This is a genomic window from Bartonella sp. AP30XZML, from assembly GCF_042195945.1.
Taxonomy (GTDB): domain Bacteria; phylum Pseudomonadota; class Alphaproteobacteria; order Rhizobiales; family Rhizobiaceae; genus Bartonella.
Genome location: NZ_JBHIPJ010000057.1, coordinates 1 through 57,671, shown reverse-complemented (window position 1 = coordinate 57,671; position 57,671 = coordinate 1). Strand labels below are relative to the sequence as shown.

The 57,671-nt window shown below is 38.4% G+C and carries 47 protein-coding genes and 2 pseudogenes (1 of these 49 running past the window's edge); 29 read left to right on the top strand and 20 right to left on the bottom strand.

Going from position 1 to position 57,671, the window contains the following annotated elements; genetic code table 11:
• From argH to ACFIL2_RS04595, 5 genes are all read left to right on the top strand, one after another.
• A protein-coding gene (gene argH, locus ACFIL2_RS04615) for an argininosuccinate lyase (protein WP_375633603.1) crosses the window boundary here: on the top strand, positions 1-510 show its 3' portion. Its footprint begins 891 nt before the window's first position; the window shows 510 of its 1,401 coding nt (coding positions 892-1,401); its start codon lies off the left edge, out of view; the stop codon is at positions 508-510.
• Positions 511-561: 51 nt separating this feature from the next.
• On the top strand, positions 562-741 hold the full coding sequence (locus tag ACFIL2_RS04610; protein ID WP_375618333.1) for an LPS translocon maturation chaperone LptM: 180 nt from the start codon (positions 562-564) through the stop codon (positions 739-741).
• Positions 742-749: 8 nt separating this feature from the next.
• Positions 750-2,030: a diaminopimelate decarboxylase gene (gene lysA, locus ACFIL2_RS04605; RefSeq protein WP_375634328.1), complete on the top strand. Its 1,281-nt coding sequence runs from the start codon at positions 750-752 to the stop codon at positions 2,028-2,030.
• Between the two features lie 126 nt (positions 2,031-2,156).
• Positions 2,157-4,586 carry a TIGR02302 family protein gene (locus ACFIL2_RS04600; protein ID WP_375676947.1) on the top strand — a complete coding sequence of 810 codons (2,430 nt, stop codon included), beginning with the start codon at positions 2,157-2,159 and terminating at the stop codon, positions 4,584-4,586.
• A gap of 222 nt (positions 4,587-4,808) precedes the next feature.
• Positions 4,809-5,579, top strand: a complete 771-nt coding sequence (locus ACFIL2_RS04595; protein WP_375632423.1) for a class I SAM-dependent methyltransferase — start codon at positions 4,809-4,811, stop codon at positions 5,577-5,579.
• A 917-nt stretch (positions 5,580-6,496) separates the two neighbouring features.
• Here ACFIL2_RS04595 and ACFIL2_RS04590 read toward each other — a convergent pair.
• The 3 genes from ACFIL2_RS04590 to tsaD form a co-directional block, all read right to left on the bottom strand.
• Positions 6,497-7,177, bottom strand: coding sequence for a response regulator transcription factor (locus tag ACFIL2_RS04590; protein ID WP_375639838.1), 681 nt, complete (start codon positions 7,175-7,177; stop codon positions 6,497-6,499).
• A gap of 907 nt (positions 7,178-8,084) precedes the next feature.
• Positions 8,085-8,519, bottom strand: a complete 435-nt coding sequence (locus tag ACFIL2_RS04585) for an EVE domain-containing protein (RefSeq protein ID WP_375680495.1) — start codon at positions 8,517-8,519, stop codon at positions 8,085-8,087.
• Positions 8,520-9,115: 596 nt separating this feature from the next.
• Positions 9,116-10,210, bottom strand: a complete 1,095-nt coding sequence (gene tsaD, locus ACFIL2_RS04580; protein WP_375639836.1) for a tRNA (adenosine(37)-N6)-threonylcarbamoyltransferase complex transferase subunit TsaD — start codon at positions 10,208-10,210, stop codon at positions 9,116-9,118.
• Between the two features lie 305 nt (positions 10,211-10,515).
• On the opposite strand from tsaD, the gene ACFIL2_RS04575 reads away from it, so the two are divergent.
• The 4 genes from ACFIL2_RS04575 to ACFIL2_RS04560 all read left to right on the top strand — a co-directional run bounded on the left by ACFIL2_RS04575 (position 10,516) and on the right by ACFIL2_RS04560 (position 15,947).
• Positions 10,516-11,700, top strand: a complete 1,185-nt coding sequence (locus ACFIL2_RS04575) for a COG4223 family protein (protein ID WP_375633597.1) — start codon at positions 10,516-10,518, stop codon at positions 11,698-11,700.
• Positions 11,701-11,711: 11 nt separating this feature from the next.
• A complete protein-coding gene (locus ACFIL2_RS04570) occupies positions 11,712-13,271 on the top strand; it encodes a heme biosynthesis protein HemY (RefSeq protein WP_375636560.1) in 1,560 nt (519 codons plus the stop codon).
• A 146-nt stretch (positions 13,272-13,417) separates the two neighbouring features.
• Positions 13,418-14,164: a glutamine amidotransferase gene (locus tag ACFIL2_RS04565; protein WP_375606037.1), complete on the top strand. Its 747-nt coding sequence runs from the start codon at positions 13,418-13,420 to the stop codon at positions 14,162-14,164.
• Between the two features lie 796 nt (positions 14,165-14,960).
• Complete coding sequence (locus ACFIL2_RS04560) at positions 14,961-15,947, top strand: DUF2125 domain-containing protein (RefSeq protein ID WP_375634907.1); 987 nt, start codon at positions 14,961-14,963, stop codon at positions 15,945-15,947.
• 1,192 nt (positions 15,948-17,139) lie between these two features.
• On the opposite strand, the gene ACFIL2_RS04555 is transcribed toward ACFIL2_RS04560, so the two are convergent.
• Positions 17,140-21,849 carry an NAD-glutamate dehydrogenase gene (locus ACFIL2_RS04555; RefSeq protein WP_375680494.1) on the bottom strand — a complete coding sequence of 1,570 codons (4,710 nt, stop codon included), beginning with the start codon at positions 21,847-21,849 and terminating at the stop codon, positions 17,140-17,142.
• Positions 21,850-22,123: 274 nt separating this feature from the next.
• On the opposite strand from ACFIL2_RS04555, the gene ACFIL2_RS04550 reads away from it, so the two are divergent.
• From ACFIL2_RS04550 to rpsP, 4 genes are all read left to right on the top strand, one after another.
• Entirely contained in the window at positions 22,124-22,780 is a 657-nt protein-coding gene (locus ACFIL2_RS04550) for a carbonic anhydrase (RefSeq protein WP_375612226.1), read from the top strand.
• Positions 22,781-23,010: 230 nt separating this feature from the next.
• Entirely contained in the window at positions 23,011-24,579 is a 1,569-nt protein-coding gene (gene ffh, locus ACFIL2_RS04545) for a signal recognition particle protein (protein WP_375680501.1), read from the top strand.
• Positions 24,580-24,603: 24 nt separating this feature from the next.
• Complete coding sequence (locus ACFIL2_RS04540; RefSeq protein ID WP_375633593.1) at positions 24,604-24,933, top strand: chorismate mutase; 330 nt, start codon at positions 24,604-24,606, stop codon at positions 24,931-24,933.
• Between the two features lie 16 nt (positions 24,934-24,949).
• Complete coding sequence (gene rpsP, locus ACFIL2_RS04535; RefSeq protein ID WP_375634339.1) at positions 24,950-25,324, top strand: 30S ribosomal protein S16; 375 nt, start codon at positions 24,950-24,952, stop codon at positions 25,322-25,324.
• 122 nt (positions 25,325-25,446) lie between these two features.
• On the opposite strand, the gene ACFIL2_RS04530 is transcribed toward rpsP, so the two are convergent.
• Positions 25,447-25,662 carry a DUF1674 domain-containing protein gene (locus ACFIL2_RS04530; RefSeq protein WP_375606032.1) on the bottom strand — a complete coding sequence of 72 codons (216 nt, stop codon included), beginning with the start codon at positions 25,660-25,662 and terminating at the stop codon, positions 25,447-25,449.
• 83 nt (positions 25,663-25,745) lie between these two features.
• On the opposite strand from ACFIL2_RS04530, the gene htpX reads away from it, so the two are divergent.
• From htpX to ACFIL2_RS04515, 3 genes are all read left to right on the top strand, one after another.
• On the top strand, positions 25,746-26,792 hold the full coding sequence (gene htpX, locus ACFIL2_RS04525) for a zinc metalloprotease HtpX (protein ID WP_375676950.1): 1,047 nt from the start codon (positions 25,746-25,748) through the stop codon (positions 26,790-26,792).
• A gap of 47 nt (positions 26,793-26,839) precedes the next feature.
• On the top strand, positions 26,840-28,204 hold the full coding sequence (locus tag ACFIL2_RS04520) for an RsmB/NOP family class I SAM-dependent RNA methyltransferase (protein ID WP_375634343.1): 1,365 nt from the start codon (positions 26,840-26,842) through the stop codon (positions 28,202-28,204).
• Between the two features lie 64 nt (positions 28,205-28,268).
• Complete coding sequence (locus ACFIL2_RS04515; RefSeq protein ID WP_375634345.1) at positions 28,269-30,014, top strand: heparinase II/III family protein; 1,746 nt, start codon at positions 28,269-28,271, stop codon at positions 30,012-30,014.
• A 919-nt stretch (positions 30,015-30,933) separates the two neighbouring features.
• Here the strand turns inward: ACFIL2_RS04515 and ACFIL2_RS04510 are convergent.
• The 3 genes from ACFIL2_RS04510 to ACFIL2_RS04500 all read right to left on the bottom strand — a co-directional run bounded on the left by ACFIL2_RS04510 (position 30,934) and on the right by ACFIL2_RS04500 (position 34,546).
• Positions 30,934-31,086, bottom strand: a complete 153-nt coding sequence (locus ACFIL2_RS04510; protein ID WP_273790070.1) for a DUF1127 domain-containing protein — start codon at positions 31,084-31,086, stop codon at positions 30,934-30,936.
• A 346-nt stretch (positions 31,087-31,432) separates the two neighbouring features.
• Positions 31,433-33,052: a bifunctional phosphoribosylaminoimidazolecarboxamide formyltransferase/IMP cyclohydrolase gene (gene purH, locus ACFIL2_RS04505; protein WP_375654855.1), complete on the bottom strand. Its 1,620-nt coding sequence runs from the start codon at positions 33,050-33,052 to the stop codon at positions 31,433-31,435.
• Between the two features lie 711 nt (positions 33,053-33,763).
• Positions 33,764-34,546: an SURF1 family protein gene (locus ACFIL2_RS04500; RefSeq protein ID WP_375618316.1), complete on the bottom strand. Its 783-nt coding sequence runs from the start codon at positions 34,544-34,546 to the stop codon at positions 33,764-33,766.
• Positions 34,547-34,842: 296 nt separating this feature from the next.
• Between ACFIL2_RS04500 and rpmB the strand changes: the two genes are divergently transcribed.
• The 5 genes and pseudogenes from rpmB to ACFIL2_RS04475 all read left to right on the top strand — a co-directional run bounded on the left by rpmB (position 34,843) and on the right by ACFIL2_RS04475 (position 38,231).
• Positions 34,843-35,160, top strand: a complete 318-nt coding sequence (rpmB, locus tag ACFIL2_RS04495; RefSeq protein ID WP_375622115.1) for a 50S ribosomal protein L28 — start codon at positions 34,843-34,845, stop codon at positions 35,158-35,160.
• A 77-nt stretch (positions 35,161-35,237) separates the two neighbouring features.
• Entirely contained in the window at positions 35,238-35,921 is a 684-nt protein-coding gene (locus tag ACFIL2_RS04490) for a VUT family protein (RefSeq protein WP_375618314.1), read from the top strand.
• 556 nt (positions 35,922-36,477) lie between these two features.
• Positions 36,478-37,328, top strand: a pseudogene (locus ACFIL2_RS04485) (DNA adenine methylase).
• Between the two features lie 8 nt (positions 37,329-37,336).
• Complete coding sequence (locus ACFIL2_RS04480; RefSeq protein ID WP_375633585.1) at positions 37,337-37,612, top strand: hypothetical protein; 276 nt, start codon at positions 37,337-37,339, stop codon at positions 37,610-37,612.
• A pseudogene (locus ACFIL2_RS04475) lies at positions 37,537-38,231 on the top strand (HaeIII family restriction endonuclease). The gene ACFIL2_RS04480 and the pseudogene ACFIL2_RS04475 overlap by 76 nt, the downstream one beginning before the upstream one ends.
• 49 nt (positions 38,232-38,280) lie before the next feature.
• On the opposite strand, the gene cobT reads toward ACFIL2_RS04475, so the two are convergent.
• The 3 genes from cobT to ACFIL2_RS04460 form a co-directional block, all read right to left on the bottom strand.
• Complete coding sequence (gene cobT, locus ACFIL2_RS04470) at positions 38,281-40,176, bottom strand: cobaltochelatase subunit CobT (protein ID WP_375680493.1); 1,896 nt, start codon at positions 40,174-40,176, stop codon at positions 38,281-38,283.
• Positions 40,177-40,190: 14 nt separating this feature from the next.
• Positions 40,191-41,171 (bottom strand): cobaltochelatase subunit CobS, encoded by a 981-nt coding sequence (gene cobS, locus ACFIL2_RS04465; protein WP_375634354.1) that lies wholly within the window; start codon positions 41,169-41,171, stop codon positions 40,191-40,193.
• A 201-nt stretch (positions 41,172-41,372) separates the two neighbouring features.
• A complete protein-coding gene (locus ACFIL2_RS04460) occupies positions 41,373-41,993 on the bottom strand; it encodes a J domain-containing protein (protein WP_375606021.1) in 621 nt (206 codons plus the stop codon).
• A 124-nt stretch (positions 41,994-42,117) separates the two neighbouring features.
• On the opposite strand from ACFIL2_RS04460, the gene ACFIL2_RS04455 reads away from it, so the two are divergent.
• On the top strand, positions 42,118-42,390 hold the full coding sequence (locus ACFIL2_RS04455; protein ID WP_375612716.1) for a BolA family protein: 273 nt from the start codon (positions 42,118-42,120) through the stop codon (positions 42,388-42,390).
• An 18-nt stretch (positions 42,391-42,408) separates the two neighbouring features.
• Here ACFIL2_RS04455 and ACFIL2_RS04450 read toward each other — a convergent pair whose 3' ends face one another.
• Positions 42,409-43,377 carry a tyrosine recombinase XerC gene (locus tag ACFIL2_RS04450; RefSeq protein ID WP_375662045.1) on the bottom strand — a complete coding sequence of 323 codons (969 nt, stop codon included), beginning with the start codon at positions 43,375-43,377 and terminating at the stop codon, positions 42,409-42,411.
• A gap of 3 nt (positions 43,378-43,380) precedes the next feature.
• Positions 43,381-44,202 (bottom strand): SapC family protein, encoded by an 822-nt coding sequence (locus ACFIL2_RS04445; RefSeq protein WP_375634358.1) that lies wholly within the window; start codon positions 44,200-44,202, stop codon positions 43,381-43,383.
• Positions 44,203-44,333: 131 nt separating this feature from the next.
• Between ACFIL2_RS04445 and rimM the strand changes: the two genes are divergently transcribed.
• The 7 genes from rimM (at position 44,334) to ACFIL2_RS04410 (ending at position 50,447) form a co-directional block, all read left to right on the top strand.
• The gene (gene rimM, locus ACFIL2_RS04440; protein WP_375639818.1) at positions 44,334-44,891 is read left to right on the top strand and encodes a ribosome maturation factor RimM; all 558 of its coding nucleotides are present in this window, start codon (positions 44,334-44,336) and stop codon (positions 44,889-44,891) included.
• Positions 44,892-45,176: 285 nt separating this feature from the next.
• Positions 45,177-45,875, top strand: coding sequence for a tRNA (guanosine(37)-N1)-methyltransferase TrmD (trmD, locus tag ACFIL2_RS04435; RefSeq protein ID WP_375612244.1), 699 nt, complete (start codon positions 45,177-45,179; stop codon positions 45,873-45,875).
• A gap of 209 nt (positions 45,876-46,084) precedes the next feature.
• Positions 46,085-46,525, top strand: a complete 441-nt coding sequence (rplS, locus tag ACFIL2_RS04430; RefSeq protein WP_375639817.1) for a 50S ribosomal protein L19 — start codon at positions 46,085-46,087, stop codon at positions 46,523-46,525.
• A 470-nt stretch (positions 46,526-46,995) separates the two neighbouring features.
• Positions 46,996-47,397, top strand: coding sequence for a succinate dehydrogenase, cytochrome b556 subunit (gene sdhC, locus ACFIL2_RS04425; RefSeq protein ID WP_375639816.1), 402 nt, complete (start codon positions 46,996-46,998; stop codon positions 47,395-47,397).
• Positions 47,398-47,415: 18 nt separating this feature from the next.
• Positions 47,416-47,802 carry a succinate dehydrogenase, hydrophobic membrane anchor protein gene (gene sdhD / locus ACFIL2_RS04420; protein WP_375612246.1) on the top strand — a complete coding sequence of 129 codons (387 nt, stop codon included), beginning with the start codon at positions 47,416-47,418 and terminating at the stop codon, positions 47,800-47,802.
• Positions 47,803-47,808: 6 nt separating this feature from the next.
• Positions 47,809-49,653 (top strand): succinate dehydrogenase flavoprotein subunit, encoded by a 1,845-nt coding sequence (sdhA, locus tag ACFIL2_RS04415; RefSeq protein WP_375636535.1) that lies wholly within the window; start codon positions 47,809-47,811, stop codon positions 49,651-49,653.
• A 14-nt stretch (positions 49,654-49,667) separates the two neighbouring features.
• A complete protein-coding gene (locus ACFIL2_RS04410) occupies positions 49,668-50,447 on the top strand; it encodes a succinate dehydrogenase iron-sulfur subunit (protein WP_005774220.1) in 780 nt (259 codons plus the stop codon).
• Between the two features lie 1,596 nt (positions 50,448-52,043).
• Here ACFIL2_RS04410 and ACFIL2_RS04405 read toward each other — a convergent pair.
• The 7 genes from ACFIL2_RS04405 to ACFIL2_RS04375 all read right to left on the bottom strand — a co-directional run bounded on the left by ACFIL2_RS04405 (position 52,044) and on the right by ACFIL2_RS04375 (position 57,608).
• Entirely contained in the window at positions 52,044-52,295 is a 252-nt protein-coding gene (locus ACFIL2_RS04405) for a hypothetical protein (RefSeq protein ID WP_375680492.1), read from the bottom strand.
• 23 nt (positions 52,296-52,318) lie between these two features.
• Positions 52,319-52,495 (bottom strand): hypothetical protein, encoded by a 177-nt coding sequence (locus tag ACFIL2_RS04400; RefSeq protein ID WP_375618303.1) that lies wholly within the window; start codon positions 52,493-52,495, stop codon positions 52,319-52,321.
• Positions 52,496-53,753: 1,258 nt separating this feature from the next.
• Positions 53,754-54,815, bottom strand: a complete 1,062-nt coding sequence (gene virB11, locus ACFIL2_RS04395) for a P-type DNA transfer ATPase VirB11 (protein WP_375634367.1) — start codon at positions 54,813-54,815, stop codon at positions 53,754-53,756.
• On the bottom strand, positions 54,790-55,947 hold the full coding sequence (gene virB10 / locus ACFIL2_RS04390) for a type IV secretion system protein VirB10 (protein ID WP_375680500.1): 1,158 nt from the start codon (positions 55,945-55,947) through the stop codon (positions 54,790-54,792). The genes virB11 and virB10 overlap by 26 nt, the downstream gene beginning before the upstream one ends.
• On the bottom strand, positions 55,947-56,753 hold the full coding sequence (virB9, locus tag ACFIL2_RS04385; RefSeq protein WP_375676957.1) for a P-type conjugative transfer protein VirB9: 807 nt from the start codon (positions 56,751-56,753) through the stop codon (positions 55,947-55,949). The genes virB10 and virB9 overlap by 1 nt, the downstream gene beginning before the upstream one ends.
• 13 nt (positions 56,754-56,766) lie before the next feature.
• The gene (locus tag ACFIL2_RS04380; RefSeq protein WP_375680491.1) at positions 56,767-57,468 is read right to left on the bottom strand and encodes a virB8 family protein; all 702 of its coding nucleotides are present in this window, start codon (positions 57,466-57,468) and stop codon (positions 56,767-56,769) included.
• Positions 57,465-57,608 (bottom strand): TrwH protein, encoded by a 144-nt coding sequence (locus tag ACFIL2_RS04375; protein ID WP_208436711.1) that lies wholly within the window; start codon positions 57,606-57,608, stop codon positions 57,465-57,467. The genes ACFIL2_RS04380 and ACFIL2_RS04375 overlap by 4 nt, the downstream gene beginning before the upstream one ends.
• Positions 57,609-57,671: the final 63 nt, after the last annotated feature.

Sequence of the window (57,671 nt, the reverse complement as noted above, 5' to 3'; positions counted from 1 at the left end):
GTACGAGCGAAAGCAGGTCGATTGAATGGTGCACTTATGGGATTGTTAACGGTGATGAAAGGATTACCGCTTGCTTATTCAAAGGATATGCAAGAAGATAAGGAATATGTGTTTGATGGGGCTTTGAGTTTGGAATTATCACTAGCAGCAATGACAGGGATGATTGCTGATTTGAAAGTGAGTAAAAAAGCCATGAAACAAGCAGCGGATTTAGGGTATGCAACAGCTACAGATTTTGCGGATTGGCTTGTACGCAATTTAGGGATTCCTTTTCGCAAAGCACATCACATCACAGGGTGTGCTGTGGCATTGGCAGAAAAAAAACAGTGTCGCCTTCATGATTTATCATTAGATGAACTTCAAGCAATTTGTCCTGATATCAATGCGACACTTTTTGATGTTTTGACCGTTGAAAAATCTGTTGAAAGTCGTAAAAGCTTTGGAGGAACAGCGCCTTCAGAGGTTCTTCGGCAAATTGCGTATTGGAAAAAGCGTCTCGTGAGCGCTTGAGTGATTGTATTTTAAAGGTAAAAAAGAAATCGAGATGAGGAAAGAGGACAAATGAAAATTATATTAAAGGGGTTGGTGATTGTCCTTTTGGGGGGCTTGGGTATTGTTGGGTGTGGGCGTAAAGGGTCATTAGAGTTACCTCCTTCAACAGGAGTGAATTCTTCACAAGGAACTTTTGTTTCTCAAGGCAAAACAGATAAACCTTTTATTCTTGATCGGTTAATACAATAGGAATTTTTATGCGTTTTTTTTCTTATCATCAGGGTGTGCTTCACGCTGAAGGTCTTTCTCTTTTGGAACTTGCGCGGGAAGTTGGAACACCTTTCTATTGTTATTCAGCTAGCGCAATCGTTGCACATTTTAAAGATTATCAGAATGCATTTCATGATATGCCGAGTTTAATTGCTTATGCGGTTAAAGCGAATTCCAATCAAGCAGTTTTACAACTTTTAGCTAACAATGGAGCGGGAGCTGATGTGGTCTCAGAAGGGGAATTACGGCGTGCACTTGCTGTTGGTATTCCTGCGCAGAATATTGTTTATTCTGGTGTTGGTAAAACAGTGAGAGAAATAGATTTTGCTCTTGCACAAGATATTTATTGTTTTAACGTTGAATCAGAGCCAGAACTTGAACAATTATCGGCGCGGGCTGCTGCGCTTTCAAAAACGGCTCGTATTTCTTTACGCATTAATCCTGATGTGGATGCTAAGACTCACAAGAAAATTACAACAGGTAAGTCTGAGAATAAATTTGGTATTCCACTGTCTTTGGCGGGTGATGCATATAAAAAAGCAGCCCAATTGCCCGGTCTTCATGTGTGTGGTGTTGATCTCCATATTGGCAGTCAAATTTGTGATTTAAAACCGTTTGAAGATGCATTTGTTATTGTTGCAGATTTTGTGCGTCAATTATGGAATAATGGTTATGCGATAACCCATATCGATATTGGGGGTGGGCTTGGTATTCCTTATGGTTATGAGCAGCATCCAGTACCTTCTCCTTTTGAGTATGCAGCACTGGTAAAGAAACATATTGCGCCTTTAGGGATCAATATTATCCTAGAACCTGGGCGTAGTATTGTTGGTGAAGCCGGTGTATTGGTAACATCGGTTGTGTATTTAAAAAAGGGGGAAGGACGAAATTTTGTTATTGTTGATGCGGCGATGAATGATTTCATGCGTCCAACGCTTTATGATGCGTGGCAAAATGTAATGCCAGTGAAAAAAACACCAGTAGATGCCCCTCTGATTAATGCTGATATTGTTGGTCCTATTTGTGAAACTGGTGATTATTTAGGCTTGGAACGTTCTTTACCAGTGTTGAAAGCGGGTGATGTTTTGATGTTAACAGGAGCAGGGGCTTATGGCGCAGTGATGGCAAGCACTTATAATAGTCGACTTTTGGTGCCGGAAGTTCTGGTTCAGGATACGCGTTATGCAGTCATTCGTCCACGCCTTGATTATGCACAATTGATAGGCTGTGATCATATTCCAGATTGGATTGAGCCCAAATTAGATTGAGCATTATTAAATATTTTGGGTCTTATTTTTACTAAACTTTGATGAAACAATTTATTTTCTAGAAATTGTTTTGTATGGGGTTTATGATCTTAATGCACCACGATAAAAGGGGATAAATGCTTGTTTATGAAAAATAAAAACATCAAAGGTTTTGCAATGAAGCTTTTGTGTGTGCGCATTTTGATGTGGGGGATCCTTTCATTTGAACGGATGTGGGTACGGTTGTTGCCATTTTTCCTCGTTCTTAGTCTCTTTTGTTCGTTTAGCTGGTTGGGACTTTTTGGTATTTGGGGCTATTGGTCACATTTGCTCTTACTTGGGGTTATACTTATTTGTGCTGGGGCGAGTTTATTTTTTCTTATTCGTTTTCGGTTTCCCACAATGCGGGAAGTAAATTGCCGCCTTGAACGCGTCAATGATCTTAGACATCAGCCTTTGAATATTCAGACAGATCGTTTATGTTCTGAAAATGATGAAGATTTTAGTGCTGTTATTTGGCGTGAACATCAACGCCGAATGGCAAAGCAATTATACCATTTAAAAACGGGATTTATCTCTCTTAATAGTGCGGATTATGATCCTTTGGCTTTGAGGGCTTTGTGTGCTCTTCTTTTTGTGTGCGCTTTTAGTTTTTCTTTTGGTTCACAAGGGGGGCGTTTGGCTGATGCCTTTGATTTTCGTCCTGTCGTTGATGAAAAACTCATGCGGATTGATGCTTGGGTAACACCACCTGCTTATACCGGTGTGGCACCGATTTATTTGACAAAAGATGAGAAAACACAACTAGAAATCCCTGAAGGGAGTAATGTTGTTGTGCGTGTTGTCAATGGGGCTGGCATTACAGTAAAAGCAAAATCTGTAGAAGATGGGAGGGAAGTTTCGTTTTCAGAGAAAACGGAACAAACAGCTTTGAATGATCCAATTGTTCATTTTGAAACACATTTAAAGCATTCAATAAATTTATTTGTATCATCACGTCGTAAAAAACAGCAATGGCACTTGCAGATAATTAAGGACACGCTTCCAACAATTCATTGGTTGGAAAAACCAGGGAGGATTTTAACAGGATCATTGGAGTTACGATATGTGGTGGATGATGATTATGGTGTGACAAAGGCTTTTGTTGAAATAGAGCCTTTTCTTCCTCAGAATAAAAGTGCTTCTTCTCTTTATAATGCTCCGGAAATAGAGCTTCTTCTTCCGCGTGGTGGAAAGGGGAAAATGCGAATGGTGCAGGATATATCAGCGCATCCATGGGCGGGTTCGCAAGTCAAAATTACTTTGGTGGCAGAAGATGGTGCGGGGCAGAAAGGGCGTAGCAAAACTTTTGTTATGATATTACCACAGTGTGTTTTTTCGAATCCTGTTGCACGCGCAGTGGTTGAACTGCGTCGTTTATTAGCTCTTAATCCTTTAGCGCGAGAGCGGGTACTTGATATGCTTTCTGCTTTGCTTGTGCGTCCAGAAAAGGGGTTGCAAAATGCATCGCATTTTATTGTTCTACAAAGTGCGTGGACAAGACTTTCTTTAGCACAAACAGACGAGGATTTGCGCGATGTGGTGGATTATTTATGGCAAATTGCTTTGGGTATTGAAGGCAATCAACTTGAATCCGTGCAAAAAAAGTTAAAACAAGCACAAGCTGCTTTACGTGATGCATTGCGTTACGGTGCTTCAGCGGCAGAAATTGAACGGCTTATGGCAGATTTACGTCAAGCTATGGATGAGTATATTCGTGCTTTGGCTGAAAAAGCACCGGATAGTCAAGTTTCTAAAAATTCTAAAAGCTCAAAAAGTCCTAATCTTTCTGAAGCTACATTACAAGAAAAGCTAAATTTAATTGAGGAAATGGCTAAAACAGGCTCTTCTTTAGCAGCTGAACAACTCTTGGCGGAAGTTGAACAGACGCTTGATCATTTGCATGTGCAAAAAGGCAATCAAAATGAGGGAGAAAAAAGCCAATCTGCACAAATGAAAGAAAAGATGGACCAGCTTGGAGATTTAATGCGTCGTCAGCAAGAAATTCTCAATGAAACACATCAGTTAGAGATGGAACAAAAACGCGGAGAAAATATACCGGAAACACAAAAAAAATCTTTAAAAAAACGTCAAGCTGAATTGCAATCTGAATTATCAACATTAGAAAAAGAATTATCAGAACGAGGATTTGAAACAGGGGGCGCATTGAAAAGGGCAGAAGAAAAAATGAATTCTGCGGAAAATGCGCTTGATAATGGAAATCATCAGGTATCTATACAAAATCAGTCTGATGCTTTGGAATCTTTGAGGCAAGGTGCACAAAATGTTTTGAAAAAAATGCGCGAAACACTTAAAGAAACGGGAGATGAGCAAAATGCTGATTCTGGTCCTAAAGATCCGTTAGGACGTCCACTTTCTTCAAAAACAGATGAAGAACAAGAAGGCGAGGCACTACCACAAGAAAGTGATCAAATGCGTACGCGGCAGATTTTGGATGAAATTCGCAAACGTCTTGGTAAAGAGCATCTTTCAGAAGAAGAAAAAAACTATCTTGAAAGATTGCTTCATTTTAATTAACCAGTGTTGGCTTTTTTCTTAATTGATGTCAAAAACAGTGTATGAAGAACCTCTATGGGGTTTATCTCCAAAAAAATGATTAAAGTGCTTGTAAGGCAATAATCATCCTGTTGTACTGATTTTTTAATCATTTAAGTTTAAAATATGCAATATTGAAATGTTCGCTATTGCGGAAAAAAAGCAGAAGTCCATATAGGTTTGGTATATGAAAATCTGTAATGTTTGAAATTTGTTTCTACATGGTATGTTGAGTTGGATATCGTTACGCTGAAAGATTTTTATGCTTCTGCACTTGGACTACGTGTGCAAAAGACGCTGTGTGACCAATTGAATTTATGGTGGCCTGATCTTACGGATAAACGGATTATGGGATTGGGTTATGCACTTCCTTATCTTTCTACATTGCGTGAACGTGCCCAACAATGTTTTGCTTTTATGCCTGCTGCTCAGGGTGTTTCGCCTTGGCCTTGTTCTGAGCAAGTTGCTACAGCGCTTGTTTTTGAAGAAGATTTGCCGCTTCCTGATGCGTCAGTTGACTGTATTTTATTAGTACATGCATTAGAATATACAGAAAATTCATTTGAAACGTTGAATGAAATATGGCGTGTTTTAGCACCCAATGGCCACTTGATCGTTATTGTACCTAATCGCTCTGGCTTTTGGGCGCGCAATATTACTACGCCCTTTGGTTATGGCGAACCCTATAGTCGGCAACAAATTACTCGTTTGTTCGAAAAAACAAATTTTGTTTCTGGGCCAATACAAGAAATTGTACACTATATGCCCTCTACGGGGTATTTTTCGCGGTTGTTCTCATTTTTTTACGAGCCATTTGCTCGCTATCTTTTGCCTTATTTTGGTGGACTCTTAATGTGTCAGGCACAAAAACGTGTTTATCAGGGTTTGCTCGTACAGCGTCGTCAGTCGCGACGTATTTTTATTCCTGCTTTATCGCCACAGACAAGAAATATTTTAATTTATAAAGATAATTAATCATTTTGTCATTGTCATAAGAACCGCAAGTATAGAAGGATTCTCTTATTTCAATTTTTTGCATTTACAATTTAAAAATATTCTTTTGTACATTAATATGTGGAATTGGTATGTGAATAAAAATCTCAAGTATCTATATACCGAACCATATTTCATGAATAGTGGAAACATTTTAAAAGAAAAAAATGCTGGTATCTTCGTAAACGTAAAAATAGCAGAGTCCAAGAGATCTTACATAATATGGTTTATGGTGGTTAAAAACTGTACAAGGAAGGATTACAATGCTTCTTATAAACCATCTCAAGTATCAGAGGCTCCTCTGCAACATCTAGATCTAACATAAGTGTGTGATGGTGCTGGCTTATTCTTTTATAAACGTAAAGATGGTGGTGCTCAGTGGCTTTATCGTTAGGATAAACATTTAGCGTTATATCATTAATTATATAACCTCTTAAGAGGAGATAAAATCATAAAGAATAGAAGAAAACTATAAAGATAAAAAACATCTCTCAATTTAGGCTAGTGAATATGAGATAAAGCAGTGCGTGGAGCGGTTTTTCTGAAAAAATAATCATAAATAGCACTCATCTAAAGATGATAGTTATGATCAAGAATGTTGCTAAAAGATATCACGATTATTTATATGCGAAACATATTAAAAACTTTAGAAAGAACAAAAGCATGTGAAACAGAAGTTACAAAGTATATCGTGAGGGTTGAAAGCATTTTTGTTTCTGGTTCTCATGTTGGAATATTTCGTTTTTATTCATAATGTTATATATTTTGTCATAAGAGTACAGATAAGAGTAAGTTCTATGTATATGTAATAGCATTCGAATTATACGTGAAGTTTTTTTCATCTCGTTTCTGTTTTTATTTAGGATATTAAAATTATTTTTGAAACAGTAAATCTCGAATTAAAGATTTAAACGATAACCATTTTGATCTGTCATGAGAATTTGTGCATTGGAGGGATCTTTTTCGATTTTTTGTCGCAAACGATAGATATGGGTTTCTAAAGTATGAGTGACAATATTTTCATTATAACCCCAAACTTGTTCTAACAATGTTTCACGGCTGACAATTTTATCATTGGCATAATAGAGACATTTAAGAATCGCTGCTTCTTTTTCTGTGAGACAGATTTTATTGTTGCATTGATCAAGAAGAAGTTTTTGTCTTAGTTTAAAAGTATAGGGACCAATATGAAAGGTTGCGTCTTCATTTTGTTCATATTGGCGCAACTGTGCTCGAATTCTCGCTAATAACACCGCAAAGCGAAAGGGTTTTGTTACATAATCATTGGCGCCTGTTTCAAGATCTAAAATATTATCACAGTCTGTATCATAATTTGTTATCATGATAATGGGGGCACGAAATCCTTGGGTGCGTAATTGTTTAACGGCTTTGTAGCCATCAAGATCAGGAAGTTGAAATCCCAAAATAGTGAGATCAATATTTTCTTCTTGGATTATTCTCATTCCCGCTTCTGCTGTTTTTGCTTGGAAAATTTTAAACTCTTGATGCATTTGCAATTGTTCTACTAAAATGGGGCGTAGATCATCGTCTTCAACGATTAAAAGAGTATAGTGGTTCATGTTTTTCCTTATAGTCATGTTGATGCACTGATTGATATAGTTTCATGAAAAATGAGATTTCATGCAAGAAAAATTAAAAGAAGAAAATTAAAAAAGAACGCTTCTAAAAAATAAACTTTTATAATTTCTAATGGTTGCTTGCTGAAAAGAAGGTATTCCGTCTGCAGAGTATTTTACGTATTGGTTGGAAGCGTTTTTTATGTTCTAGAATGTGTTTTAGCTATTGAGTGTCATCATCTTTACGCTTATGGAGAAACAAGCTAGCACTATCATTCACTTTGCCAGCTCGTGGGTGTTGCGGACAGTCCTTGGCACTTGAGACGATTCATAGGAGGAATTTTTAGTGCTTTCTTTCACGTTTTTTATCTATATGGGACTTTCTCCGCTTAGAATGTGCAAGCCAATAGCTTTTGATTGATTCAATATAAAACAGGTTGGGAATGAGAGAATCCTGCGGTATGAGGCGCACTCGTCCAACATGCAAAACAATGAACACGCAATATGATGCGTTTTTTAAGCGTGAAGAGAATTGTGCAACACTTAGCACATATGCACTGTTTAGGAGAACTTCACGATCGTTTTTATTGTTTTTATCCACGTTCAGTTTTGTTTTTTTTGTTGCATTTGTGTGCGAAGGGGATTGTGTGTTATGTTCGTGGTGTTGCTTATTATAATCGTTGAGCAAGCTTTGCCTTTAGCAATGCCGAAAAGATGCATCATAAAGAGGTTTTTTGTGTAATTTGGAAGGAGACTGTATTGAGAAAGAGTGCAGGATAAAAAATGACAAAGAAAAATATCATATTTATGCATTTAGCATGAGAATACCTCAACAGAAGGATGTGTTGAGCTTATTCTTCTGCGCTATGAAGCATCTTTTTATATGAGTTAATGAATAAAAATTATTGTTTTAAGATAAAAGCATTTCCTCCTTAAGGTTGCCCATTAAACAGACTTCTTTCCATTCATCTTCTGTTACGGGTTGCACTGATAAGCGGCTGGCTTTGACCAGCACCATATTTGCTAGTTTGGGATTGGCTTTAATTTGTTTTAATGAAACAGGTGTTGGCATGTCACAAAGTGCACGGATGTCCACACATTCCCAGCGTGGATCAGAGCTTGTAGAATCAGGGTGCGCTTCAGCACATATTTCTACAATTCCTACAATTTCTAAACCTTTATTTGAATGATAAAAAAAACCTTTATCACCATATTTCATAGCGCGCATATTGTTACGGGCTTGATAATTGCGTACACCATCCCATTGTTCGCTATCAGCTCCTTTTTTCTTTTGCATCTCCCATGACCATTTATGGGGTTCAGATTTAAAAAGCCAATAAGCCATGAGTTCTCCTTTTTCATAGACTGTTATGCATTTTTATAAGCATCTTTGTAATACCATCAACGATGATTTTTAAAATGGGGTAAAGAACGACTATTATCTATTTTTTCTTGTTTCAAAATAATGTGTAGTAGAGAGACACGCTCCATTGATATTTCATGTTGTATAAAAGTATTTTGCTCTTTGCTTATCTTTTCAGCTATGGTTTGAAATGCGGTTACTATAAGAGTTTGTTGGAAAAAATTAAGAAAATTGGTTCTAAAAAGCTTTAAGATTACAATGACAATGAAACGAATAAATGATCAAAGATGATGAGGTCAACGAATGGCATTCATATCTATGCTTCGTGGGAGAGAGTAGATCTTATTATGCTGTAAAATACCGTCATTTGAAGTGTAATGATATAAGGCAGTTTTTTGAAACATGAAGTTTTTAAGAATGTGTGGTGAATATTTAGGTTTACGTGTCGATCTTTGGGTTAAGTGAATTGTGTGAGTGGGAAGCAGGTGGAATCTGCTCGATAGAGAATTCGGACTATCTATAGACCGGATTGAGTAGAAATCTTCGTTCTTTAAGATGTGTGTAGGACGTCAATTTTATTATGCTTTTGTTCCACGGCGTCCCATCCCGATCAAGGGCGGGGCTTTTTCATCTAATGGCCAGCGTGAGCGGGGTGCAATGTCAAGAGAGTTTGTTTCTCCTCGTACGAGTTTTTGTGCACCGGCAAAAGCAATCATTGCAGCATTATCGGTACACAAGGAAAGAGGAGGGGCTATAAATTCAAAACCATGTTGATGGGCAAGTTCTTGCAACGTAGAGCGAATGGCTTGGTTTGCGGCAACGCCGCCTGCGACAACCAAAGCAGGAGAACGCTTTTCTTGATCATGAGAGAGAGGATATTGGTGGGCAAAGTGTTGTAGGGCTAGGTGAATACGATCATGTATTGTATCGGTCACGGCGGCTTGAAAACTTGCGGCAATGTCAGCAATATCATTTTCTGTAAGGGGAGCTATGGCTGTTGCGGCTTGTCGAACAGCAGTTTTGAGTCCTGAAAAAGAAAAGTCTAACCGTTTTTCACCTTTTAAAGGTCGTGGAAGAGGGATGCGATTTTTATCACCAAATAAAGCTGCTTTTTCAAGTGCTGGTCCACCAGGATAAGGAAGACCTAAAAGTTTTGCTGTTTTATCAAAGGCTTCTCCTAATGCATCATCAATGGTGGTTCCTAAACGCTGGTAGTTACCTACTCCATGAACAAGGATTGTTTGTGTATGGCCACCTGAAACTAAAAGTAATAAATAAGGAAAGTTGACATTGTGCGTCAACACGGCTGTTAAAGCATGTCCCTCTAAGTGATTTACGGCAATAAATGGTTTTCCAGTAGCAAGAGAGAGTGCTTTTGCGCTCATAACCCCTACCAACAATCCTCCTATCAAACCAGGTCCACTGGTGGCTGCAATGCCATCAATATCTTTTAATTTTGTGTTTGCTTCTGTTAGTGCTTGTAGAATTAAATGATCAAGAACTTCAACATGGGCACGAGCAGCAATTTCAGGAACAACACCGCCGTAAGGTGCATGGTGATCAATTTGACTCCAAACAACATTGGAAAGAATTCGACTGTTTGCTTCATTGTTATATTCAATGACAGCCGCTGCCGTTTCATCACAACTTGTTTCTATTCCCAGCAGACGCATTTTAAACAAAACCTTATATTGAAGCTTCTTTCCTGCGTGCGTACCATGAACAGAAAAAGATGCAAAGTATTTCTCTTAGAATTGTTTTTTCTATGAAAAATATGTGTTTTGGCATTTTCTTTGAATTTTATGATATCGTTGATTAAAAAATAAAGCTGTATTTTCGAGTATAAAATGCAATTTTTTTTAAAACTTGTCTATTAAAGGCGATAATTGTAAATATTATTGAGAAAAGCTGCATTTTTAAAACTTTTTTCATTTTATTATTTTATCATTAAAAAAAGTGTGCACGAAAAGTGACAGAGATGGTCGATTCTTCAAAACCAAAAGTTAAACCACATTATGTTGGTACGCGCCGTAAGAAACCAGTTATTGAACATGAAGCTGTTCCCCATGATTCAGAGGAAAAAATCCATAATTCTGTAGAAGCTCAGGCGCGAGAAAAACAGAATATGCAAGGTCAGGATAAAAGTATCTCTAGTACAACTTGGCTTTTCTTATCCCTTTCTGGGATTTTGGGGGGATTCATTGCTTTGGGAATTTTTATGGGGCTTCAATGGGCTGGTTTTTTTCCTTCTCCTTTTGTGGAAAATTCTGCTGGAGGAGAAAAAGCGTTGCAGATTGCTGAAGCCGCAAAAAGTCAAGGTGAAGACACAAAGGAACAATTGAGGCGGGTCTTTCAAGAAATTGATACGTTAAAAACAGAGTTTTCTTCTTTTCCATCACAACAGTTTAAAACAACGAAAAATGATGAACTATCGAAAGAAGAAAGCAAAAAAGCTTTTGCGATTTTAGAGGAAAAAGTAAAAGCTCTTGAAGAAACTGTACAAACTTTTGTTAGAAAGTCGAAAGATATAGAGACGGCTTTGTCTGTTGGGCAGAGCAATGCAAATAATTTTTCTGCGTTAAAACAACAGTTAGAAGCACTACAGGAAGAAACTGCTGTTAAAAATAGTGAGAAAAAAGAAATAGATACCGCGCTCTTTACTGCAATTAGTTCATTAAAAAATGCTGTAGAGCGTGGTGGATCTTATAATAATGAATTAAAGCTGTTGCGGCAATTATCGCCTTCGATTAATGGACTTGATGTGTTGCAAAAAACAGCTACTGTGGGTCTTCCAAGTTCAGTACAACTTTCAGTTGATTTTGCTCATGTTGCTGATGCAATTGTTGGTACGCAAAATCTTGTTGCGTCAGATGCTGGTTTTTTTGACCGAATTTTAGCGTGGATAAAAGGGCTCATTGTTTCGCGACCGATTGGAAATGTTGAAGGGACAACGCTGGGGGCTATTGCGGCACGCATGGAAGTTGCCATTCAAGCTGGTGATTACGAAAAGGCTTTGAGCGAATGGCAATCATTGCCCCAAAGTGCAAAAGATGTTTCAATGGATTTTGTTAAGCAGCTTGAAAGACATATTGCTATTCAACAGTTGTTGCAGCAATTGTTATTGTCTGTGCAACAAGGATCTTTTAAAGCAACAAAGATGTAAATAGGCCCAAGATGATACGTGTTTTTATTTATATTTTTGTTGTTTGTATCCTCGGTTTAGCTTTCACGTGGGTTGCTAATCACAATGGTATTTTTGTTCTCACATTTTTGCATTTCAGATTTTCTGCTTCATTGCTTACAGTGTTAAGTGTGCTTATTTTGTTTTTTGTAACGCTGGTGCTTTTATGGTGGTTATTGTCTTTCTTTTTTTCCATACCGAGTGCTCTTTCCAATTATTTTTATAAACGCCATCAAAAGCGTGGTTACAAAGCTCTTTCAAAGGGGATTCTTGCAACTTTTGCTGGTGATAGTATGGTTGCGCAAAAAATGGAAGCACGGGTTGCTAAATATCTTGCAGGAAAACAAGAGCCATTGGTAAAACTCTTACAAGCGCAAACCTTGTCTTTACAAAATGACTCTGTTCGCGCCATCGGACTTTATGAAGAGATGAGAAAGGAAGATCCGACAAAACTGGTTGGACTTTATGGTTTGTTTCGTGAAGCGATGAAGAGTAAAGCTTATGAGGCAGCACAACAATATGCCGAAGAGGCACTGACTTTATCGCCAGCACTTTTATGGGCGCATCAGGCGGTGCTTGATCGGTTAAGTACTGAGGGTAAATGGGATAAGGCACTTACTATTTTTGAAAGAACGCAAAAAGCTCTCCCGCGTTCTATTCGCGCGACTCCAGAGCGGCAGCATATACAGGTTTTACTACTAAGTGGGCAGGCACTTTCTTTGTTTGATACACATCCTGTACAAGCACGTGAAGCTATTTTGAAAGCCCATAAATTGGCGCCTGATTTTGTTCCAATAATAGTTATTGCTGCTGATATTCTTTATAAATTAAACGAAACGCGTAAAGCGGATAAAATGATTATAGCGGCTTGGCAAAAGGAGCCTCATCCTGATTTGGGACCGCTTTATCTTGAAAGAGAAGAAGGAGCCATTGGGCGATTGAAAAGGGCTAAGACACTTGCTTCTTATAATAAAGATGCATTTGAGTCGGCTTTCCTTATTGCTAAAGCAGCTTTGGATGCTGGTGAAACAGCATTAGCAAGAGAGAAGGCACAAAAAGCATTACAATGTCATCCACGGGAAAGTGTTTATTTATTGTTGGCAGATATTGAAGAGGCACAGGGAAACAATCAAGGTGCTGTGCGTCAATGGCTTTCTTTAGCACTTCGTGCTGAACGTGATCCAGTGTGGATGTGTGATGGGTCCATTTTTTCTTCTTGGTCAGCGGTTTCTCCAATCAGTGGACGTTTGGGCTGTTTTGAATGGAAGGCGCCTCCTTGTATGCCTTCTCTCACATTAGAGGCGGACAATATTGTGTCGAAAAGGCAAGACAAAGAGTATGTTATGGGAAAAAGTGATGATGTTGGAGATAAGAAGCTTGAAAAATTAACACCTATAGATGATTCTCTTTTGCATAATGCGCAGGTGGAGAAACAAGATATAAAAGAAAAAGATGTAAAAATGTTCAGTCAAACTCACTTAAATGTTGATGATCCAGGGGTTAAAACAGAAGAAGAAACATCTTTATCGAGGAAAAAATTTCGTTTATTTTAAATTGCACCAATGTGATAATACGAATGTTTTCTCAGAAGAAACAATTGACCTAGAAGAAAAAATATCGTTAGTCTTATCCAATAAAATTATTCTCTTATGTTTTAAAAATAAAGTTTTGCTTGGTAGCAGAGGTGATTGGTTAAAAAATGTTTTTAAATCAGAGATGTCTTGATAAAAAACAAAAAAATAACAAACCAAGGATTGCTGTCGTTATTCATCGGCGCTCTACCTATACTGGTCGTTTGGGAAAATTTTTACAACAAAATGGTTTTGTTCTTGATATTTATCGTCCTATTTTTGGACAAAAACTCCCTGATACATTAGAGCATTATGCCGGCGTTGTTATTTTAGGGGGACCGATGAGTGTGAATGACAGCGAAGCCTATATTGGTGAGGAAATTGATTGGATTTCGTTATCACTAAAGGAAAATAAGCCTTTTTTGGGTATTTGTCTTGGAGCACAAATGTTAGCGCGAAATCTAGGGGGGCGCGTTGGTACAAGAAGTGATGGGACTGTTGAAGTCGGCTGGTATCCACTAGAAGCAACCCCACAAGGGAAGGAATTGATGAATTGGCCAGAGATGGTCTACCATTTCCATGATGAAGGTATTTATGATTTACCGAAAGAGGCAATGCTTTTGGCAACAGGGAATACATATCCTACACAAGCTTTTCGTTATGGAAACAATGCATGGGGCTTGCAGTTTCATGCTGAATTTACACGCGCTATGATGCGGCGTTTGGTCGTGCGTTCGGCACATAAATTGACTGAAAAAGGTGCTCAACCTGCTTGTGCACATTTGAAAGGTCGTTTAATCTATGATCGAGCTTTGAGCCAATGGTTTGAAAGCGCATTACACCAGATTTTTTGTACACCGCCCGTACTTGTGTGATTGTTGACAAAGCATTGATTTATATAGGTAATTCACGGTTTTGTATATTGAATGAGAACCCCGAATATAGTAAGGTTTTCTCATTCCAAACCTGTGTATGTTGACTCAATAAAAACTTCTTGCTTGCATGTCACAAGTGGGGCTGGCGTGTGGGCAAAAACTGTATAAGAAAAGACTAAAAATGCTTCTTATGAACTGTCTTAAGTGTCAAGGGTTGTCGCAACATTTGGGGGCTAGCCAAATATAATGATGGTGCTGGCTTGGCTCCTCCATAAGCGTAAAGATGGGGGGCTCAATGGCTTTATCGTTAAGAGACACTATTCATTATCATTTTTGTTGTGCTGTAAACAGTATGGTTTAAGGCAGAGGTAGAAAATCTATGTAAAACTTTACACATGAGGTGTTTTTTGTTAAAGGGTGTAATGGGTTTTTTTTAAGAAAATCTTGTTTATTAAGCTTATGAGATACTATACTTTAGAACGATGTATAGGGGCTTCTTGAAGTGATCAGTAGATAAAATCCGATCGATTAAGAAGTTGGATTGTGTATAAACTGAACGTGGTTGGGAATCTTTATCCTTTTTAGGGTGGGGAGGAAGTTAAGAGATAAAGAAAGTTTGAATATTGTCTAAATCCTTTCAAATACCATCATCACAAAAAAGTTTTTCTTTGAGTTATTTAATTTGTGGGCTCTTTTGTCTTGCTCTGATATTTATTTATAGCGCACTCTGGTTTTTTTTTCACGTAAAATAGAAGACTATGTTTCTGATATATTCACAAAAGTATCTTCCCATAATATGGCGGCGGTATGTGAGAATGTGCACAAGGATGGTTATCCTTTACGTGTCGGTGTTGTTTGTGACAAGTTTCAATTTTCTTGGCCTTTACATGGGGTTTCTTTATCGACGGGGCGTTTGACAGCTGGTGCACCAATTTACGCACCTCATTTGGTCGAGTTTAATGTTCATTCTCCTGCATTAATTGTTTTTTCCGGAAAAACTCCCATAGTATCGCATTGGCGCAATTTGGTGATTGAAACAGAGCCTTATTGGAAAACGGGTAAAACATTGAAATTTATAGCTGAAGGGCTTGATATTTCATCTTTTTCCTCTTCCCCTGAAGATCAAAAGCTTCAAGAAGCATTAAGAGCACAAACGGCAGATAAAAAAACGACACAAGAAAATATTGAAGATCCGGCATCTTTGCAAAATACGCATGACGTGATTATTCAGCCGTTAGAGCCACAAGATATGCCTCAAAAAATAACGGCAGAATTTTTGCGTTTTGATCTAAAACATGAAAAGAATAATTTATCGGGACATATAACTTTTGACGGTTTTGATGCTTCTCCTTTTTTAAAATCTTCTTTTGTTGATATTCCTAAAATTGATGGCAATTTGAAATGGATTTTAAATGACATCTCTTTTCAGTCTGAAGATGAAGAAAAAAATTGGCAACAGCGACTGTATGGAAAAAGTGGACTTTTAAAGCAAGGTGAATTGACTTTTCATACAGGTGGTGCAGTGCGTATTAGTGGACCTTTTTCTTTTGATGATGAAGGATATTTGACAGCAAAATTTGAACTTGTCCTTATTCAGTCCATGAAGCTTCTTGACACTCTGCAGCACTTATTTCCCGCGCAAGCCAATAATCTTCAAGCGTTATTTTTTATTTTGGGTGTTTTGCCTAAAAATGCGGACGGCACTCCCGTTCTTTCCTTGCTCATTAACAATGGGTGGGTAAAATTAGGCTTTTTAAAACTTGGTCGTCTTGCTCCGCTTTAGGTGTTGTACCAAAGTCTTTTTTCATTTTTACTACCAAATTTCGATTTTTTCTGATTTTCATACTTTTTTTGCAATTTTAGAGTGTCAAAATCTATTTTAACAAAATGCGTATTTAATGGTAAAAAAATAGCTATAAAAATAAAAAATTACCACCTACTCCTAATTCGTCCAACCTCTTTTCACTTAGTACAAAATCTTATGTCAAACTACATATAGCAACAGTGTTTGTATGGAAAAAGTGGCATTTTAAAGTATGCTGAATTGCCTTTTTATACAGGTGGTGTGGTTTTTGTTAGGAACCTTTTTCTTTATATATGGAATGAGCATATTGCATATATTTGTTTGGGTGTAACCTCTTAAAACAAGTAAATAGCCTAGTTGGAGGAAGATATGAAGTTGTAAAGGGGAAAATCAACATCCATCTTTACTGTCATTTTTTATTCGATTTTATGCATTTCAAAAGCAGTTACAGTTATATCTTTTAAATAATGGATTAAACTTATCCTTTTATTTCTGATATTTTTTAATGAAGCCATATGTCTTCCACGTAAAACAGAATATATTTGTATTGCATATTTACGTATTTATTAAAACAATATTTCTCAGTGCTTCTTATTTCACGATGTCGCCTATGAATGGTATAACGATAAAGCCATTAAACACCACCATCTTTTCGGTTATGGAGTAATAAGCTAGGGGGCAACACCATCATATTATATTTGCTAACTCCCAATGTTACTGCAGCTTTTGGCACTTGGGGCGGTTTATGAGGGGCATTTTTAGTCCTTTCTTTACTGTTTTTATCTATTCGGTTTTCCCATTTGCAATATGCAAGGGGAAATGGGGTTAATTGACAGTAAAATTTGAATTTATTTTTTATTTTGAGTGCTCTGTCTAAAAATGCAGGATAGGGCTTCCGTTCTTCCCTTGCTGATTAGTCATGGATGGATAGAACGGAGCAAAAGCTTAGCTGTTTTGTACAGCTTTTAAGTCTGAAAGTTTATGTTTTTAGGGTGAAAAATAAATCCTGTTGTTTTTTTGAAATTGTTGCAAACAATTCTATTGTGATAAATAGCGAGATTTTTATTTTTGGAACCTTGCCTAAAAATGCAAACTCCCGCTCTCTATTTTTGTTGGTTTGTTGTAGTGGTGGGATAGAACGGGAGATTGAGTGGGTCGTTTTGTATTTGCTTTAGGTTTGAAAGCCAATATTTTGAAGTTGAGAAATCAATCCTGCTGCAAAGGTAAAACGAGAAATATTGAGATCATTTTCAATAAGGGCGCTAATGCGGTTTGTAATGTTGTGAATATGATCTTCTTCTGTTTTTTTCCAAGTGTCAAAAGGATCTTTTTTCTTTCCATGATTTTTGAGGATTTTCATAACGATTTGCCGAAAGCTTTCAGAAACATTTTCTTTGGCTTGGCTTAAAGCCATACTATCATAATAATCTACTACAGGGATTATACGACTTGCTTCGTTAATGCGGTTTATACGAATGATTTGCGCAAGTGAAAAGTAGATCTCTGCGGTTTTAATAAGATCACTGTTGCTTTTTTTTGCAATTAAAGAAATATCACAGATTGTTGAAGCAGCTTCCAAGAGGGCTAATTGTTTCGCTAATGCTTTTGGTGCTCCCTCTTCGCTGTAGTGTAATGCTTTTTCTTCAATCTTTTGCTTAATATCGTTGTCGTGAGAATGCATAAGCTCTTTTTCAATAACGCTACGGGCTTGCTTTATTGTTTTTACAATTTCTTCTAATGGACGTGAGAGATCTATGTTGTGCAAACCCCAATTGGTTGTTTCAAAGAGCATTGGGTTCATTGTTGCGTAGAATTTATTTTGGACAAGACCGGGTATTTTATTATCAAGCTTATCAATTTGCTCAGACAATTGAGGAATTTCGAAACCATCGCGGATGGCAATGAAAACGCGAATAATATTTTCAGTCTTTTGTTCTGTTGCATCGTGTAGTCTATTAACAAAAGTGGGGCCTCCACGATTTACAATATCGTTGGCAATCAGCGTTGCGATAATATTACGACGCAATTGATGGTTAATAACTTCCTTCTTAAAATTTTCTTGAATTTGGGTTGGAAAATAGTTCAGCAAGGCTGTATTGAAATAGTGATCATCAACAATGGGGCTATTAGCAATTTCTTCTTTTAAGGTCAATTTAGCATAGGCAAAAATAACGGCGAGTTCTGGACGGAGAAGACCTTTGCCTTGGGTTGTTCTTTGTCGTAAAATTTGCTCATCAGGGAGTATTTCAACTCTACGATCTAGAAGCTTTTTTTGTTCCAAATCGTGCATAAAGCGTATTTGATAGGGCAAATCAGTAGTGCTTTGGTTTTCCGCCAAAGAAAGCGCAAGGGGTTGTAGATAATTGTTGCGCAAGACGAGTTGCTCGACTTGAGGCGTCATTTTTTTCAAGAGCTTATTGCGATCTTCGCGGGTTAACGTTTTGGCACGTAGTGCTGATGCAAGAACAATTTTGAGATTGACCTCAATATCAGAACAATTCACACCAGCAGAATTGTCAATGGCATCCGTATTGCATCGACCACCATTTAAGACATATTCAATCCGTCCACGTTGTGTAACACCAAGATTAGCTCCTTCACCAATAATTTTTGCACGCACTTGTTCTCCGGTAATGCGTATTGCATCATTTGCGCGATCACCTACTTGGGCATCGTTTTCTGTTGCAGCACGGATATAAGTACCAATGCCACCGAACCATAAAAGATCAACAGGGGCTTTGAGAAGAGCAGAGATAATTTCAAAGGGTGTTCCTGTTTGTTTTTCGAAACCAATGGCTTGTGCTGCTTCAGGTGAGAGAGTAATGGTTTTTTCTTTTCGTGAGAAGATACCACCGCCCTTTGATAATTTGCTTTGGTCGTAATCCTGCCAGCTTGAGCGAGGCAGTTTGAAGAGACGCGTACGCTCTGCATAGCTTTCGTCTATGTTCGGATCTGGGTCAATAAAGATATCGCGGTGATCAAAAGCGGCAATCAATTTTGTTTGTTTGGAAAGCAGCATCCCATTGCCAAAAACATCACCAGACATGTCGCCAACACCGACACAGGTGAAGGGCGTTGTTTGAATATCGTGATTAAATGACTCTCTAAAATGTCTTTTGACGGCTTCCCATGCACCTTTAGCTGTAATACCAATGTCTTTGTGGTCGTAACCTGCTGAACCTCCAGAGGCAAAAGCATCATCAAGCCAAAAGTGGTTTGCTTGGCTGATGGCGTTGGCTGTATCAGAAAAAGTTGCTGTTCCTTTGTCTGCCGCAACAACAAAATAGGGGTCAGGGTCATCATGACAGATGACATTGTGGGGAGAACTTATTTTGCCGTTAATCAGATTGTCTGTAATGGAGAGCAAAGCTGTTATAAAGTCTGTATAAGCTTGTCGTGCTGCTTCTATGATGACAGCACGGTCATTTGTTTGGGGAAGCCGATGGGGATAGAATCCACCTTTTGCACCTGCAGGAACGATAACCGCATTTTTAACTTGTTGGGCTTTGACTAAGCTAAGCACTTCGGTGCGATAATCTAATGCACGGTCAGACCAACGAATTCCGCCACGAGCGATAGGTCCAAAACGCAAATGGACCCCTTCAACTTCTGGTCCATAAACAAAAATTTCTCGGTAAGGGCGCGGTTCAGGCAAACCTTCAATCTGGCGCGGATTTAATTTGGTGGCTAAAATACGCCGTGGACTTCCATCAGGAAGAGGTGTAAAGGCATTCGTTCGTAAACTCGCCTCGATAAGGTTACAATAACGGCGTAAAATGAGATCATCATCTAAACCAGAGACTTTCCGTAATTTTTCTTCAATGCGCTTTTGAATGACTTGTTGGTTTTTTTCCCGTTCTTTTTCTGTATGGCTTTGATGAAATTTTAAATGAAATAAAGCATAAAGATCTTGAGTAATGTCAGGATAAGCATTTAAAGTTTGGGCAACGCGATCTTGCGAATAAGGAATTCCAGCTTGTTGGAGATAGCGCCCATAATGGCGCAAAATAACAATTTCATGCCAATCAAGCTCAGCTGTTTGGGTGAGAGCATTAAAGCCGTCATTATCAGCATTTTGTGCCCAAATGGCTTCAAAGGTTTCGGCGTGTTTTTGACCGTCTTTTTCAAAATCGATACAGCGTTGGAAAGTACTTTCTAGCTGCATATCATGAAGATACACAGAGCGCCCATTGCCATCTGGTAATTCAAGGGTTTGTTCAGCAATAACGCGAAACCCCATGTTTTCAAGGAGTGGTACACGTTTGGAAAGGGCAAGTGCTTCATGGCGGTGAAAAAGCCGAAGAGAAATGCACTGTTTTTCTTTGTTTTGTGCGTGATAAAAGATCACGAAAAGGGGCTTTTCATCATGAAGACTTAGAATATGTCCGGCATCGTTAATAGCGTCTTCAGCTGAAAATAAATCACGATAGCTGTTGGGGAATTCACTGGCTAGACGTGTTTGTTGCTCTGTTATTTTCTTGTTAAGAGCGATGGCTTGAACCCTGTCTTCCCAACTTCGTGCAATCGAACGTACATGTTGTTCAAGTGTGGAGCGCTCGTGAAGAGGAACAGTTTCGTTTCCTTTGCGATGGATGATATAATAGACACGTATAAGGGTGCTTTCCAAAAATAGCGGATAAGATTCAAAAAAGTCACCTTTATAAAGCTCAACAAAATGTTCGCCAACTTTTTCACGCAGGCTGCTGCTATATTGGTCACGCGGTACGTAGACAAGGATAGAAACAAAGCGTCCAAAAGAATCAGTGTGGGCAAGAACTCGTAAACGTGGGCGCTCATCTAATTGTAGAATAAGCTTAGTGTTTTCTGTCAATGTATCAACATCAGAGCGAAACATTTCATCTCTTGGATAGGTTTCTAAAGCACTGATGAGTGCTTTTCCTGAATAATCGGCGTGATTGTGTCCAAGACGTTGAATAATAGTTCGGGCTTTTTCTTTTAAGAAAGGAATTTGCAAAATAGAACGTGTATAAGCTGAGGAGGTAAAAAGCCCTACAATGCGTAATTCTCCACAGAGTTGGTTTTCTTTATCAAAGATTTTAAGACCAATATAATCGAGCCAAACAGAACGGTGAATTTTGGAGCGGCTGTTCGCTTTTGTCACGATAAACAGATTATCGCTTTCCATGAAGGATAAAACTTCTTGAGGAGGTTTTTTCATGCTTTTATCGTCAATAATATGAATAGAAGCATCCGTGAGTATACCAAGTTCAATATTACTCGCTGTAAAGGATTTTAGGGGTTTTTGGTGTTTGATGAAGTTGTAAGTGCGCATACCAAGGAAAATGAAATTATCGTCCATTAGCCAGTGAAGAAACTCAATGGCTTTTTCGCCTTCTTGTTTGTAGTGCGGGGGAAGACTTATTTGGTAGGCATGAATATGCTTTTCAACTTCTTCAAGCATAGGTTTCCAGTCTTGTACAGCAGCATTAACCTGTTCAAGAACTAAGGTGAGTTCATTATCAAGTTTTTGTATTTGCTGTTTGTTTAATGACTCGATGTGAATTTGCATCAGACTGATGCGTTTTCCAGAAGCACAATCAATAATGGGGTGTGCAATCAAATAGATATGGTTTTTGTGTTGATTAAAAACATTTAAAATAGAATCGAGAAGGAAGGGTTTGTTATCATTGACAAGCGTGATAACGGTTATAGGTCTGTTACTGCGGGTTAAATTTTGCTCAAAGCAGATGGTGTTGTTTCCCGTCTGATGGAGATTAAAAGCTTTTACCGCGATGGCTGTGGCCTTTTTAAGTTCTTCATTTTCATAATAAGTAATATCTTCTTCATCGGTTTGGGCAAAAAGGATTTGTTCTATTTTATCTTGGGTGTTTTTTGTTTCTGTTTTTTTTTGTTGCAACACATTCACTCTCCCTTTTTGCTCTTAAGGGGTCTTTTCTTCTCTTTTTAAAAGCAGACCATTATATTTTTTATATACTGTAACACCTTCTTTCTGAAGAAAATAGCTCTTTATTTGGAAAGAATGAGTTTGTTTTTGCTATTTTTAGTAATATTTTGTACTTTAAAGAAATATTTTGCTTCAAGGAAAGGGCATTTTTAGTATTTTTGTATGTTAATAGTTTGTTTTTTAAACTATACAAAATGAAAGTAAAAAAAGAAGCAAAAGTAAAGAGAGAATGGCGCATTTACCAGAAAGACTTTTAAGTGGTTACCAAAACTTTATAAACAATCATTTTTTATATAAAATAGCAGATTATCAGCAATTGGCGATAGAGGGGCAGAAACCTGAAGTTTTGGTCATTGCTTGTTGTGATTCGCGTGCAGTACCAGAAATGATTTTTGATGCTAAGCCAGGGGAAATTTTCACTCTGCGCAACGTGGCGAATGTGGTTCCTCCTTTTTCTCCTGATGACCAATATCACGCAACATCAGCAGCTCTTGAATATGCTGTGCAATTGCTTGAGGTGAGACATATTGTCGTTTTTGGTCATGCCCATTGTGGAGGCATTCGTACTGCTCTTAATGAGACATATAAATCTTTATTATCAAATGATTTTATCGGTCAATGGATAAGTCTCTTAGCTCCAGCAGCAGAAATCGTTTTGAATAATAAGTCGCTGTCTTGGCCAGAAAAACAGACGGCATTAGAGCAGCTTTCTATTCGCCATTCGTTGAGAAATTTAGAGACGTTTCCGTGGATAAAGCTTCGCAAAGATCAAGGTTTTTTGACATTGCATGGGGTTTGGTTTGATATCTCTAGCGGAAAATTATGGAGCATGGAACAGGAAACAGGTTGTTTTATGCGTGTTGAAGTTGAAAGTTTTGAAGTATAGTATTTGTTGTTTTTATTTCTTCGTATAAAAAGATATTTTATGATAAAACTTGACAAAGCTGGGGTTTTATTGTTTGAAGGAGCAAGCTTTCAGTGACAAAATTAACTTGGAGCCACCGACTGAGACCCCGGTTTAAGGGTATAAAGAGATCTCAGAGGTCAACATCCGACGGCGCGATGCGTTCTCGGATGCTATTTTGGTTTGTTTGTTATGCAACAATGAGGTAAATGATGTTTGAATCCTTGCAAGAGCGACTTGGTTCTATCCTGTCTCATTTGACGGGACGTGGCGCTTTATCGGATCAGGATGTTGTAGAGGCGCTGCGTGAAATTCGTCGCGCTTTATTGGAAGCTGATGTTTCTCTTGATGTTGTGCGCTCTTTTACCGATAGAGTTTGGGAAAAAGCTGTTGGGGCCGAAATCGTAAAATCAATTAAACCAGGCCAAATGGTGGTTAAAATTGTTCATGATGAATTGGTTCATATTCTTGGAAATGAAAGCGTTCTGAGTGATTTAAATGCACCAGCTCCTGTTGTTATCATGATGACTGGTTTGCAAGGTTCGGGAAAAACAACCACAACAGCAAAGCTTGCAAAACGTTTTACTGATAAGCACAATAAAAAAGTTCTCATGGCGTCATTAGATACACGCCGTCCCGCTGCACAGGAGCAATTGCGCCAATTGGGAGAGCAGGCAAAACTTGCAAGCTTGCCTATTATTGCGGGTCAGCTGCCCGTTGATATTGCATCACGTGCCGTGCAGGCTGCTAAATTGGGTGGTTATGACGTGCTTCTTCTTGACACAGCAGGACGTAATCATATTGATGAAGCTTTGATGCTCGAATTGGCTGAAATTAAAGCATGTTCCCTTCCTCATGAGATTATGTTGGTGGCTGATAGTTTGACGGGGCAAGATGCCGTTCATCTTGCTCGTTCTTTTGATGAGCGTGTAGGGATTACGGGGATTATTTTAACACGGATGGATAGTGATGGGCGTGGTGGCGCTGCTCTTTCTATGCGTGCTGTTACAGGTAAACCAATTAAAGCAATTGGAACTGGTGAAAAAATAGATGCTTTAGAAGAATTTCATCCCAGTCGTATTGCTGATCGTATTCTCGGAATGGGGGATATTGTTTCTTTGGTTGAAAAAGCTGCAGAAACAATGGATCACGAGAAAGCTGCTGCTTTTGCAAAAAAAATGCAAGCCGGAAAATTTGATCTGAATGATCTTGCAGAACAGTTGCAGAAAATGAAAAAACTGGGTGGAATGGGCGGTATTATGGGCATGTTGCCAGGAATGGGGAAGGTCAAAGAGCAGATTGCGGCTGCGGGGTTTGATGATCGTTTGTTTGATCGTCAATTGGCCATTATTTCATCTATGACACCGAAAGAGCGGGCGAATCCAGAGCTTTTAAAACATAGCCGCAAACAACGAATTGCTAAGGGGTCTGGTACGACAGCGGCTGATATTAATAAACTTTTGAAGATGTATCGCCAAATGGCTGATATGATGAAAGCCATGGGTGGTAAAGGAAAAAGTGGTTTTATGGGAAAAATGTTGGGAGGCCTTGGTTCCAAAATGGGTTTTGGTGGTATGGGAAACTTGGGAGGGGATTCTTCAGCTATGCCGGATTTGTCGGGATTGGATCCAAAGCAATTCTCAATGCTTCAAAAGCAAATTGAAAATGGTAATGGAGGGAAGCTCTTGCCCGGACTTCCTAAGCGTGGACCTACATTTCCTGGTTTTTCCAATGGCATTGTCGATGGGGGAAATTTTCCTCAGCATCCTAAGAAAAAATAAGATGTAAAGAGGGAAAGGAATATAATGCAGGAAACAGTATTAAACGAATTGGCACATTTACGAGCATCCATTGATAATTTTGATGCAACCTTGATTCATATCTTAGCAGAGCGGTTTCGTTGTACGAAAGCTGTTGGGCGCTTAAAAGCCCATTATGATTTGCCTAAAGTAGATCCTCTGCGTGAGCAATATCAGGTAGCGCGTTTGCGGCAATTGGCTATAGATAGTCATCTTGATCCTGATTTTGCTGAAAGATTTTTAAAATTTATTATTAAAGAAGTTGTGAGTCATCATGAAGTTATTGCTGAAGAGCAAAAAACAAAAAAAGTCAATTTAAACGAAAGCCAGAGCTGACAATAGGAGATAAAATATGGCATTGAAAATTCGTTTGTCCCGTGGAGGTTCAAAAAAACGTCCTTACTATCATATCGTCGTTGCAGATGTTCGTAGTCCGCGCGATGGACGGTTTCTTGAACGTGTTGGTGCATGGGATCCAATGTTGCCTAAAGATGGACCGAGGGTGAAACTTAATGAAGAACGTATCCAATATTGGCTTGCGCAAGGGGCTCAACCAACAGATCGCGTTTTACGGTTTTTAGATGCAGCTGGCTTGAAAAAGCGTCCAACTCGTAATAATCCACATAAAGGTGAACCGGGTAAAAAAGCACAAGAACGTATAGCAGCAGCAAAGCAAGCGGCAGAAGAAGCAGCGGCAGCGGCTGAAGCAGAATCTGCTACAGCATAAGAAGCATGGTTGTTTAATCAACGTGTTTTTAAAAGCTTTAGAAAAATAAATATTATCCGTTTTTGTCTATCAAAAACGGATTTTCTTTAAAAAGCTGCTTGTTTAAACCGCGCTGGTTTTTTTTAAAAATCAATGGCGCGGCCTTTAATTTCCCAGTCTCCATAGCGGGAAGGGTCTTTGCCGCCGCGTCCGCCGTTTTCTAAAGGTTGTTCTTTTTTTGTTGCGCGTTTTCGTCTTTCCTCAGCTTCTTTAAGGGCGCGTTGTGCTGCGGGAGAAAGAGATTGCTGTTTAATGACAGTTGCATTTTTTTTGCTTGTTTTCTCATCTTTTTTATTCATTTTACACCTATTCCATTGAAAAAGCAGAAAGAAAACACCATCATATAGTATTGATTGACTTTTATCATGGAGTTTTTTGAGTAATGAATATAATGCGTACAGCTATGCTTTTGGCTTTTTTAACTGCTCTTTTTATGGGAGTTGGTTATCTTGTTGGAGGGGGTGGTGGCATGGTCATTGCTCTTTTGATGGCAAGTGGTTTAAACTTTTTTTCTTATTGGAATTCAGATAAAATCGTTTTACGCATGTACGGGGCGCGTGAAGTTGATCAGCATTCAGCACCAGTTTATTATAAGATTGTAAGCGATTTAGCTAAAAAAGCTTCTCTTCCTCAACCAAAAATTTATGTTATTGAGAATGCACAGCCAAATGCTTTTGCGACGGGACGTAATCCGCAAAATGCAGCTGTTGCTGCAAGTACTGGGTTGTTAGAGCGGTTAAGCGCTGAGGAAATTGCCGGCGTTATGGCGCATGAGCTCGCACATATTGAGCATCGTGATACGTTAACAATGACTCTAACCGCAACGATTGCAGGGGCAATTTCAATGCTTGGTAATTTTGCTTTCTTTATGGGAGGACAGCGTAACTCTTCAGAAGATTCTCATGGCGCAGGGGCAATTGGAGGATTTATTGCATTGCTTGTGGCGCCTTTTGCAGCGATGCTGGTGCAAATGGCGATTAGCCGTACACGGGAATATGCTGCGGATCGTAGAGGGGCTGAAATATGTGGTAATCCTTTATGGTTGGCTTCGGCATTGCGTAAGATTGCTGATGGGGGACGTGGGGTATATAATGAAGAAGCAGAGCATAATCCAGCAACCGCGCATCTGTTTATTATTAATCCTTTGAGCGGTGAGGGAGCGGATAGTCTTTTTTCGACACATCCAGCAACTGCAAATCGTATCGCTGCTCTTTATCATCAAGCAGAAGAGATGAAAGGGGCTCTTGCCAAAAGTGTGGGATGGAATAAAGAAGACGCTATACATGAAAAAAGCAGCGGAATGAACTATGGAGATTTTCATAGTGGTCAGACTCATGTATTAGGTGAACAGGAAAACAGTTCTTTTCAACGTGTTACAAAACGTCCTTCTTGGCTTCGTTATGAAAATTCAAAAAGATCTCGTTCATAGAGTTATTGAGGGAGCTTTTGAGAAAACTGTGATATAAAGGTGGTGTTTTGAAACACAAAAAAGCGGGGCATGTGTCTGAAAAAAATGTTCCAGGATTAGCTGTTCGGCAGGTATGTGTGCGTCTTTTTGGGGCGGTAGTTGATAAGTACACGCCTCTTTCTGGTTTGACAGATAATGAACACGGAAATCCACAATATTTAAAACTTTCACAACGAGATCGTTTGTTATGTCGGGCTATTTTAACAGCTTCATTGCGTCATCGAGGGCAGATTATGGCGGCTCTCTCACGCTTTTTGGCGCGTCCTTTGCCTTCACAAGCACTTTCACTTCAGAATCTTTTGCATATCAGTGTTGCACAAATTCTTTATCTTGATATTCCTGATCATGCGGCTATTGATTTAGCTGTGCGTGTGGCGAAACTTGATCCTCGAATGCGCCGTTTTTCAGGGGTAGTGAATGCTCTTTTGCGCAATGTTGCGCGTGAGGCAGAGCCTTTACGCCAACAAGTTCCTACCATTGAAGGTGTTCCAGCGTGGTTTGGACAACTTTTAGTGTCAGCTTATGGAACAGAAAAGGCACATCAGATTATCGCAATTCAAAGTGTGGAACCCCCTCTCGATTTGACAGTGAAATCTGATAGTGGTGGATGGGCTGAAAGGCTTGGTGGTGTGGTATTGCCCAATGGTTCTGTTCGATTGAATCGTCTGGAGTGTTCTGTTTCTGATTTACCAGGCTATCGTGAAGGGTCTTGGTGGGTTCAAGATTTCGCTGCATCGTTGCCTGCTTGTTTACTTGGGAGTATTGAGGGTAAACGCGTTTCTGATCTTTGTGCGAGCCCTGGGGGAAAAACAGCACAATTGGCTTTGCAAGGGGCTGAGGTGACTGCAATTGAGCTTTCTGCTAACCGCATAAAGCGTTTAAAAGAAAATATGGAACGGCTTCATTTTTCAGTTCACATTTGGCAGGGCGATGTGAGAAATTTCTATCCCACACAGCTTTTTGATGCGGTTCTTCTTGATGCTCCTTGTTCTTCTACAGGAACAATCCGTCGTCATCCAGATATTTTATGGACGAAATCGAAGGATGATATCGTCAAGTTAGCGGCGTTGCAATATGATTTGCTTGTCGCAGCAATTTCTTTGGTGAAGGTAGAGGGGCGGATTGTTTTTTCCAATTGTTCATTGGCAAGAGAAGAAGGTGAAGATCTTATTGAGAAAATTTTGTCGACACGCAATGACATTGTTTTAGACCCTATTTGTCCAGAGGAAATAGGAGCACTGGAGCATTTGCTTTGTGAGGGGGTGTTACGGACAACGCCTGCGGATTTTTGTCATAAAAATTTTGATGCTGAGAAAACCGTATTTTTAGGAATGGATGGTTTTTTCGCTGCGCGCTTACGAAAAATTGCTTAATTAACGCTTCATTTACAAAAATGGTCGAAATTGTATTTGATTCAGCATAAATGGAGATGAAATTTTGGCAGTTGCGGTAAAAGCTCCTCAGGTAAAAGTGGCAGCCTGTATCGATACGATACAGAATGTTATGCGGCGTTTATGGGTTGGACCATTGTTTCGTTGGCGATTTTCAGGGTTTCGTCCTCATAAAATTTTAGCGCATCCCATGGATTTGCATGTAGCAGACTCTATGATGGCGCATGAATTTTATCATGGTCGTTTTGCTTTTGCTGGTCACATTGTTCATTCTGGTGCTGTTTCGCCGTTTTCATTGGTTCCACCAACGCTAGAATGGGAAGCGGCTCTACATGATTTTCATTGGTTGCGCCATATGGAGGCAGCAGGAAGTGATTTAGCTTCTGCACATGCACGCTCTCTTTTAGAAGATTGGTTTGACCATGCTGGCAAGAAGGTAAAAGGACTTGCTTGGAGTGGTCCTGTTGTGGCGCGGCGCTTGATTTCATGGATTTGTCATTCGAAAATGTTGTTAGAAGGGGCAAGTGAGCGGTTTGAAAAACGCTTTTTGCGTGCACTTGGTTTGCAATTTCGTTATTTGCGCGTGACAATTTGTAGTATGGAGCACAATGATCAACGTTTACAAGCAGCAGTGGCTTTGACATTCGCATCTCTTGCTTTGCCTGTTTCTGTGGCAGTGAAAAAAAAGGTACAAACGACGCTTATAGAGGAGCTTTCCCGTCAAATCCTAGTTGATGGTGGGCATATTTCCCGTAGTCCTGTTATTTTGCTGAATTTGTTATCGGATTTATTGTCGTTACGGCATCTTTTTATGCGTAGCAATGAAACGGCACCCCGTATTTTGATTGATTCTGTTGAGCGTATGTTGCCAGCTTTACGATTCTTTATCCATGAGGATCAGACGTTGGCCCATTTTAATGGGGTTGGTCCCCTTGTGTCGGAACGGTTATCATCACTTTTGGAGCTTGATGAAACAGGAGGACATCCTTTTAGTTATGCCCGTTATTCAGGATTTCAGCGCTTAAAAGCCAATCAAACAACAGTGCTTGCAGATACAGGAAAGTTTCCACCCCGCTCTGTAGCACAGCAGGCTTGTTCGGGGTGTTTGTCTTTTGAAATGTCTTCACAAGGGCACCGTTTTATTATCAATACCGGTGTTAATCCTGATGGGAGGGAAGATTATCGACATTTAGGGCGTGTTACTGCAGCACATTCAACAGCTACGCTTAATGATTGTTCAGTGGGTTCTTTTTATCATAAAAAGAAAAATGGCGCGCCATTTTTGTTTGATGGACCAACAGATGTTCAAGTGTGCCGTATAGATGATTCAGAGAAGACGGGTTTTATTGCGAGTCATAATGGTTATGTGCGACCCTTTAATCTTATTCATGAGCGTGGTCTTATTTTGGCGACAAATGGAGATACGATCGAAGGTTTTGATCGCTTTTTTATGCCAAGTAAAGGGAGAAAGAGACACAAGAGTGTGCAAAATGAACAAAATTATGTTGCTGTTCGATTTCATCTTCATCCACAAGTTGAAGTTAACTATGATGGCAAACGTGTGTGTTTAGCCGTAAAGAACGAGAACGTGAAGAGCGAACAAATATGGTATTTTATATCGCCTGACGCAGATATTTGTCTTGAAGATTCGATTGATTTTGCAGAATTAACAGGTCCACAACGGACACAACAGATTGTTTTATATTTTCGTCCTGCATTTCAGGAAAAAGTTCGTTGGCGTTTTATCCGTAAAGCGTTTGATAAAAAATTAGAACATTGTTCCAACCCATAGTATATTGCGTTTTATATTGCGTGTCGCAAAACATTATTGTTTATTGTGGTAATATTCTCAAAATTTGAAGATCATATCAATTTTATACACGAAGCATTTTTTGGGAGTATGGGTTGGATGTTTTTAGGCAAGGTTTGCTCATAGAATCTCATGAGGTGATGCTAAAGGGATTGGCTTCAGAAAAAAAGTTTTTGAAAGACCCTTGTTGACAGATGAGTACTAGTTAAGGATTTTGATCCTTTAAAGATATGGAGAGAAAATTAAGTAGTTGCTTATCTTCGATAAGTTTTTAAGTGTGATGTTGGGATCAATATTTCTCTCTGAGAGAGTTGCATTAATAGGGCTACACTCCTCACGAAAAACAGAGCGCTATTGTATATTCACGGACTTATTTTAAAGAAAAATCCCTTAACGCTTCCAAGCCTATTTTGCGACGATGCCCGTGATGGGTATAACGGTAAATCCATTAAGCACCCCCCATCTTTATGCTTATGAAAGAGCAGTTCGGCACTATCACACTATTTATCAGTGTCCAATGTTTGTAACAGTTCTTGGCACTAGAGATGGTTCATAAGAGGCATTTTTAGCCTTTTCTTAATGGCTTTTATCCATACAGCTCCCCCCGCTTGTAACGTGCAGGCGAATGGTTTTGGTTGATTCAACATACATAGATTTGAAATGAGAGAAACTTACGGTATTCGGGGTTCTAATTTAATATGAATAACGCTAAATTATTATTACAAATCAAATGTTGTACATCACAGAAGCATTGAAAATTCGAGAAACAATACATTACAATGGCCAAGAAAAATAACCCTTCTGCTCTTTGTTATTATACTAAAAATGAAGTCATAATAACAAACCACAAAATGCGCACTTTTTTATAGCAAAGCATTCTCTCAAATATCTCAAACAATTTTCATAAAGATTTACGCGAATAACGTCGTGCAATTGAATCAATATCACCTCGACAAATTCCAAGATCGCTGAGTTCATATGTTGAAAGACGACTTAACGCATTAACGGTTCGACGATAACGGCGCCAATTACTATAAAAACGTAGAATATTCATATCCTCTACTCAAACTTTTCATTACACTCTTTAGTTTAAGAATAGAGTATATTACTAAAAAGAGTTGTGTTATAATATCATAGCAGGTATGCATCTACATACAAGATAATATCCCTTTAACATTTTCCTCATGCGAAAGGGTAACCATTAAAAATATCAACAAGAACATCTTATCCCTAATCAATGGCTAAATTATGTGCATTTTCTGCGGTGATAAACTTCTTCACGTGTAGATTCTTTGGATTGAATAACTGCTTCCATTTCAACAGTTATCAATAGTCATACGATAATTATGAAAAATTCCTTGAAACATTTGTCTCATACGAAAAGAAAAGCAGCAAAATTATTAATGGCGGAAGTGACGTGTTCCTGTAAAAACCATCGCTAACCCCTGTGCATCAGCAGCGGCGATAACTTCTTCATCACGCATGGAGCCTCCTGGTTGAATAACTGCTGTTGCTCCTGCTTCAGCTGCTGCTAATAAACCATCTGCAAAAGGAAAAAATGCATCTGATGCAACAACAGATCCTTTTGTGAGAGTTTCTATTAAGCCTGCTCTTTGCGCACTTTCTGCTGCTTTACTTGCAGCAATTTTGGCTGAATCGATGCGGCTCATTTGTCCGGCTCCAATTCCAACTGTTGCGCTATTTTTCGCGTACACAATAGCATTTGATTTAACGTGCTTTGCTACACGAAAAGCAAATTGAAGATCACGCATTTCATCTTGAGTTGGTGCCCGCTTTGTCACTACTTGCAATTTAAGATCATCGACTACCACGTTATCACGTGATTGCACTAAAATACCTCCTGCAAGTGTTTTCGCAAGAAGTCCTCCACAGCGTGGATCAGGAACTCCACCTGTAATGAGCAAACGAAGATTTTTTTTCTTGGCAATAATTTCACGTGCCGCCATTGTGGCATCAGGAGCAATAATCACTTCTGTGAAAATTTTAACAATCTCTTCAGCACATTCCTCATCAAGGATTTGATTTAAAGCAACAATTCCACCAAATGCCGATACATTATCACACATAAAAGCTTTCAAATAAGCTTCTTTCAAATTTTCTCCTTCCGCAACACCACAAGGATTGGCATGTTTAATAAGAGCGACAGCAGCGGTTTTTTGCGGATCAAATTCTGCCACGAGTTCAAAGGCTGCATCTGTATCATTCAGATTGTTATAAGAAAGCGCTTTGCCTTGTAAAAGTTTTGCTGTTGCAATACCAAAACGTTTTTCATTATTGCGATAAAATGCTGCCTGTTGATGTGGATTTTCTCCATAGCGCATAACGTTTTCAAGATGACCAGAAAAACTCTGCCACGATGGAGTTTCAATTTCTAAATCCCGTGCAAACCATGATGCTATTGCCGTATCATAAGCAGCGGTGTGTGCATAAGCGCGCATTGCTAGCTGATGACGCATAGATAAGCTTAAACATCCATTATGCTGCTTTAATTCAGCTAGAATCGAATCATAATCTTTTATCGCTGTTACAACACCGGTATAAGCATAATTTTTTGCCGCGGCGCGAATCATCGCCGGTCCACCGATATCAATATTTTCAAGAATCGTTTGCCCATCAGCTCCCGAAAGGATCGTCTCTTCAAAAGGGTAAAGATTCACCACCAAAAGATCAATTCCATGAATGCTGTTCTTTTCCATAGCTTCCCTATGGTTAGGATCTTCTCTTACCCCTAACAAAGCACCATGAATCAAAGGATGGAGTGTTTTTACACGCCCATCCATTATTTCAGGAAATCCGGTAACTTCAGCAACATCTTTTACGGGTAAACCAGCCGCTATGAGGGTTTTGGCTGTTCCTCCTGTTGAAATTAATTCAACATTGTAAGTAGCATGAAGAGCTTGTGCAAAAGCAACCACACCCGTTTTATCAGACACAGAAAAGAGAACACGATGAACCCGATGAAGATCAGGTATGGGAAAATTTTTGGCAACAACACCCATAACAGAAGCCTTAAAAATGAAAGAGTTAAAATTCTAGTAAAACACGCTTATACGTTTATAGCATAAGCCTTTAGCAAAATACACTGAAAGGATAAACTGTCTTTTTAGAATATAGGATGATTCACCTTTTTCTATTATCCTGTAAAAACCTCTCATTTGAGGTGTGGTGATAGGTATAAAAGTCTCATTGAGACATTAAATATTTTTTTGTTGCTTATAACTCAATATCTCATCTTCATAGCAGTTGTGAAACAAAAAATGTATCCGTATGTTCTCTGCTATATTAGCTTTTATATTAGATGAAGGCGAAAGTATTGCGTATATCAATTGGAGTAATCTCTGAAATGGGAAACAATATAATGAAGCAAGAATATAAAATTATAATGAGTGCTCTTCTTTCCTATTATTTTAAAATTTGGCTTTATATTTTTTAAAAGCGTTTATGACAATGTTTTTTTAGAATGAATTTTTTTAAGAGTGGAGATAATGCATTGCCTTAAATTTTTGTGCATTACATTTTTAATGAATCAACCCTTATTTTATGATGTTTTTTTGAAGAGTGTCGCGTAAATCTTTTGTGGATGGTATAAAGTTCATTGTATGCCTATGATCTTTAATTTAACAAAGGCGCAAGTTGGTAGCTTTTATTCTCTTTATCAGTTTTCAAGATTCTAAAAATTTTTGTTACTTGAGATGGAAGAGGTATTTTTTTTAGTTTTTTTGCCGTAGCAGAAAAAGAAAAGCTCCTAACACACCAGCAGCTAAAATAAACCACGTGATTGCATAAACGAGGTGATTATTTCGAAAATGAATAATCGTAAGACCAACGACGGGAAGTTTTGCTTGTGGAGATGTTTTTCTGGCATCAATGAAATAAGGAGCAACAGTGGACAAACCAAGTTTTTGTGCCATAGCCGGGAGATCGCGCGTATACCATAAATTTTTGTCAGGATTATTTTTACGCGGGAAAAATCCATTTTTTTCACTCATGCGTAATAAACCTATAATCGTTGTTTGTTCTGTGTCCGTGGTAGAATTTTGCTGAGATGAGGCATTTGTATGCGATTGCTCTGAGTTTTGAAAATTGTTACGTTCATCCATGGGGATAAAGCCACGGTTGATAAAGATCAGTGTATTATCAGCAGTTTTTAAAGGAGTCAAAACCCAATAGCCTGTAGTATTTTGAGCGGCAGCAGTGACTAAAATATTTTTATCTGTTAAAAATTTTCCTGTGATAATAACAGGTTGATATTCATATTTTTCAAAAGTAACATCTGACCATTGATTTTTTGGAGGGGCTTTTATGGGGGGCAAATGAATGCGCTGATTGGTACTGGTGATAAGATTTGTTTTCCAGTTTAACCGTTGTACTTGCCATATACCTAATGCACTGAAGAGAAGAAAAAAACAAATACATAAAGTTCCAAATAAAAAAGAAGAAAAACGGCAAGAATTTCCCTGAAGCTTTGTCATGGGGGGCTCTTTTTTGCTCATGATTTGTGCTTCCTTTCGGGACAATAGGGTTTTATTCTAACATGGTATATATTAAAAAAAACATTTTGTACGCGTTTTGGTGGAATTTGCACGCCTTATTGAGGAAAAAGATGAAAAATGAGCCAACAAGAAATGAAAAAGGTTTTATAAAAGACTTGACCTTTTGTTGTCGACCCCCTATTAGAAAGAAACTTCCCAATGATGCCCGTTCAAGGTTGCATTGCGCGTGTTTTGCGTTCATTGTGTCCTTTGGGTATGGGGATTTGAAAGTTTCTTAGAGTTTAAGGGTGAAGTTTATGTCTCGTGCATGTGAATTGACAGGGAAGACGGTTCTGTATGGTAATAATGTTAGCCATGCGAATAATAAGACTCGGCGTCGTTTTTTACCAAATCTTTGCAATGTGACATTGATTTCAGAGGTGTTACAGCAAAGTTATCGCTTGCGTATTTCAGCAAGTGCATTGCGTTCTGTTGAGCACCGCGGTGGTCTTGATGGTTTTTTGATTAAAGCAGACGATAAAGAGTTGTCACAACGTGCGCGTTTGTTAAAACGCCAAATCGTTAAGAAAAAAGCTGAGCAAGAAGGTGAGCAGAAGGCTGAACAAGCAGCGTAATTTTCAGCGTTATTGTTTTTGGCTTTTTTCTTTTTGATCGCTCTGTTTTATTGGTTCCATATCCCAGGTTAAAAAAAATGTCTTCAAGCGGTCCTTTATTAGAACAGCAAAAGAAAAGGTATGTTGTTTTTTCTATTTTTGCAATGTGCCTTGCTGTCACGGCTTCTAATATTTTAGTTCAATATCCTGTCTATTGGTTTGATTTGAATGAGCTGTTGACTTATGGGGCTTTTACCTATCCATTTGCTTTTCTAATCAATGATTTGACCAATCGTTTTTATGGTCCATCTGCTGCGCGGCGTGTGGTTTATGCTGGTTTTTTTACGGGTGTCTTTGTTTCTTGGATATTGGCGACACCACGGCTTGCACTTGCTTCTAGTTTTGCATTTTTATTTGGGCAACTCCTTGATATTGTTGTTTTTACTCCTTTGCGACGTAAAACATGGTGGAAAGCACCTTTAGCAGCAGCGTTGGTTGGTTCAGCTTTGGATACAGTGCTGTTTTTTGCTCTTGCTTTTTCTAGCTCGTTTGCTGTTCTTGATAAGATAACAGGCTATGCTGATAGTTCACTAGTGGAGAGTACTGTTTTGGGAGGGATAGGCATGCCAGTTTGGTTATCGCTTGCTTTTGGTGATTTTTCGGTAAAAATTATTATGAGCCTGTTTATGTTGATTCCTTATGGAACAATTCTTAATATTGTAAAGCTTCCTCTTTATCAAAGTCCTTCAAAGGATGATTCTTCTTTTGTTTGTAACAAATAATGGTCTTTGTTCTTTTGTTTTGCTAAAGAAGAGGGGAGGGGAGTTATGTCCTCTAAGGGCAGAATTTAAGCGGATTTATAAGAGATATTTTGATTCTTTTCTCAAGTTGTATTTATCCATACATCATCTATGCTTACGATGTGTAAGGAAATGGTTTTGACTGATTCAGTATGGGATAAGAGCATCTTATCAGCATTAAAAACAGATAATAAAGCTTTTATAAAGGATCAAAAATGTTTTGTTAAGAGTTGTGATGTCTTACTTATGATTATTTGAGCTATAAGAAACTTGGTTCTTATAAAGGAAAAAACATTTCGATATACATTTGGGTAGTATATAAATAGAAAAATAAATACCAATGGTATCAAGTCTTTTTTGACAGTTTTAAAATTTGGTTATACTGATATTTATCATTATTTTAGTAACAAATGTTTGTGCAGATATGTTAATGAATTTACAATTTGTTATAATGCGATCTCTGTAGAATTTGGCAAACGCTTCGAGTGTTTATTTTAGGTAATTGTAGGTTAGAAATGCGATACTTGGAGCTGATAGTATGAATAAAATGATAAATCAAACAGATCATACAGAGGCTTTATTTGATAATTTTGTATTAACTTCCTTGAAAAAACAGAGAGAGACTAGGGAGTTGCCTATTGTAAAATCACCTCTTCGTTATCCGGGAGGGAAAAGTCGTGCTGTTCCTATGATTATTAATAACTATATAAGGAAACAGAAAACTTTATGTTCTCCTTTTGTAGGAGGCGGTTCAATTGAATTAACCTTAGCAAAAAGAGGAACAAGGGTTTATGCTTATGATGCTTTTAAGCCGCTTGTTATTTTTTGGCAGATGCTTTTGAAAGATGCTTCAGCTCTTGCAGAAAAAGTGAGAGAATATGAAGATATGACTCCTGTAATGTTTTATAATCTCCAAAAAACTTTTGGGAATATTAAAAATCAATTAGAGATTGCTGCCGTTTTTTTGTTCTTAATCGTTCTTCTTTTTCCGGAACGACACTTTCTGGTGGTATGTCTCCAGGACACCCCCGATTCAATTATCGTTCTATTGAACGGCTTAAAGATTTTAAGATTGAAAACTTCATAGTGGAACACAGAGATTTTACAGAAAGTATTCCTAAACACTCTAACGATTTTCTTTATTGTGATCCTCCGTACCTTATTAATCAAAAACTTTACGGTCACAAAGGCGATAAACATAATTCTTTTGATCATCAAGCTCTTGCTGAACTTTTGAGAAAGCGTCAAGGATGGGTTTTATCTTATAATGATTGTGTGGAAGTTAGAGAACTTTATAAAGGACATACAATACTTAATCCTGAATGGACTTACGGTATGGGAAACAATAAAAAATCAAATGAACTCGTAATTTTGAGTAAGGATCTTTAGGAAATTGCATGAATCAGGTAGAAAATGGAAAAGCCTTTGAATATGCTTTGGCTATGGGTTTTAAAAAAGCAACAAAGGCTTCTATAGAGTTTAATTCGTCTTTTCAAATAGCGGAGTCTTTTTATAATTTATTTAATGATACTGAAAAAAGGCTTTTAAATCTTGCTTCTATTGAAGCAGCCATTTTTTACAGTTACATGATAAAAATATTAGAAACACGAAAACTATTGTTCTTCAGGAAGATTTTGTTGGGATCAAAGGAGATGTCCGTGATATTATTTTAAAAGTTCCTGAAAATCCTATTGGTATTTCTGCAAAACATAATCATAGCGCTATCAAACATCCTCGCCTTTCCAGTAAAATAGATTTTGGTAAAGAATGGACAGGTTATTCTTGTAGCAGCGTTTATTTCAATGAAGTTAGTCCTATTTTTGATTATTTAGCAGAGCTTAGAGATAAGAAGATGTTCTTTAGAGATATAGAGGATAAAGACAGCAGAGTTTATCTTCCAATCCTAGAAGCTTTTTCTAAAGAACTTCAAAGGCTTTGTTTAGATTATCAAGATAAATTTGTGAAGCTATTGTTTCAGTATGTTATAGGTTCTTATGATTTTTATAAGATTATGATAGATACAAGATCTAAACAAAAACGGGTTATTATTCAGTCTTTTAATTTGAATGGCACTCTAGGATATGGTCGTAAATGGAAAATTCCAAGCAAAATTTTATCCGTTGCACTAAAACCAGAAAGTAAAAACAAACTCATTATAATTTTGAAGATGGTTGGAGCATTTCTTTTAGGATTCATAATGCATCCAGTAAAGTAGAAGCTTCCTTAAAGTTCGATATTCAATTTGTGGGATTATCTTCTCAGGTTGTTAGTCATCAAATTCCGATGGTTTAATGATAGAGATAATTTTTTAAAATGTAATCGTTGCTGATTCAAGGCAGGTTTATTTCTTATGAATATGAGTTCTTTTATCACTAAAAAGTATTTCTAATTGTTTTGTTATGGCGTCGGCGAGTTCTTCAGCATTCATAATTGTTACAGCACGTTGATAATAACGTGTGACGTCATGACCAATTCCAATGGCAATGAGTTCGATAGGGGAGTGTGTTTGGATTTCTTGAATCACTGCGCGTAAGTGTTTTTCTAAATAATTGCTGGAGTTGACCGATAGTGTCGAATCGTCAACAGGAGCACCATCAGAAATGACCATGAGGATGCGACGTTGTTCACGCCGTGATAAAAGGCGTTGATGAGCCCAAATCAAAGCTTCTCCGTCGATATTTTCTTTTAATAATCCTTCTTGCATCATCAAACCTAAATTGCGTTGTGCGCGACGCCATGGGGTATCAGCACTTTTATAGATGATATGGCATAAATCATTGAGGCGTCCAGGATTATGGAGTTTGTTTTGGGTAAGCCATTGTTCGCGCGATTTGCCCCCTTTCCAAGTTTTGGTGGTAAAACCTAAAATTTCAACTTTGACACCACAACGTTCAAGAGTTTGTGCCAAAATATCAGCACAACTTGCAGCAACGCTAATGGGGCGTCCACGCATTGAGCCAGAATTATCAATGAGGAGTGAAACAACTGTGTCCCGAAATTGGGTGTTGCTTTCCATTTTAAAAGAAAGGGGTTGCATGGGGTCAATAATTAGACGTGGAAGCCGTGTTGTATCAAGATATCCTTCTTCAAGGTCAAAGTTCCAGTTGCGATTTTGTTGCGCCATCAAGCGGCGCTGGAGACGGTTTGCTAAACGTCCAACGATGTTTTGCAGATGATTGATTTGCTTATCAAGATAACGGCGTAAGTGATCTAACTCGTTTTCAGAACAAAAATCTGTTGCTTCCAAAATTTCATCAAATTGACGGGTGAAGATTTTATAATTGCCAAGTCTTTGCATTTGTTCCGAATCAGAAAAAAGGTGTTTGGGTTTGCTCGGCTTTTCTTGCCAAGGTCCATTTTTTTGCTCGCCGTCAGCTTGATCATTGTTGTTTGATTGTGTCGCTTGTGTTTTTCCATCATCTTGCACATCACTTTCTTGTTCAGTGCTGGTTTGTTCTTCACTTTGAGCGTGTTTTTTGTTTTTACTCTCTTCTTCTCTTTGGTCTTGAGGTTCACACGCATTTTTTAATTTTTTATTGTTTTCACTGTTAGAAGCTTCAGCTTGTTGCACTGTCATTTTGAGTGTAACAAGCATTTGGCGAACAATCTGTGCAAAAGCTTGTTGGTTGTAAATATGATGTGGGAGTTCATTGAGTTCTGCTGCTGCTTTTTGTTCGAGTTCTTGACGCCACAATTCTAAGACAGGACCTGATTCTTTTGGAGCTGTGCGCTTTGTTATTTTTTCACGCAATAAAAGTGCAATCGCTTCTTGGATGGGGGCTTCACTTTGGTTTCTAATCTTATGATAATGGGCTCTTTTGTATTTATCGGCGAGCATGATATCAAGATTTTTTGCAAGTCCCTCCATGGCTAAAGTGCCAATTGCTTCAACACGTGTTTGTTCGAGGGCATCAAAGATAGCACGTGCTTCTGATTCTGGTGGAGAAAATTGCATGTGAATGCGGTTGTCATGCCATGCTTTGCGCAGAGCCATGGAATCACCTAGTCCGCGGGTAATGGTGATGTCTTTATTCGTTGCGTATTGAGGTAATTCTGGTAAACGCGCGCAACTTTCGCTTAAAGATGGTCGGTTATGACTAAAGGAAACTTCAAGGTTGTTTGTGCCTGCAATTGCACGCATACAGGTGGAAAGTGCTTTTTTAAAAGCTTCAGCATTAAGAGTGTTGTTGGAAGAGTCCTTTGCCAGATTTTTGTTGTCGCCAATATCGGTAGCCATGAGTGACAGATTCCTTAAGGCGAAACACCATGAATGAGTGATTCGGGAAGCTCTTGTCCAAAGGCGCGTTGATAAAATTCTGCAACAGTGGCACGTTCGAGTTCATCACATTTATTGAGAAAGGTTAATCGGAAGGCAAAGCCGACATCTTGAAAAATTGTTGTATTTTCTGCCCAAGTAATGACGGTACGTGGACTCATGACAGTTGAAAGATCTCCATTGATAAAAGATTGGCGTACCATATCAGCAACATGAACCATTTGTGAAATTGTCTTTTTTCCCTCAGCCGTTTGAAAAGATTTGACCTTTGAACAAATGATATTAACCTCTTTATCATGGGGTAAATAATTGAGTATCGTAACAATAGACCAGCGGTCCATTTGAGCTTGATTGATCTGTTGGGTACCATGATAGAGACCGGTTGTATCACCAAGACCAATGGTGTTTGCCGTTGCAAAAAGACGAAATGCTGGATGGGGAGAGATGACACGGCTTTGATCAAGTAAGCTTAGTTTTCCAGAGGTTTCAAGAACGCGTTGGATAACAAACATAACATCGGGACGCCCTGCATCATATTCGTCGAAAACAAGAGCAATATTATTTTGATAAGCCCATGGCAAAATGCCCTCTTTAAATTCAGTGATTTGTAAGCCATCTTTTAAAACGATAGCATCTTTTCCTACAAGATCGATACGACTTACATGACTATCAAGATTAATGCGAAGACAAGGCCAGTTAAGACGTGCAGCAACTTGTTCAATATGCGTTGATTTCCCTGTACCGTGATAGCCAGAAACCATTACACGGCGGTTAAAGGCAAAACCTGCGAGAATCGCTAAAGTTGTTTGCTGATCAAAAAGATAATCAGGATCGATATCAGGAACATGGGGACTTTTTGTGCTAAAAGCAGGGACTTTCAGATCTGTTTCAATATGAAATAGATCGCGAGCACAAAGTGTAATATCGGGCAAATTTTCAACGGTAAGATTTGTCATTATGTTTCTGAAAGGGAGAGGACGCTATTTATTCATTAGAAACGATACAAGAGTTAAAGTATTTATGCAATGCTCTATAATGAGAGCCTTAGATATTGAAGAAAGATTTTTTTACGTATTCTATAATGTTTTGCAAAAAAGTAACATTTTGCGCAAATAATGATGGTCTAAATGAAAATAGACTCATATAAGCGCATGTTTTCAGCACAAACCAGACTTTTTTAGCAAATTGTAAGCATGTAAAACATCACGAAAGCGCTCTTCTGAAGCACGATTACCACCATTGGAATCAGGATGGTGCTTTTTTACCAACTCTTTATATTTCATTTTGATGTCTTCTGCTGAAGCGTTTGCCTGTAGTCCCAGTGTATCAAAAGCTTTTGCTTCTAAGGGCTTTAATTTTCGTGAGAACTTATTGCTTGAATGCTGCCCAGTAAAAAGCGTGAAGGGATCGCGCATGCGATTTTGATAGGCAGCTGTGCCAGAGCGAATCTTTGCATAATTCGCGGCTGTTTTTTTCGATGTACCATTGCTCAGATCTGTAGGCCATGTCGGACGATGTCCTGTGAGAGCATCCTTTTGAAATTTTGCGATATCTTTATTGCTAAGACCAGAGAAGTAATTAAAATTTTTATTATAGGCGCGTACGTGTTCAATACAAAAATATAAATATTGTCCTTCGTGATTTCGACCTGCTGGTGCTTTATGGGACCCTGTTTTTTCACAACCTTCCCACTGACACTGTTGTGCTTCTGGCTCAGCTTTTTGTTTTTTATTTGAGCTTATGCGAATTGAATCGAATAATTTAGATGTTATTGTCATATTATTGGTTTATGCAAAATTGATTAATTTTACAAGAATTGACTTTTGAAAAATTTGTTTTCACACTTATTCTATTATGAAAAAGGTGTATTTTTGCACGTTCATTTTGTTTGAGGAATGAAAAATGTTTATAGAAACAATAATTCAGAGAAAGCTTCAGGATGCTTTTCATCCGCAAAAGCTTGAAGTGATTAACGAAAGTCATCTTCATGAGGGGCATCCTCATAATGAACATGCTTTTGATGGTAAAGGAGAAACACATTTTCGAGTGAAAATTTTATCTTCTTCTTTTTCTAATATGACACGCGTAGAAATACATCGAGCGATTTATAAAGTTTTACAAGAAGAGTTAGCTACTTGTGTTCATGCTTTGGCACTTGAGGTTGAAACACTCTAATTTTTTGATGAGACGTTTTTAGGAACGGGGATGGGCCTTTTGATAGATTTTTAACAAATGGTCTGTATCGACGTGGGTATAGATTTGTGTGGTGGAAAGACTAGCGTGCCCAAGAAGTTCTTGAATCGTGCGCAAATCTCCCCCCCGTGATAAAAGATGGGTGGCAAAAGAATGGCGCAGTGTATGAGGCGTTGCAGTTTCTGGTAAACCAAGGCTTGCTCGTAAGTTGCGTACAGTTTTCTGAATAATGGCGGGCTGTAGGGGACCGCCTCGTGCCCCGCGAAATATGGGTTGGTTATCCACTAAAGGATATGGGCAACATTTGAGATAATTTTGTACAGCTTCGTAAACAATTTTGATGAGAGGAACAAGGCGTGTTTTGCCGCCTTTTCCTGTTATAAATAAACTTGTTTTTTTAGGATCAGAAAATTGTTCTGGTGTGAGGCTTAAGGCTTCTGATATTCGCATTCCACAGCCATAGAGAAGCATGAGGACAGCCGCATTACGAGCGCTAATCCAAGGTTCATTTTCTAGCTGGTTTTCTTGTTTGACTATGTGAAGTGCTGATTTGATCGCTAAAGGTTTTGGGAGCGATCTTGGGTGTTTGGGGCTTCGGATAAGCTGAGCCGCCGGAACATTGACGATTCCTTCACGTGATAGGTACTTGAAAAAAGAACGGATGCCTGCTACTCCGCGGCTTAAAGAACGAGCACTTACATTGTTTGTACGCCGATAAGCAAGATAAGCACGCAAGTCACTGATGCGTAAATGAGCAAGATCTGTAAGGGTTGGTGTATGATTTAAGTGTTGACAGAGAAAAGACAAAAATTGCCGCGTATCACGTTCATAGGCTTGCACTGTTTGTGCTGACATACGACGTGTTTGGGTAAGACACTCTAACCAATTTTTCCTTGCGTTTAAAAGTGCATGGTCTGCTGGAATGAGAGGAATATTTTCATCTTTTCTCTTGTCGTTTTTGATGGGCATTATCTAGTTGAGAGTTTCTTTCTTTTTAGATTTTTCATCGTTAGAATGACCATTCTTGTTTTGGGGTTGCTCTTCACGATTGATAAGTTGCTTTTCACCTTTGAGAGAGAGTATTTTCACAAGATTGTGTGTTGACATCAAATGCGCAAAAATTAATCCTAAAAAGCCATTTTTATGAAGTTTGGCAAGTTGACTTGCTGATAATTTATTCAATTTTTCTTCATCAACAACCCAAAAATGTTCCAATTGCGCTGAGAGACCTTTATCGTTTTTCACATTGATGGATTTTTGGCTTAGAAGATCCATTTCTACAAGAACATCAATAAACTCAGAGGTTTTCTCCATAGCGATTTTAAAACTTTCAAGAAAGCGAATACGTTCTTCCATAAAAGGAGAAATAGAGCCATCGGAATTAAAAAGTTCTGTTCCTGCAACTTCATTAAACATACCGGACTGTTGATCAAAGCAGACAGAAAGTTCTTTTTCATTGCTAATTTGTGCCAAAACAAAAGGATAGCGACGGACAAAAGCAGGAACATAAGTATTGTTTTTCCAACTTTTATCAGAAGCGATATAGTCATTTTCGTCATTAGAAAGACCGACAAGAGCTGCGGATGTGTAGTGCCGTTTTTTTTGTTCATCTTCGGCGCACATAAATAAAATAGGATAGTCTAGTGCTGCTTGAAAATATTCAGTACTTGCTAAAGGAACCCAATGAGTATCCTTGGCAAAAGACATATCACTTGGAGGAGCAAATTTTAGATTTTTATGGGAAATTTTGTTGATTGGTGTGATATCTTTGTAAAATAGCATAATATTTGCCATAAGACTTTCTCCTTTATTAATTTGTTTTTGTTACCAAGAAAGGTCTTTTAGAAGATTGTCTCATATGGCAACAAGATTGAATAGAAAACTATAAGATTGAAGGGTTCATTTTTGAGAGATAATATTTTTGCATGAAGTATAATAAAGAAAAGCTTAAAAATAAAGTCTATCTTGCCATTATTGGTATGCCTCATGGTATAAAAGGAGATGTTTTTGTTAAAATTCTAAGTGCTGAGCCACAGCGTTTCAAGTTTTACAGCACTCTTTATGATGATATGGGGCGTTCTTATGAAATTGTAACTCTTCGCATACAAAAAAATAAGGCGATTGTACGTTTTAAAGGGGTAGAAAATCGTAATGCGGCTGAGTCTTTAAAAGGTATTCGCCTTTATGTGGCGCGCGATCAATTAATTGATGATTTGATGGAGGATGAGTTTTATCAAGTCGATTTAATAGGCTTGTGTGTCCAAGATTGTGGGGGAAAAATCTTAGGTGAAGTGTGTGGTTTTTTTAATTTCGGGGCTGGTGATTTGCTTGAAATACGTTTGAATACAGGTAAAAGAGTTCTTATTCCCTTTAGTAAGGCGGCGGTACCAGAAATTTGTATGGATTCTGGTTTTCTTGTTGTTGATTCCATGGCCGCTGGTTTAATTGATGGGGGAGACAATGATAAAAAGGAAATAGCTTGAATCTAAAAATAAAGATGAAGGTAAAAAACAACAGATGAATTTCGTCAATAACAAAGTGGAATGTGTGAAAATATTAAAAATGCTCTTTTGAGCAGATATTGTAAGCACTTTATCTCGAAATAGTCCTGAATTTTTAGAGTCTTTTTTAGTGCAAGTATTTAGAAGGATCGTATTGAATATGGCGCAGATCAAGGAGACTCAAATTAACGCTATAGCGTTAAAAGTCTTGTTTGTGCTATTTTTGCTATTAAGAGTCTGTTTAAGAAAATAAGGATAAGAAATAAAATGAAGTTTCAGGCGCGCGTTTTAACCCTTTATCCTGAAATGTTTCCTGGTTTTTTAGGGTATTCTTTAGCAGGGCAAGCTTTAGAGCGTGGAATTTGGTCACTGGAGACGGTACAGATTAGGGATTTTGCTTTAGACAAACACCATAGCGTTGATGATAAACCTGCTGGTGGGGGAGCTGGTATGGTAATGCGGGCGGATGTATTGGCGGCTGCTCTTGATTGCTGTCCACAGGATTCGCCAAGATTGTTGATGAGTCCACGTGGACGCCCTTTTGACCAAGCTTACGCGCATAGCTTGGCTCGTGATACGGGTGTAACGTTAGTTTGTGGACGTTTTGAAGGGGTTGATGAGCGAGTCATAGAAGCACGAGAATTAGAAGAAGTTTCTATTGGTGATTATATTCTTTCAGGGGGTGAAACAGCTGCATTGGTTATCTTAGATGCTATTATACGTCTTCTGCCTGGAGTGATGGGGAATGCAGCTTCTGCAAGGTGTGAAAGTTTTGAAAATGACTTGCTGGAACATCCGCAATATACCCGCCCTTCTCTTTTCGAAGGGCGGGGTATTCCGCCTGTATTGCTCTCAGGTCATCACAAAGCGATCGCAGATTGGCGTCAAAGCCAAGCCGAATTGTTAACACGTCAACGTCGCCCTGATCTTTATGCGCGTTATAATAAAAATCATCAGAAAACTTGATTCATATGATAAGGTGGTGTATTGCATGGCTCTCTTTTTAGAGAGTTTTTTATAAAAGGTTTTCTGTAGTTCCAAAATTAAAATGAAGGAATGGTGTATTCGCTCCTGTGTAAGACATAGCCTAAAGAGCTCCTTATTCTTAATAAAGGCTTTTTTGGTAAGAGTTGAGCGCTCTGACTGTTCGATAAAGAACATGAAGGATAAAAGAAATGAATATTATCGCACAGCTTGAAGCTGAACAATGTGCAAAAATTGAAGAAAAGCGCCAATTTCCAGCATTTCAGCCAGGAGATACAGTCCGTGTCATGGTGCGTGTGACGGAAGGTACGCGGACGCGTATTCAGGCTTATGAAGGTGTTTGTATTGCGCGTTCAGGCGGTGGGTTGAATGAGACCTTTACAGTACGCAAGATTTCTTATGGTGAAGGGGTGGAACGGGTATTTCCTGTTTATTCTCCTTTGATTGAAGGTGTTGAGCTGGTGCGCCGTGGTAAAGTGCGCCGTGCAAAACTCTATTATCTGCGTGGCTTGAGAGGTAAAGCTGCGCGTATCGCTGAAAAGAGAGATTATCGGAAAAAAGCTGAAAAGGTTGTTGAGAAAGTAGAAGCAGCATCTGTCAGCACAGATGTTGAAAAGCAAGTTTCTGAGTAAAGATTATATCGGCTAAACTTTATGCAAAAGCGGCTTTTATGCCGCTTATTTGTGTCTTTCTTGATTCGTTTTGCCTTTTAAAAGGCTTGGAGGGGACATAAAAATGTTTAATCTATCAATTTTTCCTCTTTTTATTCTTAATCATGGGTGCAATTTAAGAGACCATTGCATATATCGTGGATACTCAAAAGGATAAGTTTAATCTGAAAAAATGTCTGTTTATATTTGGAAAAGATTTTAGACCTTTGACGTGAAGATAAAAGTGTATTAGATTAAGGCGAGTTTTGCGGATCATATCCGGAGAGTAATCGGTTTTTTTATGCGTGACCTTTAATCCGTTATTTGAGACAACCGACCTGTAATATCGGTATCTTGAGATGCCAAACAAGTAAAAACGAGAGAGTATGTTTAGTCGTTTTGCGCGAACTTTCTCGTTCATTGCGGTTGCAAAAACCAGGTCAGGATATTTTATGATAGAGACAACTAGGATAAAAGAGCGCCCTCGTTCCCCTCATATAAGTATTTATCGTTGGACAATTACTATGGCCATGTCCATTGCACACCGCATTACGGGTATGGCACTTTATGTTGGAACGGTTTTTCTTGCTGTTTGGTTAATTGCTATTGCGTGTGGCGAGGAGACATTTAGAACAGTTTACGAAATTTATAGTTCTTGGTTTGGATTGTGTATTTTGTTTCTTTATACTTTGGCAGGGGTTCATCACATGGTTGGTGGTGTTCGCCACATTGTTTGGGATCTGAAGCCTTGCTTTTTGGCAAAAGAAAAGGCAACAGTCACTGCTTGGGCGACAGTTTTTATTTCTCTTATTGTTACTTTTGCGATTTGGATTATTGGATATACGGTTGTTTAGCTGGGGGTGAAAAGAGACATGAAAAAAGATTTTCGAACGGAACTTGGAAAAGTACGGGGGCGTGGCAGTGCTCATGAAGGAACAGAGCATTTTTGGCTAGAACGTTTGACGGGGTTTATCAATCTACCACTTTTGATATTTTTTATTGTTCTTATTCTTTCGCTTGTGGGCAAGGATTATAGTATTGTGCGTGCAAGACTTGCACATCCTATTGTTGCTATTTTGATGGGATTGATGACTTTTTCGGTCCTTTATCATATGAAACTTGGTATGCAGGTAGTGATTGAAGATTATATTCCACGTGAAGGTTTTCGGATATTCTTTTTGACGTTAAATATTTTATTTTGTTTTCTCATAGGTGGTATCATTATTTTTTCTCTTTTGAAAATTGCATTAGGGGGTTAAACAAGTATGGCGGGTACAGGATCATCTCTGGGTGCTAAAGCAGGTAACGCCCCTTATCGCACTGTGGATCATAAATTTGATGTTGTTGTTGTTGGGGCAGGTGGTGCAGGATTACGTGCGACACTGGGTATGGCAGAACAAGGATTAAAGACAGCTTGTATTACGAAGGTTTTTCCAACGCGCTCACATACGGTTGCAGCACAAGGGGGAATTGCTGCATCGCTTTCAAATATGGGACCTGACAATTGGCAGTGGCATTTATATGATACCGTGAAAGGTTCTGATTGGTTGGGCGATACCGATGCAATGGAATATTTGGTGCGTAATGCTCCTGCTGCTGTGTATGAATTAGAACATTATGGCGTTCCTTTTTCGCGAACGCAAGAAGGCAAAATTTATCAGCGTCCTTTTGGTGGACATACGACACAATTTGGTGAAGGTCCACCTGTTCAGCGTACTTGTGCAGCAGCTGACCGTACAGGCCATGCCATTTTGCATACGCTTTATGGACAAAGCTTAAAGCATAATGCGCAATTTTTTATTGAATATTTTGCACTCGATCTCATCATGACGGATGGGGTTTGTACGGGGGTTGTGGCATGGAATCTCGATGATGGTACAATACATCGTTTTTCTGCCAAAATGGTTGTTCTTGCAACCGGTGGTTATGGACGCGCTTATTTTTCTGCGACATCGGCGCATACCTGTACGGGTGATGGTGGTGGAATGATCGCACGCGCTGGATTGCCACTTCAGGATATGGAGTTTGTGCAATTCCATCCGACAGGGATTTACGGTTCTGGCTGCTTAATTACAGAAGGAGCTCGTGGTGAAGGAGGCTATTTAATCAATTCTGAAGGTGAACGCTTTATGGAGCGTTATGCACCTTCCTTTAAGGATTTGGCTTCACGTGACTTGGTTTCGCGTTGTATCACACTTGAAATTCGTGAAGGGCGTGGCGTTGGACCTAAGAAGGATCATATTCATTTGGTTCTCAATCATATTGATCCTGCAATCTTGCATGAGCGTTTACCAGGGATTTCAGAATCAGCACGGATTTTTGCAGGGGTGGATGTAACAAAAGAGCCTATCCCCATCTTGCCAACGGTTCATTATAATATGGGTGGGATTCCTACCAATTACTACGGGGAAGTTCTCAATCCAACGGCTGATTCGCCTGATCGTATTCAACCAGGGCTGATGGCGGTAGGAGAAGCAGGATGTGCTTCTGTTCATGGTGCTAATCGCTTGGGGTCAAATTCATTAATTGATCTTGTGGTGTTTGGTCGTGCTGCTGCCATTCGCGCGGGTGAAGTTATTGATCGGAATGCAGAAATTCCACCCATCAATGAAGAAGCTGTTGACGAAATTATAGCGCGTTTTGATCGTTTACGTTTTGCACAAGGGGCAATACCAACAGCTGTATTGCGTGAAAAAATGCAACGCACGATGCAAGAAGATGCAGCAGTCTTCCGTACAGAAGATTCTTTGAAACAGGGATGTCAACGGATGAATAAAATCTGGGGGGAATTGTCGGATCTCAAAGTCACAGATTGTTCTCTGATATGGAATTCTGATTTGGTTGAAACATTAGAGCTTGAAAATCTCATGGCGAATGCAATCATGACTGTTCATTCTGCCGAAGCACGTTCAGAAAGCCGTGGCGCTCACGCTCGTGAAGATTATCCAGAGCGTGATGATAAAAACTGGCGTAAACATACGATTTCACATTTGTCAAAAGAGGGTAAGGTGACATTATCATATCGACCTGTCCATGTGGACCCGTTAACATCTGAAGCTGATGGTGGGATCGATTTAAAGCGCATTGCACCTAAAAAACGGGTTTATTAAGGGGAGAATGAAATATGGTACAAATTAAGCTTCCCAAAAATTCTCAAGTAAAACCGGGAAAGGTTTGGCCTAAACCTGAAGGTGCTACAAAGCTGACGGAATTTCACGTGTATCGTTGGTCGCCTGATGATGAGGAAAATCCTCATTTAGATACTTATTATGTGGATCGTTCTGCTTGTGGTCCTATGATTCTTGATGGGCTTTTGTTTATTAAAAACCATATTGATCCAACTTTGACACTTCGTCGATCATGCCGTGAAGGCATCTGTGGTTCATGTGCGATGAATATTGATGGAACCAATACATTAGCTTGTACCAAAGGGATGGATGATGTAAAACATCCCATTAAGGTCTATCCGTTGCCTTCCATGCCGGTTGTTAAAGATTTGGTTCCTGATTTAAAGCGTTTTTATGCACAACACCGAGTCATTGAGCCTTGGTTGCAAACAGTTTCTCCTGAACCTGCAAAAGAATGGTTACAAAGTCACTCCGATCGCCAAAAAATCGATGGCCTTTATGAATGTATTTTGTGTGCGTGTTGTCAGACTTCATGTCCAAGTTATTGGTGGAACGGTGATCGTTATTTGGGGCCCGCTGTTTTGCTTCAAGCTTATCGCTGGATTGCGGATTCACGTGATGAGATGTGTGGTGAACGTCTTGATAATTTAGAAGATCCTTTCCGCCTTTATCGTTGCCATACGATTATGAATTGTGCGCAAACTTGTCCAAAGGGATTAAATCCAGCGAAAGCGATTGCTGAAATTAAAAAACTCATGGTTGAACGCCGCCTTTGAAAATTTACTGATTGATCAAAATAAAGCGCAAGGTGGGAAATTGTATCTCCTTTTAGCAATTAAATCTCTAAAAGAAGATCGGCTGCTTATGGGGGCGCAGTAGCTATCATCATTCTAAAAGTGAAGTAATCCCTAAAAATTTAAGCAATTCTTGCAATGGCTGAGCAGAAAACTCATAGTTGAATATTATCTTTGAAAATTAACCGATTAATGAACAGTAAAAAGAAAAATAGAAAATTGTGCGTGTTTTTTGTGCCTCTTTGAGGCTTAATCTCTAAAAATTTATTGGCTTCTATAAGGCGGTTAGTATAGTTATTATTGCCTTTAAAAAGGCATTAGTCTTTCGAGTAAACTATACTTTAAATAGCGTTCTATGTAAAAACAATAAAATCAATATGCCATGTGTTTTTATTTTTATTAAATTCGCATCATAATTTATACTTTGACGCAGATTCAATTGATCATTTTTTATAAAAAAGATCACTCTGTATAAATATAGCACAAAAAATAAATGATGATACAAATATTATAACGCATGTAAATTATTCATATGAAATACAAAGAAGTGATCATTATGACAGTTTGTCATTTTACGATACGTTTATTATAATATCGAAAACATTGCGAATATTCAGGATTAGGAATTTTTGATAACATCATTTATATATTTAAAGGTCATATTTTTTATTTTAAAGATTGGATTGTTAATAGCATTAAAAAACAAAATTTATAGTTCTTAAAAAATGGAGAACGTAAAATCCCTATCTATTGTAGAGATAGATCATACAGTTCAGGGGGAAGTAATTTAAAATTATTGTAACGTCATAGATTTAAATTCATTAAAGAGCAGATAAGACGTTTGAAAAATAGCAAATTTATAGGTTTCTCTAAAAATTTAGAAAACGATAGTAAGAATTCTAAGAACACATGTTGCGAATGTGGAATAAGCGGTGTTTGTAGGTTCGTTTGAGTTGAATAAATTCAATAATCAAAGAAAATATGTTGTATTTTGACGAGTTTCGGAGGTTTTGATTTTATATGTTTTTATCTATAAAAAAATAGAGATTTCTAGGTTTAGATCTTATTTATTATGTTAGGGTATTTCATTGTTCTTGTATGTATGCCTAAGAAAGTTGTTTAAGCAGTAAAAGTGTTTTTTATTTTTCAGCATAAAAGATATTTCTTAACATGAAAAAGAGGTGTCCAAGTATTAACGGTATAATCAGTCATTGTTTTGGTATTTATTCTGTTGTGCCATAAAACACTATCGTATTTAGGATGTGGTAATTAGAGTGGTTAGAAGGTGAAATCTGCTAGGCGAGGGGGCGGATTGTTTGCAGATTAGTTTGCGTGTTAAGAGGCTTCGTCCTTTGAGGTGTGATAGGTGGAGTCTGTTAGCCAATTACGTAAATGAGAGCGAAATCTACGTGGACAGGTTTTTAGTCTAATCTCTCTTATATACTGTGATAGGAAATTCACATTAATAAGGACTACGACCGGTTACAGAAAACAGAAATCATTGCGAAAAAACAAGCGTGCTTATTTTAAAATTTTTAATATTTGTGATCATAATGGCATGCGAAATCTCCTGTAGTATCACGCAAACCGTTCGTATTCTCGAGCCAAGAATTGTTCATATATCCTCTTCAATCTGATCTTCACGAATTGATGCAAGAGATGGGTACGAACACCTGTAAGAATAAGCAGATGCAAAGCCAGTTGTATCATTATTGTTGTTTTGCAGAGTGTTTGATAAAAATCTGGAACATTTCTCCAATTCATTGTCGGTTTATTAATGACTTTATGGCGTTGTTTTTCTAAAAGAGCTTTTGCTGTTGCAGCTTTCACTTATCAGATGGGAGTTAAGAGTATTATGTATCTCTGTTGGCGTAATCTTTGAAAGTCGCTATACAGCCTCCTAATTTGAGGAGAATATGAAGCTGTAAAGGTGCAAACCAGTTTCCATTTTTAGCATCATTTTTAAATTCTGCTTTACGACTTTTAAAAGCATCTAGAGTAATGTCTTTTAAATAATAGAGATTACGCATTGCTTCACGCTTTTGTTTCTCTCGTTCTTTAATAAGATCAAAACCTTTATGTAAAACAGAACGCCCCGAACCAAATACACTTTGCTTGTCAATTTACACGCTTGTTTTTAAGAAACCTTTCTTTAAGGTGCCTAAGCTTATTTCACTACAGAGCTCGTGGATGGTATAATGGTAAAGCCCCGATGAATAATATAAAATTTATAGAGCATCTCCATTTTTACACTTCATAAAAGAGCAAGTTGGACGCCATTAGACACTTTGCAAACTCCCAATATTGTGACAATTTTGGGCATTTTGGATGGTTTATAAAAGGCATTTTTAGTGCTTTTTGTACAGTTTCATTCTATACGGCTTTATTTACTTATAATGTGCAAGAGACATGGTTTTGGTTAATAAACAGCTTTGAAATGAGAGAATCCTACGGTATTAAGATCTTTTATCCAACACGCAAAATAATGAACACTCTTTATAAGACAATGTGATGCATCTTAAGAAGAGTGATTGTAGATCTGTGCTTTTAGGAATTTTTTCTTTTTGAGGTGCAGAGAAGAGAGCAGGAATATTCAGAGTAGAGCTTACCTTATGTAATCTATGGATATCGTCTTTAGGAGAGGGACATAAGCCACGTGATATGGTTAGCAAAGCTTGCTTAAGAGAAATTTGGTTGTTTACGAACAACTGGAGGTTAAGAATCTTTCTTCGTCCGAAGAAGACGTTGATATGCCACTATACTTTTTATTACCAAATAGAATGTGGTTTATGGATGCTAAATTGAAATGATAATTTATTTCGTATGAGGTTTTCCGTATTTGGAGATTGTTTGGTTAAAAAACATATTTATTAATCACTTGAAAATAGCGCTTAGAATTTTAAAACGATAAGTTTTGGTCTTGATGACGATAATTATTTATGATGATCGAAAGTACCTATTTTACGAAGCTTTCATTGATAGGCGAATCAAAATTTATTCTTTTCTTTTGTTTAAATATTTATTTTGCAGCTATTTTTTCTTTTTTGCATCAAAGATACTTTTTCAAAAGGTAAATGGAAAGAATGATCAAAGGCAAGAGAATAAAGAGAGCCTTATGTATAATTTGGTTTTCTCGTAGAGTTGTTGTCTATTAACTTTTTTTCTTCATGAAGAGTGTAGAAAATCCATTGGAGAAGCAAAGAGAATAGGAAAAGTTAAAAAAATAGCCGTAACAACTAGTTACGGCTATTTTTGTTTGCTTCATATTACCGAGAGAGGAAGCTCCCCTTAAGCGATTTTTGATTTAGCAAAAATCGGGTCGTAAAAGACTTCAGAGAGTTTTCTATCTTTAAAGAACAACACTACGTCAACTGTTGTATAGAGAACGATTTTTATCATTTCTAACTCGAGTTGCCGGCCAATTTCTGATCTTTTAATCAAGGTGGCACATCGCTCAAATGTTTGCAAAGCGCTGTTGGCATGCGTTGTTGTAATCGATCCGGGATGACCAGTGTTGAGCGAATTGAGATATTCCCATGCTTCATTGCCTCGCAATTCAGCGAGAAAAATTCTGTCAGGCGACTGACGCATACACGCATCTAGGCATTCTTCAGCTGAAACACGGCCTACATTGTTACCATAAATCATATGTACATGATTGGGATGATTGGGTAGAAAAAGCTCATGAACATCTTCAATTGTGATAATACGCTCCTCTACAGGGACCTTTTCAATTAAAGAGCGAGCAAATGTTGTTTTACCAGATCCTGTTTTGCCTGCGATAATAATGTTGCGTTTGTGAAGGACGCATTTTTCCAAAAATTCAAGAATTTTTCCCTCACGTTTACTTTGTAAGAGTTGAACTTCAAATGGTTCCAACCGTGTGAAGTCCTGCCTCGATAACAAGTTATTGGCTTCTTTTGCTGAAGGCTTATTAAAACTTACATCAGAAAAATCGTCAAAAGCCCCTTCTTCTTTGAGTTCTTCTAACGTCTTAACTATGAGAGAATGTTTACGAATTACAAAGGAAAGAGCACCATCAACAACAGCTGGTGTTTGTATAATTGTACCACGTTGCCCACCAGGCAAGAGCACATAATTAATACTTCTGGGAGCCATACCGTTATAAACGATAATAGCTGTAATAAGCGTTTGCAAAAAAGTGGTTGTTAACTCTGGTACGCTATGTACTTGCCAACCCTTAAAGCTTTTCGTCCATACTTCACAGGGGCGGCAAATCGATAATTCAGTGATCGTGGGATCTTCTAAAAAACAATCAAGCGGTTGCAGAAGCTGAAAAACTGCTTGATCTTTTTGTATCGGGTTAACGTGTGACGAGACTGTAGACATCGCTGAAATCCAGATCACGAGCAACAAAAATATTTACTCGTTCGCCTTGGTTTTTGTAAAGTGTTGGTGTGATATTGATGGAATTCTGAAGAACATCGATTGCTATAGATTCAGCATTCTGAGCTCCTTTATTTTGTGAGTTATCTTTATTTTCTTTGCTGCTTTTACCAACTTTTCCTCTTACCCATTCTCCTAAATCACCGATAATGCTTACCATAATTGCACTACCAAATCGTTCCCAAAAATGTCTGTCAACCCAGCCACCAATACCCGCTTCACCCAGAGGACCTGTGCCTGGTGAGTCAAGATTGACAACAACACCAGAAGGCGTTTCAATGCGTAACCATTGCACAAACACGCGCGTTTGTCCTTGTTGTATGCCACTTTGGTAAAAACCAACGACTTTAGAACCACGGTCAAGCAAAACAACACGTCCACTCGTGGAATAAATATCGCGTGTTAAATGACACGTCGTCATTCCGGGTTGTGATGTAATGATTTTTGTTTCTAACGTACAATCTATTTGCGTTCCTTGTGTAATCAAAAAGTCACGGTTACGAAGTTGCATCGCATGTGATTGACCTAAACGCACGGGCTGAAGGTTATCAAATAATACGCCATTACCTCTATCATTATTCGATGCTTTATTATTTGTATCTGTAGATCCTTCGCTACCACCGTTGTTAAGGCTAGAACTGAGCATACGTTTGCGTGCTAATTCTTCAGAATCTTGGAGCATATGTGGAGGAATGGCTGTTTGAAGAAGTTTACTCAAGGCCGGTGGAATATCCAAGTTTGAATCTTCTATTTGTGTTGATTTTTCTGCTTCTTCTACAATCTTTGGTTCTTCTATAATTCGAGGGACATAGTTTGGTATAATTTGCTGTACTATTCGTTGTGGTTTTTCTTCCTCAACTTCTACGGTATTACGCATTTTAAAAGCTTTCCAAGTCAAGGCAATCGGTATCGCTACTATGACAATAAGTCCTACCATTAACAATGCACGGGTACCTGGAATTGTTGGACGACGTTCAGAACCTAGTTCGGACCCTCCATAGGTACCTTCAATATGTTTTTGTTCGACGTTGTCCAGTTTTGTACCTTTTCCCTCTCCTTCCTTATTGTCAAACATCATTTTCCTCCTTTATTGATACGATAAACCACCGAAGATACTGTCCCTGTTGTGTTTGGTACGCCATTGGGGTCATAGGCTTCATTAAAAACAGCTAGAGCGCGTTTACCAAGCCGTATGAGCCATTTAGGATTGACCTTATGAACGGCGATAATATCATTAGAACTGCCGATAACGGTGCGTGGTATTAAGCTTTCATTGCCTTCAGCATCTACGACATAAATCGATGGCATATCCATGTTAGCGGGAAATTTGAAGTAAGTAATACGCCCATTGTCCCAAGCATTTATCGGAGCAATATCTTGGTGACCGCTCATGGTATAACTGAGATTATAGCCGTTGACGCTTTGGTGAAAACCACGTTCAATCGCAAGGCGTCGATTGTTTTCTTTTGACTTTTCATCGTTTGAATCGGGATAATGGAAAGCCAATTCATATGTTGATCCCGCACGGTCATTCCGAAATTGTAGTCGGAATTTATAACTCCGTTTGTCGGTTACAACGATGAGATTGGTATTGGCAAGTTCTGCTTTTGGTTTAATAAAAATATGCCGCCCTTTATGAGCAAAGGCATAGGCTTCAGAATCGCCAAAGGCATGAGTTATGTACTGTTCACCTTCTTCAAGAATAATATGTGTTGCCACACCAAGAACTGTTTCAATTTGAACCACATCGGCTTCGTTATATGTTATATAGCGAATGCGATGATCATATTGTGAATTTGATGGACTTTTGAGCGCCTGCACAGGTACCGTATAAAGAGAAGAAAACGAAGACAATAGAACAACGAACGCAAGTTTTTTCATAACAATCAATTCCTTAATCATTCAACAGTATTTCTGGGTCAGAACGGTAACTTGTTACTTGAAAACCAAGGGGGTTAAGCAATCGATCAGATGATTTCATGGGTGCACCAACATAGGTGTAACCAATTGTTGCAATTTGGTGCTGTTTTGGTCCAGTAGCAGCACCGTTGCTGTCAAGTTGCTGAGTCGTAAAACGTACAGTTGCTTGACCGAGTCCATTAGGCTGGATTGATCGTACTTTAACTGTGATACGTGCATTGTTGGAAAGCACTTTGTCCCGTGCATTTTCTCCATCATAGATTTTATAATATTCTTGTTGAACAGATGCCGCACTTAAAAGTGCTGTTGTGTCATAGTTCAGTTGAATAGTATCGTAGTCGTAAGTTTCGCGGTTAAGCACATATTGGTTTAGCCAATATCTATCTACAACTTCACCATAGCTTTCTTCGTGTTCACGCATGATTGAGATAACATCAACTGCACCCGTCGTATTATCAACGCGCAATACTAAGGGAGTTGGAGCTGGTTGAGAAAATCCAACAATTCCACATATCATACCGAATAAGCCAAAAAGACCCACAGTACTCGCAACACGCCATGCCGTTTTGCGCGACCTTATAAATTCATTGATAAGATCACGTTCTAAGCCACGGCTTTCTTCATAATAACTTCTAAGTTGTTCGGCTTTCACTGGTTTTGCTTGTTTTGTTTTCATCTGTCTCCTCGCTTGATTTCGGCAGGGATTGTTTTATTAATAGGCACACGATTTCTATCATTAGGCTGTTTTAGCTTTGGTGCTAATGCACAAGCCGATAAAAGGTTTGCAATCAAAATTATAAGAATGATATTTTTCATTTTAATATGACTCTTTTTACTGTTATATACATTCTGATATTTGTTGTCATTATTATAATTTTG

Excerpts from the sequence above, each read along its gene's own strand:
- ACFIL2_RS04610 (WP_375618333.1), top strand. The coding sequence starts at position 562 with ATGAAAATTATATTAAAGGGGTTGGTGATTGTCCTTTTGGGGGGCTTG.
- ACFIL2_RS04400 (WP_375618303.1), bottom strand. The coding sequence starts at position 52,495 with ATGCGTAATCTCTATTATTTAAAAGACATTACTCTAGATGCTTTTAAA.
- ACFIL2_RS04565 (WP_375606037.1), top strand. The coding sequence starts at position 13,418 with ATGTTTTTAAATCAGAGATGTCTTGATAAAAAACAAAAAAATAACAAA.
- rimM (WP_375639818.1), top strand. The coding sequence starts at position 44,334 with ATGAAGTATAATAAAGAAAAGCTTAAAAATAAAGTCTATCTTGCCATT.
- rplS (WP_375639817.1), top strand. The coding sequence starts at position 46,085 with ATGAATATTATCGCACAGCTTGAAGCTGAACAATGTGCAAAAATTGAA.
- ACFIL2_RS04570 (WP_375636560.1), top strand. The coding sequence starts at position 11,712 with ATGATACGTGTTTTTATTTATATTTTTGTTGTTTGTATCCTCGGTTTA.
- purH (WP_375654855.1), bottom strand. The coding sequence starts at position 33,052 with ATGGGTGTTGTTGCCAAAAATTTTCCCATACCTGATCTTCATCGGGTT.
- sdhD (WP_375612246.1), top strand. The coding sequence starts at position 47,416 with ATGAAAAAAGATTTTCGAACGGAACTTGGAAAAGTACGGGGGCGTGGC.
- ACFIL2_RS04375 (WP_208436711.1), bottom strand. The coding sequence starts at position 57,608 with ATGAAAAATATCATTCTTATAATTTTGATTGCAAACCTTTTATCGGCT.
- ACFIL2_RS04590 (WP_375639838.1), bottom strand. The coding sequence starts at position 7,177 with ATGAACCACTATACTCTTTTAATCGTTGAAGACGATGATCTACGCCCC.
- ACFIL2_RS04480 (WP_375633585.1), top strand. The coding sequence starts at position 37,337 with ATGAATCAGGTAGAAAATGGAAAAGCCTTTGAATATGCTTTGGCTATG.
- ACFIL2_RS04530 (WP_375606032.1), bottom strand. The coding sequence starts at position 25,662 with ATGAATAAAAAAGATGAGAAAACAAGCAAAAAAAATGCAACTGTCATT.
- ACFIL2_RS04540 (WP_375633593.1), top strand. The coding sequence starts at position 24,604 with ATGCAGGAAACAGTATTAAACGAATTGGCACATTTACGAGCATCCATT.
- ACFIL2_RS04455 (WP_375612716.1), top strand. The coding sequence starts at position 42,118 with ATGTTTATAGAAACAATAATTCAGAGAAAGCTTCAGGATGCTTTTCAT.
- ACFIL2_RS04500 (WP_375618316.1), bottom strand. The coding sequence starts at position 34,546 with ATGAGCAAAAAAGAGCCCCCCATGACAAAGCTTCAGGGAAATTCTTGC.
- ACFIL2_RS04410 (WP_005774220.1), top strand. The coding sequence starts at position 49,668 with ATGGTACAAATTAAGCTTCCCAAAAATTCTCAAGTAAAACCGGGAAAG.
- ffh (WP_375680501.1), top strand. The coding sequence starts at position 23,011 with ATGTTTGAATCCTTGCAAGAGCGACTTGGTTCTATCCTGTCTCATTTG.
- ACFIL2_RS04445 (WP_375634358.1), bottom strand. The coding sequence starts at position 44,202 with ATGGCAAATATTATGCTATTTTACAAAGATATCACACCAATCAACAAA.
- cobS (WP_375634354.1), bottom strand. The coding sequence starts at position 41,171 with ATGACAAATCTTACCGTTGAAAATTTGCCCGATATTACACTTTGTGCT.
- ACFIL2_RS04575 (WP_375633597.1), top strand. The coding sequence starts at position 10,516 with ATGGTCGATTCTTCAAAACCAAAAGTTAAACCACATTATGTTGGTACG.
- ACFIL2_RS04380 (WP_375680491.1), bottom strand. The coding sequence starts at position 57,468 with ATGAAAACAAAACAAGCAAAACCAGTGAAAGCCGAACAACTTAGAAGT.
- ACFIL2_RS04460 (WP_375606021.1), bottom strand. The coding sequence starts at position 41,993 with ATGACAATAACATCTAAATTATTCGATTCAATTCGCATAAGCTCAAAT.
- lysA (WP_375634328.1), top strand. The coding sequence starts at position 750 with ATGCGTTTTTTTTCTTATCATCAGGGTGTGCTTCACGCTGAAGGTCTT.
- ACFIL2_RS04450 (WP_375662045.1), bottom strand. The coding sequence starts at position 43,377 with ATGCCCATCAAAAACGACAAGAGAAAAGATGAAAATATTCCTCTCATT.
- ACFIL2_RS04560 (WP_375634907.1), top strand. The coding sequence starts at position 14,961 with ATGGCGGCGGTATGTGAGAATGTGCACAAGGATGGTTATCCTTTACGT.
- sdhC (WP_375639816.1), top strand. The coding sequence starts at position 46,996 with ATGATAGAGACAACTAGGATAAAAGAGCGCCCTCGTTCCCCTCATATA.
- virB10 (WP_375680500.1), bottom strand. The coding sequence starts at position 55,947 with ATGTTTGACAATAAGGAAGGAGAGGGAAAAGGTACAAAACTGGACAAC.
- ACFIL2_RS04510 (WP_273790070.1), bottom strand. The coding sequence starts at position 31,086 with ATGAATATTCTACGTTTTTATAGTAATTGGCGCCGTTATCGTCGAACC.
- sdhA (WP_375636535.1), top strand. The coding sequence starts at position 47,809 with ATGGCGGGTACAGGATCATCTCTGGGTGCTAAAGCAGGTAACGCCCCT.
- cobT (WP_375680493.1), bottom strand. The coding sequence starts at position 40,176 with ATGGCTACCGATATTGGCGACAACAAAAATCTGGCAAAGGACTCTTCC.
- tsaD (WP_375639836.1), bottom strand. The coding sequence starts at position 10,210 with ATGCGTCTGCTGGGAATAGAAACAAGTTGTGATGAAACGGCAGCGGCT.
- rpsP (WP_375634339.1), top strand. The coding sequence starts at position 24,950 with ATGGCATTGAAAATTCGTTTGTCCCGTGGAGGTTCAAAAAAACGTCCT.
- ACFIL2_RS04600 (WP_375676947.1), top strand. The coding sequence starts at position 2,157 with ATGAAAAATAAAAACATCAAAGGTTTTGCAATGAAGCTTTTGTGTGTG.
- ACFIL2_RS04585 (WP_375680495.1), bottom strand. The coding sequence starts at position 8,519 with ATGGCTTATTGGCTTTTTAAATCTGAACCCCATAAATGGTCATGGGAG.
- htpX (WP_375676950.1), top strand. The coding sequence starts at position 25,746 with ATGAATATAATGCGTACAGCTATGCTTTTGGCTTTTTTAACTGCTCTT.
- ACFIL2_RS04550 (WP_375612226.1), top strand. The coding sequence starts at position 22,124 with ATGGCGCATTTACCAGAAAGACTTTTAAGTGGTTACCAAAACTTTATA.
- rpmB (WP_375622115.1), top strand. The coding sequence starts at position 34,843 with ATGTCTCGTGCATGTGAATTGACAGGGAAGACGGTTCTGTATGGTAAT.
- virB11 (WP_375634367.1), bottom strand. The coding sequence starts at position 54,815 with ATGTCTACAGTCTCGTCACACGTTAACCCGATACAAAAAGATCAAGCA.
- virB9 (WP_375676957.1), bottom strand. The coding sequence starts at position 56,753 with ATGAAAAAACTTGCGTTCGTTGTTCTATTGTCTTCGTTTTCTTCTCTT.
- ACFIL2_RS04490 (WP_375618314.1), top strand. The coding sequence starts at position 35,238 with ATGTCTTCAAGCGGTCCTTTATTAGAACAGCAAAAGAAAAGGTATGTT.
- trmD (WP_375612244.1), top strand. The coding sequence starts at position 45,177 with ATGAAGTTTCAGGCGCGCGTTTTAACCCTTTATCCTGAAATGTTTCCT.